This is a genomic window from Aliiglaciecola lipolytica (assembly GCF_018860635.1).
Classification (GTDB): domain Bacteria; phylum Pseudomonadota; class Gammaproteobacteria; order Enterobacterales; family Alteromonadaceae; genus Aliiglaciecola; species Aliiglaciecola lipolytica_A.
Window position 1 is genome coordinate 57,672 of sequence record NZ_JAHKPT010000014.1, and the last position, 42,182, is coordinate 99,853.

At 41.1% G+C, this 42,182-nt stretch carries 32 protein-coding genes and 1 riboswitch (1 of these 33 only partly in view); of the genes, 19 read left to right on the plus strand and 13 right to left on the minus strand.

Going from position 1 to position 42,182, the window contains the following annotated elements:
- A protein-coding gene (locus tag KO530_RS06335) for an acyl-CoA dehydrogenase family protein (RefSeq protein WP_216047571.1) crosses the window boundary here: on the plus strand, positions 1 to 969 show its 3' portion. 795 nt of this gene lie to the left of the window's left edge; 969 of the gene's 1,764 nt are visible here — the last part of the coding sequence; its start codon lies off the left edge, out of view; its stop codon occupies positions 967 to 969.
- A gap of 93 nt (positions 970 to 1,062) precedes the next feature.
- On the opposite strand, the gene KO530_RS06340 is transcribed toward KO530_RS06335, so the two are convergent.
- The 3 genes from KO530_RS06340 to KO530_RS06350 form a co-directional block, all read right to left on the minus strand.
- Complete coding sequence (locus KO530_RS06340) at positions 1,063 to 5,430, minus strand: ExeM/NucH family extracellular endonuclease (RefSeq protein ID WP_216047572.1); 4,368 nt, start codon at positions 5,428 to 5,430, stop codon at positions 1,063 to 1,065.
- Positions 5,431 to 5,755: 325 nt separating this feature from the next.
- Positions 5,756 to 6,283: a DUF3016 domain-containing protein gene (locus KO530_RS06345; RefSeq protein ID WP_216047573.1), complete on the minus strand. Its 528-nt coding sequence runs from the start codon at positions 6,281 to 6,283 to the stop codon at positions 5,756 to 5,758.
- A gap of 229 nt (positions 6,284 to 6,512) precedes the next feature.
- The gene (locus tag KO530_RS06350; RefSeq protein WP_216047574.1) at positions 6,513 to 8,510 is read right to left on the minus strand and encodes a beta-propeller domain-containing protein; all 1,998 of its coding nucleotides are present in this window, start codon (positions 8,508 to 8,510) and stop codon (positions 6,513 to 6,515) included.
- Between the two features lie 207 nt (positions 8,511 to 8,717).
- Between KO530_RS06350 and KO530_RS06355 the strand changes: the two genes are divergently transcribed.
- Genes KO530_RS06355 through KO530_RS06370 form a run of 4 tightly spaced genes read left to right on the plus strand, consistent with a single transcriptional unit; the run spans position 8,718 to position 11,970 of the window.
- On the plus strand, positions 8,718 to 9,596 hold the full coding sequence (locus KO530_RS06355; protein ID WP_216047575.1) for a MipA/OmpV family protein: 879 nt from the start codon (positions 8,718 to 8,720) through the stop codon (positions 9,594 to 9,596).
- A 41-nt stretch (positions 9,597 to 9,637) separates the two neighbouring features.
- Positions 9,638 to 9,997 (plus strand): DUF3019 domain-containing protein, encoded by a 360-nt coding sequence (locus tag KO530_RS06360; protein ID WP_216047576.1) that lies wholly within the window; start codon positions 9,638 to 9,640, stop codon positions 9,995 to 9,997.
- Positions 9,994 to 10,698, plus strand: coding sequence for a response regulator (locus KO530_RS06365; protein ID WP_216047577.1), 705 nt, complete (start codon positions 9,994 to 9,996; stop codon positions 10,696 to 10,698). The genes KO530_RS06360 and KO530_RS06365 overlap by 4 nt, the downstream gene beginning before the upstream one ends.
- A 30-nt stretch (positions 10,699 to 10,728) precedes the next feature.
- Positions 10,729 to 11,970, plus strand: coding sequence for an ATP-binding protein (locus tag KO530_RS06370; protein ID WP_252728922.1), 1,242 nt, complete (start codon positions 10,729 to 10,731; stop codon positions 11,968 to 11,970).
- Between the two features lie 34 nt (positions 11,971 to 12,004).
- On the opposite strand, the gene KO530_RS06375 is transcribed toward KO530_RS06370, so the two are convergent.
- From KO530_RS06375 to KO530_RS06385, 3 genes are all read right to left on the minus strand, one after another.
- A complete protein-coding gene (locus KO530_RS06375; RefSeq protein WP_216047578.1) occupies positions 12,005 to 12,376 on the minus strand; it encodes a hypothetical protein in 372 nt (123 codons plus the stop codon).
- A gap of 197 nt (positions 12,377 to 12,573) precedes the next feature.
- Complete coding sequence (locus KO530_RS06380) at positions 12,574 to 13,101, minus strand: flavin reductase (RefSeq protein ID WP_252728924.1); 528 nt, start codon at positions 13,099 to 13,101, stop codon at positions 12,574 to 12,576.
- 51 nt (positions 13,102 to 13,152) lie between these two features.
- A complete protein-coding gene (locus KO530_RS06385) occupies positions 13,153 to 13,743 on the minus strand; it encodes a malonic semialdehyde reductase (RefSeq protein ID WP_216047579.1) in 591 nt (196 codons plus the stop codon).
- A 335-nt stretch (positions 13,744 to 14,078) separates the two neighbouring features.
- On the opposite strand from KO530_RS06385, the gene rutR reads away from it, so the two are divergent.
- From rutR to KO530_RS06415, 6 genes are all read left to right on the plus strand, one after another.
- Positions 14,079 to 14,756, plus strand: a complete 678-nt coding sequence (gene rutR, locus KO530_RS06390; protein WP_216047580.1) for an HTH-type transcriptional regulator RutR — start codon at positions 14,079 to 14,081, stop codon at positions 14,754 to 14,756.
- A gap of 146 nt (positions 14,757 to 14,902) precedes the next feature.
- Positions 14,903 to 16,333, plus strand: coding sequence for a cytochrome c oxidase accessory protein CcoG (ccoG, locus tag KO530_RS06395; protein WP_216047581.1), 1,431 nt, complete (start codon positions 14,903 to 14,905; stop codon positions 16,331 to 16,333).
- Complete coding sequence (locus KO530_RS06400; protein ID WP_216047582.1) at positions 16,330 to 17,313, plus strand: serine/threonine protein kinase; 984 nt, start codon at positions 16,330 to 16,332, stop codon at positions 17,311 to 17,313. Before ccoG ends, KO530_RS06400 begins: the two co-directional genes overlap by 4 nt.
- 41 nt (positions 17,314 to 17,354) lie before the next feature.
- Positions 17,355 to 17,583, plus strand: a riboswitch (cobalamin riboswitch).
- A gap of 70 nt (positions 17,584 to 17,653) precedes the next feature.
- A complete protein-coding gene (locus tag KO530_RS06405; protein ID WP_216047583.1) occupies positions 17,654 to 19,519 on the plus strand; it encodes a TonB-dependent receptor plug domain-containing protein in 1,866 nt (621 codons plus the stop codon).
- 147 nt (positions 19,520 to 19,666) lie between these two features.
- The gene (locus KO530_RS06410) at positions 19,667 to 20,320 is read left to right on the plus strand and encodes a thiol:disulfide interchange protein DsbA/DsbL (protein WP_216047584.1); all 654 of its coding nucleotides are present in this window, start codon (positions 19,667 to 19,669) and stop codon (positions 20,318 to 20,320) included.
- A 30-nt stretch (positions 20,321 to 20,350) separates the two neighbouring features.
- On the plus strand, positions 20,351 to 20,971 hold the full coding sequence (locus KO530_RS06415; RefSeq protein WP_216047585.1) for a thiol:disulfide interchange protein DsbA/DsbL: 621 nt from the start codon (positions 20,351 to 20,353) through the stop codon (positions 20,969 to 20,971).
- A gap of 267 nt (positions 20,972 to 21,238) precedes the next feature.
- Here the strand turns inward: KO530_RS06415 and KO530_RS06420 are convergent, their stop codons facing one another.
- Positions 21,239 to 22,804, minus strand: coding sequence for a SulP family inorganic anion transporter (locus KO530_RS06420; RefSeq protein WP_216047586.1), 1,566 nt, complete (start codon positions 22,802 to 22,804; stop codon positions 21,239 to 21,241).
- A gap of 146 nt (positions 22,805 to 22,950) precedes the next feature.
- The gene (locus KO530_RS06425; RefSeq protein ID WP_252728945.1) at positions 22,951 to 23,514 is read right to left on the minus strand and encodes an FKBP-type peptidyl-prolyl cis-trans isomerase; all 564 of its coding nucleotides are present in this window, start codon (positions 23,512 to 23,514) and stop codon (positions 22,951 to 22,953) included.
- 310 nt (positions 23,515 to 23,824) lie between these two features.
- On the opposite strand from KO530_RS06425, the gene ppc reads away from it, so the two are divergent.
- Positions 23,825 to 26,449, plus strand: a complete 2,625-nt coding sequence (gene ppc / locus KO530_RS06430; protein WP_216047588.1) for a phosphoenolpyruvate carboxylase — start codon at positions 23,825 to 23,827, stop codon at positions 26,447 to 26,449.
- A gap of 85 nt (positions 26,450 to 26,534) precedes the next feature.
- On the opposite strand, the gene mdh is transcribed toward ppc, so the two are convergent.
- Positions 26,535 to 27,470 (minus strand): malate dehydrogenase, encoded by a 936-nt coding sequence (gene mdh, locus KO530_RS06435; RefSeq protein WP_216047589.1) that lies wholly within the window; start codon positions 27,468 to 27,470, stop codon positions 26,535 to 26,537.
- A gap of 305 nt (positions 27,471 to 27,775) precedes the next feature.
- Here mdh and argR point away from each other — a divergent pair, with 305 nt between their 5' ends.
- Positions 27,776 to 28,240 carry a transcriptional regulator ArgR gene (gene argR, locus KO530_RS06440; RefSeq protein WP_216047590.1) on the plus strand — a complete coding sequence of 155 codons (465 nt, stop codon included), beginning with the start codon at positions 27,776 to 27,778 and terminating at the stop codon, positions 28,238 to 28,240.
- 91 nt (positions 28,241 to 28,331) lie between these two features.
- A complete protein-coding gene (locus KO530_RS06445) occupies positions 28,332 to 29,723 on the plus strand; it encodes an ATP-binding cassette domain-containing protein (RefSeq protein WP_216047591.1) in 1,392 nt (463 codons plus the stop codon).
- A gap of 28 nt (positions 29,724 to 29,751) precedes the next feature.
- Here the strand turns inward: KO530_RS06445 and KO530_RS06450 are convergent, their stop codons facing one another.
- Both KO530_RS06450 and KO530_RS06455 read right to left on the minus strand, forming a co-directional pair.
- Positions 29,752 to 30,903: an endonuclease/exonuclease/phosphatase family protein gene (locus KO530_RS06450; protein WP_216047592.1), complete on the minus strand. Its 1,152-nt coding sequence runs from the start codon at positions 30,901 to 30,903 to the stop codon at positions 29,752 to 29,754.
- Between the two features lie 148 nt (positions 30,904 to 31,051).
- Complete coding sequence (locus tag KO530_RS06455; RefSeq protein ID WP_216047593.1) at positions 31,052 to 34,072, minus strand: TonB-dependent receptor; 3,021 nt, start codon at positions 34,070 to 34,072, stop codon at positions 31,052 to 31,054.
- A 412-nt stretch (positions 34,073 to 34,484) separates the two neighbouring features.
- On the opposite strand from KO530_RS06455, the gene udk reads away from it, so the two are divergent.
- The 3 genes from udk to KO530_RS06470 all read left to right on the plus strand — a co-directional run bounded on the left by udk (position 34,485) and on the right by KO530_RS06470 (position 37,274).
- Positions 34,485 to 35,114: a uridine kinase gene (udk, locus tag KO530_RS06460; RefSeq protein ID WP_216047594.1), complete on the plus strand. Its 630-nt coding sequence runs from the start codon at positions 34,485 to 34,487 to the stop codon at positions 35,112 to 35,114.
- Between the two features lie 37 nt (positions 35,115 to 35,151).
- Positions 35,152 to 36,360 carry a NupC/NupG family nucleoside CNT transporter gene (locus KO530_RS06465; RefSeq protein ID WP_216047595.1) on the plus strand — a complete coding sequence of 403 codons (1,209 nt, stop codon included), beginning with the start codon at positions 35,152 to 35,154 and terminating at the stop codon, positions 36,358 to 36,360.
- Between the two features lie 74 nt (positions 36,361 to 36,434).
- Positions 36,435 to 37,274, plus strand: coding sequence for a 2OG-Fe(II) oxygenase family protein (locus KO530_RS06470; protein WP_216047596.1), 840 nt, complete (start codon positions 36,435 to 36,437; stop codon positions 37,272 to 37,274).
- Positions 37,275 to 37,357: 83 nt separating this feature from the next.
- Here KO530_RS06470 and KO530_RS06475 read toward each other — a convergent pair whose 3' ends face one another.
- The gene (locus KO530_RS06475) at positions 37,358 to 38,308 is read right to left on the minus strand and encodes a M28 family peptidase (RefSeq protein ID WP_252728947.1); all 951 of its coding nucleotides are present in this window, start codon (positions 38,306 to 38,308) and stop codon (positions 37,358 to 37,360) included.
- Positions 38,289 to 39,455, minus strand: a complete 1,167-nt coding sequence (locus tag KO530_RS06480; RefSeq protein WP_216047598.1) for a tetratricopeptide repeat protein — start codon at positions 39,453 to 39,455, stop codon at positions 38,289 to 38,291. The genes KO530_RS06475 and KO530_RS06480 overlap by 20 nt, the downstream gene beginning before the upstream one ends.
- A 284-nt stretch (positions 39,456 to 39,739) precedes the next feature.
- On the opposite strand from KO530_RS06480, the gene KO530_RS06485 reads away from it, so the two are divergent.
- Entirely contained in the window at positions 39,740 to 40,720 is a 981-nt protein-coding gene (locus KO530_RS06485) for a YeiH family protein (protein ID WP_216047599.1), read from the plus strand.
- A 189-nt stretch (positions 40,721 to 40,909) separates the two neighbouring features.
- The gene (locus tag KO530_RS06490; RefSeq protein ID WP_216047600.1) at positions 40,910 to 42,136 is read left to right on the plus strand and encodes a threonine/serine ThrE exporter family protein; all 1,227 of its coding nucleotides are present in this window, start codon (positions 40,910 to 40,912) and stop codon (positions 42,134 to 42,136) included.
- Positions 42,137 to 42,182: the final 46 nt, after the last annotated feature.

Genomic DNA, 42,182 nt, shown 5'->3' on the forward strand with positions numbered 1-42,182 from the left:
GTAATGAATTTTGACCAAGCAACAGGCTTTATTGTAGGTGCGCCTCATAAAGGGCTAGCATGCATGTTTACCATGATGAATGACGCTCGTTTTCAGGTTGGATTACAAGGTTTAGGTATTGCCGAAGGCTCTTATCAAGGTGCCCTCGCCTACGCCCGTGACCGTTTACAATCAAGAGCCCCTCAAGGAGTGCAGAATCCAGAAGGCAAAGCCGATCCAATCATGGCTCACCCTGATGTACGCAAAATGCTGCTAACCCAAAAATCGCTTACCGAAGGTTGTCGTGCTTTATCCTTCTTGTACGCCAGTCAAATGGATATCGAGAAAAATGCAAGGGATGAACAAAGTAAACGGGACGCCGACAATGTAGTGGCTTTTTTAACCCCAATAGCAAAAGGTTTTATGACTGATGTGGGCCAAGAAGTCAGTAACTTAGGGGTTCAAGTATACGGCGGTCACGGCTTTATCCGCGAATGGGGGATGGAACAATACGTACGAGATAGTCGTATTACCCAGCTATATGAAGGAACTAACGGTATTCAAGCTGCCGATTTAGTCGGTCGAAAATTGTCGCGGGATAACGGCGACATGTTAGCTGCCACCTATAGCGTTTTTGAAAAAATGGTGGATGACATTGCCGATCCTAGTGATCAAGCAAAAGCAAAATCTATTTTGCAAGAATGGCATCAACTGTCATTGCAGGTTAAACAGCAATCGGCTGTAGATTTGGCTGGTGCAGCTTACGACTATATGAACTACAGTGCATATTGTTTGTTAGGCGTTCTTTGGTTAAGTATGGCCGACAGTGCTTCACACAGTCTAAACCAGTCTATTCAACAAGGGAAAAAAGCGACCTGTGATTTTTACTTGAAACGTATTTTACCCCGTAAAGAAGTGTTTAAAGTGAATTTACTTGAAGATGCGAAAGACTTAATCGACGTTGCAGATAATTTATTTGATTATCAATAAACGAGATAACTGTATTTATCTACTGATTTAAGCAGCCCATAAAAAAACCGGTAAAACTGACGTTTTACCGGTTTTTATTTATGTAGGTTTTAATTAACGAGTTGAACAAGCTCTACGTGTACATAAGCTGCGAATGGCAGATACATCACGACTGTCAAGCAAACCGTCATTATTATAATCATGCTCAGCTAATGTAGCTTCGCCGCGTTGAATTAATATCATTAGCGCACGCATGTCATAATAGTCTACGTCCATGTCACCATCCAAGTCACCTTGTACCGCTGGAGACTCAAGCTCAAAGCTGATCATCACTGGATCGTGATCTGATACTCTAAATGCATCATCCGAGTAGAAATCGTTGATTTGAGCATCTGATTTGTATTCAACATTATAATCAAGAGCAAAAGGTTCATCAGCGTTGATATGCCATTCAATGGTATCGACTGCTTGGGCTAACAAACTTTCACTTGCTAAAGCGTGATCTAAATAACCAAATTCACCACTGAAAGTATATGAATAGGCTTCAGCACCTTGGAATGTTTCAACCAAGTTTACAAAACCTTGGCTTTCAAGAGCTGCAATAGGATCTTCTTTTGCGTAAGCATTCAAGTCGCCAATGATTAACACGTTTTCTTTGCTAGACAACGACTCTTCAGTGGCTAACCAGCTGGTTAAGGCTAAAGATTGTTGTGTACGTTTAGCATTGTAACAACCTTGGCCGTCACCTTGGTCTGCATCATCACCAGTTGCGCTACCACATCCTTTAGACTTAAAGTGATTTACCACAACAGTGATATCCGCACCATTTGCAGCAGTAAATGATTGCGCGACAGGAGGACGATTGAAAATACTATCGAAGTTGATTTTCACCTCACCATCTAGCGAGACACTAGCAGGCTTGTACAGCATGGCTACAGCGATAGCATCAGTACCTATTTCACCAGAATAACTGACGAAGTCATAAGTACCTTCACCCATAACAAGGTTTAAACGCTCAGTTAGCTCAGCAATCATACTGAACTCACCAAAACCGTCATTCTCAATTTCCATCAAACCAACGATATCCGCATCCATGGTAGATATAGCTGCAACTGTTTTGGCAATTTGACGCTCATATTCGAACAACGAATCAGCACCGCGCTCCGTAGGGAAGCCGCCGCCTTGACCGTCACCATTAAACAAGTTCAATACGTTTAAGCTAGCCACAGTCACGTTTCCGCGAGTAATAGTGGGCTCAGATTCACGCTCATTTGAATTTACAATTGTAGGTGTTTCAACCGGATGAATTCGGAAGTTACTGAAACTGTAATCCAAAGCCCCCTTAATATTGACTACCGTATCACCAGTACGCAATGTATTTAGCGCCGAAAGGTTACCCTCAGGGTAAATAACCGTTTCTGGATTTTGTACATCTAAACCATCATCCATAACAATGTAGTTAAGTGCATTTTCTTCAGCTAACGCAATAGCTTCTGGTGAAAGTGGTGTATGAACATTAGTTGGGTTATATAGTCTGCCAAAGGACAAACCAACTTCGCCGAAACGGGCCAATGTGTAGGTATCTGTTACCGTCAGCGGAGATTCGTTAACCACCAACATATTTTCTAATGATTCAGCATCAAGAGAACTACTAAACGGCATAGTAAAGGCAGTTGGCGTTACACTACCTGTGCCACATGCCAAATAAGCAGAAGATACATTTAGTTGTGTACGACCAAAGTTTTCAGCTACGGTGCCGATTAGACGAACCACATTTCCCATCTCAGGTAATGCATCAGTATCGTAGTAACTAACGTAAATACCTTCAGATGTAGCTGAGTCAGCGTCTGCGTCAAAATCTTCCTCTTGTACGTAGAAACCACCAAAGTCAGCCGTTACCGAAGTGACTACAGCTTCAACTATATGCTCTTGTCCTTCTAGAGGCGATGCAAAATCATTACCTTGAATTTCGCTAATCAGAGTCGCTGGATCAGTACAAACACCAATTTCAGGTATTTCGTCAACAGGGTCATCTCCGCCACCGCCATAGGTTTTACCATCAGGACCAGAACCTGGTGTTCCATAGTCACCACTACCAAACGTCGCTGTTGATTCGGCAACCCAGTTGTCACCAACGTTGTTATCCAGACTTGCTGAAACTAACGTCATAGAAGCACCATTTGGATCTGGGAATGCTGGTCCGCCATCGTATTCAACAATATCTTCGATATCACCATTAGGGCGCACTAATACGACTTCATCACCACCATTTGCTGCGGTAAACCCACTATATTGATACAGAACATCCATGCCACCATTGGTCTCAGAATCACTATTGATAGCTAAAACCGCATAAGTACCAGCTGGCACATATACGTCGCCAACGATAGTGTGTGAATCAAAGTCATTATCACGTAACACCCAACCATTTAAGTTAGCTGCAATCACACCGGTATTAAGTACTTCAATCCACTCACCGTTTGCATCACTTACCGCACTCGGATTTTGCATAATCTCGGTGATAACTAAACTAAAGCTTGCATCACCTGTACCTGGTGTACCTGAGTCGGAGCTACCATAGAAGTTAGTAGTGTCTTCTGCCCATTTAGTGCCTATGTTGTTGTCTCCATAGAGGTCAACTAGATACATAGACGCGCCATTTGGATCAGGGAAAGTGTCACCATCATCATAAGTGATTTCGTCGATGATATTGCCTTCAGGATCAACCAGAACTATCTCGTCATCACCGTTTGCCAATGCCATAGAACCACCAAAGGCATAAGCCAAAATAATTCCGCCATTTACTGATGTATCTGCATTTTTACCTAATACGGCATATTCACCAACACCAATAAAGACATCTTCATCGACCACAAAAGAGTCTGTATCGTTGTCGCGGATAGTCCAACCATTTAGGTTAATCACTTGCGTACTGGTATTAAGTACTTCAAACCATTCACCGTATGAATCACCTACCGCACTCGGATTTTGCATGATTTCGGTAATCACTAACGCGTTAGCTTCTACTGAACCAGTTTCAACGGGATCTTCGCCGTCGTCACCGCCACCATCATCACCACCACCATCATCGTCTCCACAGACTTCAGCAGTGTATAAGGTTGCAACCCATTCAGGGTGATCAATATAGGGGTTACGGTTGCCTTGGTACTCGTAAATGGTTTCGTTACGTTGTTGCTCTAAAGCGTCAACTGGATCACCATTGTGCCATTCAATCAAACGGCAAAGTCTGCCAAGCTGTGCTTCACCGACACTAGTCAAACCATTACTTAATAATAAATCAGGTGTAAGGTCACCTAACCCTTCATAACGTGTGTCCATATAAAACATCATACGGGCCACATCACCTTTGACTGCATCTCTTGGTTCAAAAGAATCACCGTCAACACTATTACTAGGTGCTTCCGCTAGCGGTGTATCACTATTGTCAAAATCTAGGTTGCCGCGAGAACTATTGACTGAAATATCAGAAGGACGTAAATGATGGATATCTGTATAGGCTTCATAATCACGATCCGGGAAACCATGGCTGTTGGGCCATACATGTTCACGATTCCAATTGTCTGGGTCAGAACTTTGCTCAGCGCTACCGTTAGATAACTTAGGCAGTGAAATGCCTTTATAAATTAATAGCACATTATCAGCGTTTTCTGGATCTTCATCTGACTCCGTTAAAGCGGTCCAGACTTGATCATAAGTAAGCACACGATGATCAGTAGAGATAACATCAGTCAATGCCGATTTAATCATTGTAGAAGTAGAACCATTCTCCACTTCAGTAATAACAGTTGCATAATAACTGGCGTCATTAAACTCTGCGGCATCGGCAACTTTATCTAAATCTGGGCAGTTAAAACAAACGCCTTCTAGGCTGCCTGTATCATCACCGCCGCCGCCATCACCGCCACCGTCATCGCCACTGCCAAACGTTTGCCCAGTGTTAACTGCACCAAAGGTATTTGCCGCTGCACTTTGCCACGCAAAGTCACCGTCATCAGTGCCTGAACCAGACAACTGTAACGAATCACCAACAGCCGTACTGCCGCTTTCGGAAACGCCAATATCGGTAGGGGTCATTCCATCCGCTGCACCACCTACGGCATCAAATGTGCCTTCGTAGCTAATAAATTGAACAACAGTATTACTACTATTTACTAATGCAATTGCGTCAGGGCCGTTTTGAATACCGTTTGAAGGATAAGAAACTGCTACTGTACCAAAACCGTCTTGCTGATTGGGTATGCTGCCATTTAGAGAAGTGGTTTGGTAAACTGAACCATTACTTCCGTTATAAAATACTAAACTCCATCCGCTTAAGTCAGTGTCTGCCGGACCTGCAATTTCTATTGCTTCGCCGGAATCAGTACTGACATTATCGTAATGAAGTTCGTTGATGAATACGCTTTCTGCATGCGCGAAGGATGCACACACAAGCGCCAGCAACGCTGGATACTTAATTTTCATAGCCTCTCCTAACCTGAGTACTTCAAATGCCATTTAATGGCTTATAATTAGTTATTTTTTGGGGCGTAGCCCTTTTTATTAGTGGTCGGATGGTATTGCCATTGTGTGACATTCAAATGACAAACTGTACCTTTTTCCGGCATCGATATTGTCAGAAACAGGTTAGTAATTCAACGAATTAAAAAGGCATGGAGACGCTTGAAGGGTAAATATATTTCACCACGAAAATAATGAAATCATTGTTTCATATTGATTTTAAAGGGTTATTCAAATAATAAACCTGAACAAATGGTCAGAAAAAAACCGCCAATTGGCGGTCTTTTTTTCATTTTTTGGCGATTAAATCCGGAAATTCATCGTTAAACCAATCTTCAATCATTTTTTTCTCATACTTTAAAGAATCGTTTTTAAAGCGAATCGTCGAGTGATCCATAAAACTCATATCTTTAAGGTTAACCTCATCAGCAGAATGCAGAACTTTACCCTTAGTATCTATTAATGAGTACGAAAACGTCATCCGCGGAATGTCGATTTGTTTTACGACTCTAACTTCGCCTCCGGCATTGCCCATTCCTACGAAAGATGAAGGCCATACTTCTCCCGCCAAATCCAAATTAGTAACAGTCATGGTTAATTTTTGGCCGTCCGGCAGATCTTCGGCTAATTCAGTAATAAATTCCTCAAGTTTGCTAAAAGTCTGCTCTCTGAATTTAGTGCGCGATTGCAGAGTGGGTTTAACATCGCGGAACTCTTTCGGGTTTTCCCATGTAATTTCCACATCGGCTTTTGCATAACTGAAACACGAGACCGTTGTTGCGACAGTCGCAATCAATGCTAATGACAGGTTTTTCATTGTTAATCCCCTTTGTTTAAATTAAAAGCCAGCTTAATTACAGTTTAGGCTGACTATTATGAACAGCCACTGAATAGCACTATTGTAACTAAGAAGCCCAGCATAATTCATCGTGTATATTGTAGACAGGTAAACTATCTAAAATGTTCCCGAATAAAAAAGAGCCGTCACAATAGAGACGGCCCCAAAGGCCTAGTGCCCTAATTCTTAGAGCTTTAAATGGACGGCCTTAAAAAGGTCCTGAAACTGCACTTGGATTTGCCCACAGTGCTTGCCAAACTTGATTTCCTCGGAAGTAATATACATATTCCCCTTGAATAACACTGCGATCTTCACCTGAAAAGATATATTCCGCACTGTCATTATCAGCTTTGACATTCCCCAGCCATTCTAATTCTGGTGATACATCCTTCGTTTCAACCGCAAACAACATCAAACTATTCTGTGGCACATCAACCACATTGTCATTGCTGCTTACATCAGTTGAAGATTTAAGCTTTTCCACTGGGAAAGCGAACCGATAGAAACCATCCGCTTCCAATACGCTCAGCGCTTTGTAATTGAATTCCACAGGCGTAAATGCATCCGCAGCAATAATGGATGTCAGCTCAATTGGGTTAGCCGCATCACGAATATCAAATAAGCTCACTTTCATTCCATTTGGCTCCACAGGTGGTGGAGAAAGCATCACCTGCGCACTGTTTTCAACTAGCGTTGCATCACCGTTACTGGGCAAGTCATCAAGCTGGACTTGTTGGCCAACTCCCAGTAATAAACCATTTTTGAGGGGATGCAAATAACTTGAAAAACCAGGAATTTCTAGGCTACCAGCGATGAAAGGTGCGCTATTATCACTTAAATCAATAATATAAAGCGGATCGATTCGTTCAAAGGTAACTATATATGCTTGCTCATCGATAAATCTCACCGCGTATATATCTTCTCCGGGTTTGCCAATCGCTTGCGGTTGATTTTCATTAGGTAAACTTGCAATAGTCGTCAACTCATTGCCACTTTGAGCTAAGACCGTCAGTTGATGAACTGCAGGAGAAACCGAATTATCAGTGGTTATTACTCGTAAGTAGCCATCACTTTCATCAACCTTAAATAAGGGATCACTTCGCCAGCTCAACACACCATCAACAGCGCCCGATGCCTGATAGCTCATATTCTCTAAACTAATTTTATGAAACGCTGTTTGTTGCCCTTCAATACTGCTTGCTAAGTACATAGATTGCTCTGACATATAGAGCATATAAGCTTGTACGCTCATGCAGATAGATTGTTGATCAGTTGGGTCATCTATATTGATTCTAGTCACCGTTAATATCTGAGCAAAACCATCATCCTCTGTAGCGGCTTCAGGAACATAACACTCAGCCATAAGGTTCATTGCCATTGATTGACCATTGATATCAACACGGGGCATTACAGCGTCACTGGAAACACCAATAACGTTCTGATAATTCGCTAGTTTCTCCTCATCTGTAGCGGCATACGGTTGAAGGCCGTCAATATAGGGGACATAACTACTGGCCACATATAATTGGTTATCAATTCGACGGGTTGATAGTAACGAGCCATCAAATGTCAGGAGGTTTTCAGCCAGAGCGTTGTGCGGATCACTAACATTAAAAAATTGCACGCTGAATTTCTGTTCAACGGGTTCCCAAGGAGCAATACTGATGAAATCGATGGGATAGACCGGCATAGTAGAACTTATCGCGACTAAACGTTTTTGATGTAGATATATGCCAATAATGTCGTCACTCTCCTGTGCTAACGGAATGTTTGGGAGACTTGTTAGCGTGTCGTCCTGATTTCGTTGGATAACTCGAATATCGGCTGGACTTTGATTTGCAGATGACCAAATAGGATAGTTTGCCAAATAGAAAGTTTCACCATCGTATTTAATTCTATCGGCCTCATCGACACCACTTTCTACGGTATTAGTTGTGGAATAAGGGCTACTGCCGATACTCGGGCTCGCCACATCCCCCCCAGCGGTGTAATCAGACTCACTTAATGATGCGGCATAAATGCCATTTTTTATATAGCGCTCAGTTTTCCCCGAGTCTTGAACTAAGGCACCGACAAAACCACTGGGTTGATTGACTTCAGGCGGTTTGTTTTCAGTCACTTTTGTGTCTGTCCCACTGCCTCCACCGCACGCCCCTAATAGTAAGGCGGCAAACAAAGAAGACATTGCAGCTTTATTTCCATACATAGCACACACCTTTCTTTCAAACTTTTAATATCTATACCATTACTGATTTAATCCTAGTAACTGGAGATGTTATTTTCTATTAAGAATTGACAATAATTGTGAATATTTGTAACCCTACGATGTAGGTTTGCAAAAGGTCTGTTAACCTTTCAATATTGAGCAAATATTTGCTCAACAATATTGTGCTAGCTGAAGGTCGAGAATGAGGTGTTAAAACACTGTCTAATATGCGTTATCTTTTTCATTGCAACTGGCTATGCGAGCCCGTTATTAGGCTGTGAAACATCCAAAAATTGCATACAAGAAGAAGAATGGGATATAGGTGTCGCCTTTGGTATAGGCGTTCGTTCTAATCCATTAGTTGATGGCGATAACTTCCCTAACGTTATATTGTTCGATGTGGCTTGGTATGGCGAACAGTTTTACTTTGATAACGGAGAAATCGGTTATCAGTGGCAACAAACCGAAAAGACCGGCATTGAAACCTATCTAACCCTTGATCGAGAAAAAACTTTTTTCGAACTCTGGCATCCTGGCAATGTAACTGTGCCCGCCGCATTTCCTTCCTCGCCCTCCATTGAGCCTCCAAACAAAGACACAGATGGTGACCTAACCTCCGAGGACGCTAGACTCTCAGTTGACGAAATCAGCGGTCGAAGTTGGGCAATTAATTTCGGTACTCGATTCCATTTTTATAACGGTAATCACGAAATCAGTTTTTCTATCGAAACCGATGCGAGCAACGTGCATCAAGGTCAAAAGGCCAATCTTTCTTATCAATATTACTGGGTTGGCGATAACTGGCAGTTTATGGTGCGCCCTAGCATAGTTTGGAAAAGTGCTAACTTAGCAAACTATTATTATGGAATTGATAAAAAAGACACTGCGAATCCGAACTATCACTATCAAGTATCTTCTGGGCTGCAACCCGGTATATCACTTTTGTATACTAAAAAACTCGATGAAAATTGGCACTGGATAGCCAATGCCGCCTATCGCAAACTGCATACTTCAATGATTAATAGCCCTATTGTAGAAGAAAACAATGTGACCAATTTGTTTGTTGGTTTGGGGCGGCGTTTTTGATGAATCAGTGCTGCTGCAAATTCAAAACTGGCTATTTACTGATGATGGTGTTGACAATAATTGTCGGCATACCAAAAGTATGGGGGGCGGTACCCAGTTGGAGTGTTCAGCCTAAAGTATGCATTGTGGAAAACTTAGGTGACACCTGCGAAATGGCATTAACACTTAATTTTCAGAATTTACAACCAGGAACCTACTGCTATTATCAAGATCAAACGCGGTTAAGTTGCTGGTCAGGAACGGCGCAACAAAACACCCTTGTAATTCGTTTCAGCGAAGATACTGTATTATATCTCAAGTCTGAAAATGGTACTGTCATTCTGTCCCATGAAATGGATATTAAAGCCAGAGCTAGCAAAAAGCAGGTTAGACGGGTTAGGCAACCTTGGAGTCTATTTTGAACAAACGCATTTTATTGATTGAGGATGACAAACGCTTAAGCCAATTAATGGCTAATTTTCTGAACCAGCAGGATTTTGAAGTCCATTGTTTATACGACTCCTTAAAGTTGGCTCAAAGCATGGCAACATTCGAACCTGACATTATTATTCTCGACATCATGTTGCCTGGCGAAGATGGTTTCGAGTTGTGCAAAAAATTACGCAAAACCTTTAGCGGACCTCTGTTGTTTGTGACCGCGAAGAGCTCCGACTTCGACCAAGTGTTGGGATTAGAACTCGGTGCAGACGATTACGTTATTAAACCAGTAGAACCCCGCGTGCTGTTAGCGCGCATAAATGCATTATTAAGGCGCAGTGACACACACAACAATGAAGCGATGCAACAAACTGACGAATTGCATTTTGGGCAGTTGAGAATCAACCGCAATTCTCGACAAGTATTTTTGTCAGACGAATCGATTCAACTGACCAGTCACGAATTCGATATGCTGTGGAAATTAGCTACCAACCCATCCAAACTCGTGGAACGAGAAACCTTATACAGCGAGTTAATTGGCAGAGAGTATGACGGTTTAGACAGATCCGCTGATGTGCGCATTTCCCGATTACGTAAAAAACTTCGGGATAACCCACAAAACCCCTACAAGATAAAAACAATTTGGGGGAAGGGATTTTTCTTTGTGCCTGATGCATGGGAATAGTGCAAATTTGGAAAATCATCCAGCCATAATATGACCCGTTTATTTTTAAGTTTATATCTATTTATTGCGCTATCCCTTGTAGCACTGAGTGCTTTGCTCAATCATGTATTTTTTAATGACGACGCGTTAAATCAAGGAGACGCAGCCATTGTAGATGCATTGACGGCTTTGCATCAACGTGGTGGTATCTCTGCCAATGATTTAGACAAACAAATATTCTCAGTATCAACTTTGAACACCGCTGATATGGCTTGGAATTCTGAAGAACTTGCTAAATTGCAACAGAAATTACCCGTGGTCTTATTCGACCGCCAAAATGGCACTCAAATTTACTTCCTAACACCACCATCTAAACTGATCGAAATTAGCTTGCTACACAATCAAACAAGCACCAGTAAATACGTCTTATACAGCGGTTTATTTTTCTTTTTACTGGCAGGGTTAATTGCACTGTGGTTATGGCCATTATGGAAAGACCTGCTTCAGTTGAAACAAACGGCGACTCGGATTGGACCCAGTGGTGAATTTCCACCGATAGATGTTGAACGAACCTCGGTTGTTTACCCAATCGCCATTGCATTAAACGATTTAGGCAATCGAGTGCGCGAACTGTTAAATACACAAAGAGAGTTAACAGGTGCGGTCGCTCACGAATTCAGAACACCATTGTCTCGCCTAAAATTCGCAATCGCGGCCCAGGATTATGATCAATCTGGCCCTTGGAGCGAAATGAATAAAGATATTGATGAATTGGAAAAGTTAGTGCAAGAAATGTTGAGTTACACCAGCATGGAAGTGCAAGAGCCAGAGTTGAATATATCCGAGATCCCACTTTTAACATTGTGCAAACAACGCATCGAATATTTACAAAAAAGTAGCCAGCCGCAAGTCAGTATTCAATTTATTGGCTCAGATCTTACCATTTTGGGAGACGAACACTTTATTGAACGAGTAATAGACAACCTATTTAATAATGCCAACAGATACGCTAACTCAATCATAAGAATAGTGGTTTGCAAACACCCACGGGGCGTATTATTGCGCATGGAAGATGACGGATTAGGCGTACCTGAAATCTATCAAAAGCGTATCTTTGAGCCATTTTTCCGTCCTGATAATAGCCGTGATAGGAAACGTGGAGGAGCCGGTTTAGGCTTAGCAATTATTAAACGGATAATGCATTGGCATGATGGTGAATGCTGGGTTGAAAATGCAGATTTAGGCGGTGCTGGTTTCTGTCTTCTATTTAAATCCGCACCGCAGATCAAATAGTTGAGCGATTAAATATCAAGAGTCGCTTAAAACACTAAGATGATTCGCTCACATCTAATAAAGTTGAATTACTAATGGTGTGACAAACCAGCTCTAAATTCGAACCATTAACGTAGGGATTTATTTCCCGTTGTAGACAATATTTAGCGTGGAAATTAACGAGGTTTTCAGAACTATCGGTAATTTGAAGTATGTAATCACGTTGAAAATCGCGCATCTGTTCCGTATAGGGCGCTAGCGCATAACGCACATCATTTAGTTGCGTTTTTTCCATTTTCATCGATATTTCAGTCATTAATTGGGATAAATCATTTTGGATATCAGCCAGCAAATACTGCGCGAACGACGAACGTAGCGTCATCACTAAAATCACAACTTCTGCTAAAACAATTAAATACCTAAACATACTTTCACATCTAAATAAGACAAAATTAAGCCTTAAGTCAAAACCAAGGGCTAACTTAGACTAATAGGTCTATTTAATGAAGCGCTGAGTATTATCTAAGTCTATACAAAAGTCTTGCAACTAATACCAATGCAAACAATCAATTAGCAATCAGCGCTGACAACCCTGATAGAAAAAAGGAAAACTGACAGTTGCTATTAATCTTGTAAATGATGATACCCGCGTTGGTAATACACCAACGCCCCAGCCATCTCATCCCGTTTAACGGCTACCACTTCACAGAAGAAGACATCGTGTGTGGCAACACTTTGAATATGAGTCACTTTACAGTCAAAGCTCACTGCCGCATCAGCGAGCACAGGTGAGCCCGTTTTCAGTGTCTCCCATTTCCCGACTGCAAAACGGTCTGGCATTGTTGCCTTACCACCGAATATATTAGACAGTTGTTCATGGCCTTCGGAGAGTGTATTTATTGCTAAGTAAGGGCTATCAACAAATGCACTATGTACTGATGTACTGCGATTTAAACATACTAATAATGTCGCCGGGCTATCGCTTACACTGCATACAGCAGTTGCGGTAAACCCCACATCTCCACTGACAGTAGATGTCGTTACTACGTTCACAGCACCGGCTAAACTTGCCATACTATCTCTAAAACACTCGGGGCTAATGCAAGATATCCCTTCAGATTGTGAAGATAACTGTTGTGTATCTGGTTCCAATGGACCACTCCTAAGTACATTTGCCTTTAGCTGGAGAGTAAAGCCAAAGGACTATAAAATTTTACAAGCTTCTTCAAACCCCAAACGCGGAAGTCGCTTATGCACTTTTGTGCCATCGCCGTATCCTAAGTTAATCAAGAAATTCACTTTCCACGTACTGTTTTCGAAGAAAATTTGATTCAGTAGTTCAGGATTAAACCCTGACATTGCCCCTGTGTCTAGCCCTAGCGCTCTGGCAGCACTAATTAAATAAGCGCCTTGTAGCGAACTATTGCGCATAGCGGTTTCATAGGCTGCATCAGGGCTGGATGTAAACCAACTGCGAGCATCAGCATAGGGGAATAATCTAGGTAGCTGTTCATAAAATTCACTATCGTATGCAACAATGACGGTACAGGGTGCGCTCATTGTTTGTTCCACATTGCCCTTAGATAAAGCAGGTTTTAGTTTTTCTCTAGCCTCATCAGAGCGAATAAATACAAAACGAGCAGGACTACAATTTGCCGAGGTTGGGCCCAACTTAACTAGGTCATATAACTGCAACAATAATTCTTCAGGTATGTTTTGGTCTTGCCAAGCAGTGTGAGTATGGGCATGAGTAAATAATTGCGCTAACGCGGTGTCATCTAATTGGGTTGTCATGTTTTTAAATTCCAAAAATGGGTTGGGTTAAAGGCACTTCACATTAAGCTTCTATTTAACATCCATTCAAATGGTGATTGAGGGGTTAAAATAAACGCTGACTAAACTCATCAGTTTTATACTCTACACCTATGTTAGGCATAAACAAAAAAACTGTCATTTGGCATCTATCATTCCACCAGCTTGCAGTTTAGAAGCTGCACAAAGTGCTAAACATAAGAACTCCAATTAGGCTAATTATTAAAAATTACAAACTCTTGGGATTGCTTAATTTCTCAATCTTGGTTAAAACATAGTGGACAGGGAATAAACTAAAATGGGATATAAGTAGACATATGAGTTCAACATTAGTGAAAAAAACACAAAAAAAGTCGAAACGTGTCTCAAGCCCCAAAACGCAAAGTAAGCGTACTGAAGCAAAACGCAATAAACGAAAAGTGATAATGCAAGCGGCCCTCGACTTGTTTTCGAGTAACGGTGTGCACGGCACAAGTGTTGAACAGATCGCAGACTTAGCCAAAGTATCGAAAACAAACTTACTCTACTATTTTGCCAGTAAAGAACAGCTTTATGTGGAGGTAATTCAGCAATTATTAGACGTTTGGTTAATGCCGCTACAGGGGTTTAATTCAGAGCAAGATCCCATCGAAGCCATTTCGAATTATATCGAAGTAAAATTAGCTTTATCTCGCGACAACCCCAAGGAATCTCGTTTATTTTGTATGGAAGTAGTGCAAGGTGCTCCGCTTTTGTTCAATCAACTCGAATCACCACTGAGGGCAATTGTTGAAGCCAAAGTTCAAGTTATTTCAGGTTGGATTGAAGCCGGTAAACTGGCGCCAATCGATCCCTATCATTTAATTTTCAGTATTTGGGCAACAACCCAACACTATGCTGATTTCCGTGTGCAAGTGGAGGCTGTAACCGGTCAAAATTTAGACGACCCGGAATTTTTTGCGTCGACCTTAAATAACATTCAGTCTATTGTTCTTAACGGGGTGCGACCTAAATAGGGTTGAATCGATAAAAAAACCAGTTAATTCATTGATCCAGATTAACAACTAGCGAGCAGTCTGTGCGATAATAGGGGGATTAATTACTAACCTATAGAAATTTCGAATTCGCCGGAGTTTCTAGCAGTCCCGTAAAGGAAAGATGAATGAGTGAACGCATTCCAATCAAAGATATATCCGCTGTAAAAGTTCACCAACCAGAAGCCAGTCAACACGAAAACGCGTACACCCCACGAAGTCGAATATATGTCCGCGCTGTTGAAGGCACACTAGAAACCTTTCGACGTTTTTTTGGCTTAATATTTCTTGGCATTTTTGCGCTCATCCCGTGGATTCAATTTAACTCACATCAAGCGGTACTATTTGATATTGGAGCTCAGCGCTTTAATATATTTGGTCTGACTCTTTGGCCACAAGATTTAACCTTATTGGCTTGGATCCTTATTATTGGTGCCTTCGCATTATTCTTTGTAACCACCTTTGCCGGACGAGTTTGGTGTGGCTTTATGTGTCCACAAACCACTTGGACTTTCATTTATATTTGGTTTGAAGAAAAAATAGAAGGTGCTAGAAACAAGCGGATTAAATTAGACCAGCGTGAAATGGATTTCGACAAATTCTGGCGAAAGGCCCTGAAACACTTCGCTTGGGTGTCGGTGGCCTTGTTAACAGCATTGACCTTTGTCGGTTATTTCACGCCGATTAACCAGTTATTTATTGATTTCTTTACCTTTGACGTTAGTTTTTGGGCGGGCTTTTCAGTCATTTTCTTTACGGTTTGCACATACGGTAATGCTGGCTGGATGCGTGAAATTATGTGTACTCACATATGCCCCTACGCCAGATTTCAATCAGCAATGTTTGATAAAGATACCTTTACCGTTGCGTATAATCCAACTCGAGGCGAAAAACGAGGACCTCGTTCCAGAAAAACCAGTCACGAAGAGATTAAACAAAAAGGCATTGGTGACTGTATCGATTGCAACTTGTGTGTTCAAGTGTGCCCAACAGGTATAGATATTCGCAATGGTTTGCAATACGAATGTATTAACTGCGGTGCCTGTGTAGACGCGTGTAATGGGGTAATGGAAAAAATGAATTATCCCAAAGGACTCATTAGCTTTACGTCAGAACATGAATTGGCCGGCGGTAAAACTAAGATATTCCGTCCCAAATTGATTGGTTATGCCATAGTACTGTTTATCATGACCTCTCTTTTGGCCTATGAAATTATTGCTCGGGTACCACTAGAAGTAGACATTATCAGAGACCGAAATTCGTTATTCAGAGAAACAAATGATGGTCTAATTGAAAATGTTTATACCTTAAAAGTACTGAATAAATCCCAAGCTGAGCACACCTATAAAATTGATGTGGTTGGCTTAGAAGGCAATAAATATATCGGACCAACTCAGGTGACTGTTGCTGGCGGGGAAGTGTTGAACTTACCTATTAGCATCGCAATCGATCCCTATGCGTTAAATGAAACCGTGACTGAATTTCAGTTTAAGGTGACCTCAACAGACAGTGACGATCCTGTTCAAATGAGTGAAACTAGTAAGTTCATATATCGATGAGTGACTCAATTGCGACTACCTTTGATTTTGCGCAACTTGGTCCTGATACAATACTGGATGCCATTGAATCCCGAGGATACCTAGTAGATTCGGGATTGTTGGCACTGAACAGTTATGAAAACAGGGTTTATCAATTTATTTGCGATGATAAGCGTCGATATGTGGCTAAGTTTTACCGACCACAGCGCTGGAGTCGCGAGCAAATTCAGGAGGAACATGACTTCGCACAAGAACTGCATGATCATGAAATTCCTGTGGTTGCACCTTTACGCACCAATAATGAATCATTACATAGTTATCAGGGTTTTTACTTTGCCATCTTCCCATCGGTTGGTGGCAGACAATTTGAAGTCGATAATCTAGATCAGCTTGAATGGATGGGACGGTTTATCGGTCGCATCCATCAAGTATCTAAAGGCCAGCCGTTTAGTTTCCGTCCTACTTTTAGTATTCAAGAGCATTTGCTTGATGCAAACGCAACCTTGCATAAAACCGAACTTATCCCCAGCAGTTTGCATACTGCTTTTTTTACGATTTTAGAACAAGTTACTGAATTAGCGGCAAGCTTGTATAAACCGAATTCATCCATTCGTCTGCACGGCGACTGTCATCCAGGCAATATTCTATGGCGAGATGGCCCAACCTTTGTCGACTTAGATGATTGTAGAATGGGACCTGCAATTCAGGATCTTTGGATGATGTTGTCTGGTGATACCTACCAACAACGAATCCAAATGGACACATTGGTAGAAGCCTATGAAGAATTTTCACAATTTGACAGCAGCCAACTCAGTTTAATTGAACCATTGCGAGCTATGCGTATGGTCCATTATATGGCTTGGTTATCCCGCCGTTGGCAAGATCCTGCCTTCCCGCAAGCGTTCCCTTGGTTTGCCGACGCCAAATATTGGGAACAACAAATATTAGCGTTAAAAGAGCAATATTCCGCACTCCAAGAGCCAAGCTTGACCTTATTTTAATTACAAAATTATAAAATCCTATTTTTTTAAGAACAGATAGATATAATGCACACCTCTTAGGTGCCACCACTGGTGGTTAAACGGGAAGACAGTGCAATCAGATACCAATCTGATTAATGCTGACGCTGCCCCCGCAACGGTAAGCAAGTGATACTCAAGGGTATTTTTGATTAATAAGTTACCACTGTTTGAAAAAATGGGAAGGTTATTAATCGAGTCTTTATTAGGACACTTGTGAGCCCGGATACCGGCCTGAGAAGCATAGGTTTGTAGTCAAAACTCCAAACTGTAATTCATATGACATAGTACTCGGGCGGAGTACTTAACAAGGCTAAACAACATGCAAAATAAAACGACTCTTTTAGCGTTAAGCGTTAGCTTGGCACTGGCATCTCCCTCTCTCTATGCGCAAACACAAAAACAGCAAAATCAACAAGACATTGAAAAGATGACCGTTGTGTCTAGCCGTATTCAATTGCCAACCAATCGACTAGCCACCAGTGTTTCAGTATTAGATGAGAGCGATATTGAAATGCAAACAGCTCTCAATGTAACTGAAATTTTACGTCAAACGCCAAGTGTCGGCGTGTCTAATTCTGGCGGTTTGGGTAAAAGTACTGTGGTTAGAATTCGTGGTGAAGAAGGGTTCAGAACCAAACTATATATTGATGGCGTGGAACTCAGTGACACTTCATCTCCTCAAGTTGCGCCGATTTTTGATGATGTTCTGATTGATCAGTTGTCGCGAATAGAAATATTGCGAGGCACCCAAGGTCTTTCCTACGGCGCAGATGCCGGCGGCGTTATAAGTATGTACAGCAAGCAACTAACCAAAGGTTTTGAAGCCAGTGGTACACTTGCAGCAGGGTCTTTTGATACACTAGTATTAAACGCTAATGTTGCTGGCGGCAACAACAGCGGTTCATTTTCGTTGTCAGCATCGAAAGTTAAAAGTGACGGTTTTAACGCGCAAGTTAGCGATGAAAGCGGTGAAAAAGATGGCTACGATAACCAAACTGTTCACTTTAAAGGCCAACTGGAATTAACTGATAAAATTGCAGCTTCTTTGGTATTTCGTAATGTTGATGCAGAAAATCAATACGACGGCTGTTACGACAACACCACCTTTGCACAAATTAATCAGTGCACAACGGAAGCGGATCAGCAAACTTTCCGTGGCGCTTTGAGTTATCAAGACAGTCATAGTCAACACCAAATCGCTTACAACAAAACGGATGTTGAAAGAGATTTTATCAATAATGGTGAGTATGGATTTACCAATTCAGGCACTATCGATAAGTTTGAATACATTGGAAGTGTAAACTGGAAACAGCACGATCTTGTATTTGGTCTTGAAAAAGAAACCCAAGAAATCGAAAGCAGTGATTTAGACAGAAGTCAGAAAAGTCTATTTGTTGAGTGGTTAGGTCAGTTTTCAAATCAATTGGCGTTTAATCTAGGCTACAGATACGACGACAATGACACCTTCGGTAAACACAATAGCGTCCGCTTAGGTGCAGTCAAAGTAGTTTCATTTGATTTTGCGGATGTAAAATTTAAAACGACATACGGAACCGGCTTCCGGGCGCCAAGTTTGTATGAGCAAAGTTATAACGATGGCCCTTATGCATACGGTGAAGCTGCAGGCTTGCAATTGGCCGAAGAAAATAGTGAAGGTTTGGATCTGGGTTTCGTCATCGATACTCATAATGGATTGAGCGCTGAAATGGTATTTTTCAAACAATCCATCGAAAACGAAATCGTATTTGATTTAGCTGCTTACCAAGGATATTTGCAGTCTTTCGGTGAAAGTGAATCTAAAGGGGTTGAAACAAGCGTTGAACAAGTATTCGCTAACGGATTAAAAGTCTGGGCTAATTATACCTACAATGATGCACAAGACAGTGACGGTGAAGTTCGTTTGAGAAGGCCTAAAAATAAATTCAACCTAGGTATTAGACAAGCTTGGTTAGATGACAAACTCAGTGCTGAATTGACCTATAGAAGTGTCAGAAATGCGGTAGATATTGGTGGCGTGGAAATAGATGACTATCAACTTACGAACCTAACTGCCCGTTGGCAAATAGTTGAATCAGTCAGCATCAAAGCGGGTGTAAACAACCTTTTTGATGAGAACTATCAAGAAGTAAATGGCTTCAATACCGCAGGCCAAAACTTTTTTGTCGCAACGACGATTAGCTTGTAGAAATAATGCAAGATACAAAAAACCGCTTCGAGAAGCGGTTTTTTTATGCATTTCATCCACAGATTGTATTCATCTGACTGATTAACTATACCTAATCTTTTACTAGCTATGATAACCTTTGATAAATTTTTGAAGGAATTGATTGATATGAAAAAACTATCAACTGTATTAGCGTTATTTTTACTATTATCTCTGCAAGCCTGCTCCAAAGAGAGCTCATCAGAACAAGCCGAAATTCCATCTAAATGGAAAGAAGGTAAACATTACCTAGTGATTAATGATGAGGTTTCTGAAAAGCCTGAAGTACTAGAGTTCTTTTCTTTCTGGTGTCCTCACTGTTATAACTTCGAACCTATTGTTGAACAGATAAAACTAAAGTTAGATAAAGATGTCACATTTAAAAAGGTGCATGTTAACTTTATGCGTTTTACCAGCACACAAATACAAGATGCCGCAACAAAAGCCTTGTTAATAGGCAGAACTATGGACAAAGAAGAAGAAATGAATAGTGCTATTTTTAGTTATATTCATTTACAGCGTCAACCTATTACAGGCACACCTGAGTTAAGAAATATTTTCCTAGCCAAAGGCGTTGATACTGCCGAGTTTGATAAAGTGGAATCTAGCTTCCAAATTAACAACCTACTCAAGCAGAATAATCAAATTATAGAGGCCTATCGTGAACATTTGAGCGGTGTACCAAATTTCATTGTTAACGGAAAGTATCAAGCCCAAATTGTAGAAGGTATGACAAGGGATGATATTGCGGATTTAGTTGTTTGGTTATCTAAACAACGTTAATAACCTTATTTTTTACAGGATTTTATTTATATGATTTTTAAATTAACGCGCAATCTTTTAATAGCATTTGTATGCGCAGTTCCAACTCTTGCAATGGCCCAATCTAAGTGGGAAGAAGGTGAGCACTACACGGTATTAAAAGAGATACCAAGTGAAACCAAGCAGGTGCGCGAAGTATTTTCATTTTGGTGTCCACACTGTTTCACATTCGAGAGCATTGCCAAAGATTTAAAAAGTAAACTGCCAAGTGACGTGACCTTTACCAAAGCCCACGTGAACTTTATGGGAGGTGCTGAAAAAGATACTCAGAATGCAGCGACCAAAGCTATGTTAGCAGCACGCCAATTAGGTAAAGCTGACGAATTTAACACCGCTTTATTTACAGCTATTCATAAAGATCGCAAAAATATTGCCTCCATGGAAGACATTTTAAAGGTGTATGCAGAAGCTGGCGGTGACAGTGATAAGTTGAAAAAACTGGCCAATAGTTATGGAATCCGCGGTGCCGTGCGCAAAAACGATAAATTGACTTTAGGTGTTCGTAGCGTACCCACCTTTATCGTAAATGATAAATATCAGGCAATTTTCGGTTCAAAAATGACGCCGAATGAATTTGTTGAGTTAATTACCTGGTTAACTACCCAAAAATAAATCAACCTTTGATAGAACCTCAAGTCCATTTGAAAAGCCGGATATCATCCGGCTTTTTTGTACCCGTCTAAATAAACAACCTGAATGATGTGTCAGTCCAGTTTCACTAGCTAGTAATTTAGTTAGATGAAATTCTTGCTCACAACTAAGATTCCTAAATCTTTCGCTGGACTAAAGCCCAGCCTACAAACCAGGGGTATACATCCAAAACTGGACTAAAGCCCAGCCTACAAAATCTGTAGCTCGGGCTTCAGTCCGAGGATATATTTATCCCAATTTATCGGAGGCAATGCGATAACGAGGATCTTCATTTACATTCATTTCCACGTAGCCTTGAGCCTTGGTTAACAGGTTAGTACACTCAGGGCTAATATGCCGAATATGTAGCTTCTTGCCTTGAATTTTGTACTTATCAGCCAAACCATCAATTGCATCTAAGCCTGATGAATCCCAAATACGTGAATCTTTAAAATCAATGACCACGTCCTGTGGGTCATTTTGCGGATCGAATAAATCTCTGAAGTGTAAAACTGAACCAAAAAACAAGGGGCCGTCAAGTTCGTAAACTTTCCAACCGTCTTCATCTGTATGGGTTTTCGCACTAATATGGGTGGCGTGTTTCCATGCGAAAACCAGCGCAGATACAATGACCCCTACTACCACTGCTATCGCTAAATCGGCTGCAACGGTAATCCCCGTGACCAAGAACAACACAAATGCATCTTCTTTGTTTACACCACGCACAATGCGAAACGAAGCCCATTCAAAGGTACCTATGACTACAATAAACATCACCCCCACCAATGCGGCCAATGGAATCATTTCAATCAGCGGTGCAGCGAATAAAATGAATCCTAACAATACCAGTGCAGCGGTAATACCAGAAAGACGACCACGTCCACCGGAGTTGATGTTAATCATGCTCTGACCAATCATGGCACAACCACCCATGCCACCAAAGAAACCATTGACGGTATTAGCAACACCTTGACCTACACATTCTTTGTTACCACGACCGCGAGTGTCAGTCATTTCATCGATTAAAGACAAGGTTAACAATGATTCAATCAAACCAACTAAACAGAGAATGACTGAAGTAGGTAAAATGATATACAAGGTTTCCATGTTCAACGGCACCATAGGTACACTGAAGCTAGGTAATTCACCGGCTAAAGTTGCTGTGGCCTTTTGATCTTCAGGTAACATGCCGCGCACAAAATCAATCACGGTGCGAGCTTCTAAATCTAAGCCATGCACTAACAGCGTTACGGTTACAATAGCCACAAGGGAAGCGGGTACAGCGGTAGTTAGCTTAGGTAAAAAATAGATAATTGCCATAGTCAATGCAACCAGACCAAGCATCCAATAAAGCATGCTGCCTTGCATCCATTCTTGAACACCAAACTCATTTACTATTTTGAACTGCCCTAATTGGGCAAGGAAAATGACGATAGCCAAACCATTTACGAAGCCTAACATTACCGGATAGGGAACAAGCCTGATGAACTTTCCTAGTCGGAATATGCCCGCTAAAATCTGTAATATTCCAGCTAAAATAACCGCGGCAAATAAGTATTGGATACCATGCTGAGCGACCAAGGCAACCATGACCACCGCCATCGCGCCCGTTGCGCCAGAAATCATTCCCGGTCTGCCACCAATTGCAGATGTTATTAGGCCCATCATAAATGCAGCGTATAACCCCACCATAGGTTCAACGCCAGCAACAAAGGCAAATGCAACCGCTTCAGGAACCAATGCCAATGCAACGGTTATTCCTGATAGCACGTCATTTTTGACGTTACTGTCACGGTTGGTTATCAGGTCAATCATTTACTACCCCAAATTTTTATTTTATTAATTAAATTATTCAATCGTTCATTTTAGCAGCTAAGCAGGTTTAGATCTTTTAACGGTTTGTTAAAAGACACAAAAAAAGGCCGGATAAATCCGACCTTTAAATACGATATTTGCAAATACTAAGCAACGATATCTAATAGTTCCACATCGAATACTAGAGTACTGAAAGGACCAATTGCGCCGCCAGCGCCTTGTTCACCGTATGCTAAATCATGTGGAACGTGCAAACGCCATTTAGATCCAACAGGCATCATTTGTAATGCTTCTGTCCATCCTTTGATCACGCCATTTACTGGAAACTCTGCAGGTTCGCCACGCTCATAAGAGCTATCAAATACATTACCGTTAATTAAAGTACCGTGGTAATGTGTACGTACTTTAGAAGTAGCAGTAGGTTTTTCGCCTTCACCAGCAGTCAATACTTCATACTGCAAGCCAGAAGGTGTCACTGTAATTTCAGAACGTTTAGCATTTTCTGCTAAGTAAGCTGCGCCTTCTTCGATTGCACCTTTATGCTGATCTGCTTTTGCAGCTTGCATACGTTGGTGAATTTCGTTAAATGCAGCTCCCAAAGTTTGATTATCAACTTGTGGGGTTTGCTTAGCAAAAGCGTCTGCTAGACCAGCTTTTACTGCTTCAATATCAAGACCTTCAAATGGGTTAGATACTAATTGTTCGCCCATTTGGTAACCAATACCATAGCTTGCTTGAAGCTCAACACTGTTATATTTTTCTGACACGTTATATCCTGTTTTGATTGGGAAAGATAAAAAGTGAATGGTATCATAGTTAACGTGTTGCCTTGTACCCCAAAAGCTAATTGGTTAGATACAAAATTAGTAAAATAATAAAAGTCATAGAATAAGCTGCAAAATAATAATAAAAGCTCATCTAAATGACCTTAAGATTAAGTATGATTTAACTTTGTACCCGAACTAAAACATATTTTATTAACTCAAAAATTCTAATTTGTATATTCAGTTTGGAGGATGTGTGAAAGAGCAACTAGCAGTTCAATTGAAGGAATCTGTACGATTTCTAGGAGCGACTCTCGGAGACACAATTCGTGCTCAGCTTGGTGAAGAGTGGCTTGAACGAATAGAATCAGTGCGTATCGGCGGACGGAAATCCCATTTAGGCGATAAAGACTCAACTCAGCAATTAAAAGATCTATTTGCTGAACTCAATAATGAAGATCTTCTGACCGTTGGCAGAGCGTTTTCACAATTCCTTAATTTAGCCAATATAGCCGAACAGGAATTCAATAGTATTTCGATAACAGATGATCCTGTTGAAAAGTTATTCGAACATTTAGATGAAGCAAAAATCGATCAAAGTGACTTTGCTGATGCATTTGAGCAACTTAAGATCGATTTGGTACTTACCGCACACCCAACAGAAGTTACCCGTCGTACATTAATTCACAAACACGGTGAGCTGGCTCGCTGTTTACGTGAAATGCACCAAAGCATGCTTTCAGACGAAGAACGTAGCGAAATAGAAACGCGCATTGCCGACTTGATTAGTCAAGCTTGGCATACCGAAGAAATACGCTCTGTTCGCCCGACTCCAGTAGATGAAGCGCGTTGGGGATTCTCAGTTATTGAGAACTCATTATGGGATGCGGTTCCTGCGTTTATCCGCTCATTGGATAAAAAGGTTAACAGCAAGTTTGGTATTTCATTACCAATAGACGCTTCACCAGTGCAATTTAGTTCTTGGATGGGTGGTGATCGTGACGGCAACCCAAATGTAACCTCTAAAATTACCCAAGAGGTGTTGTTGCTTGCCAGAAAACGTGCAGCGAAACTGTTTGCCAAAGATATTGATGCTCTGCAAGTAGAACTCTCTATGGGTGACTGCGATCAAGCGCTTAAAGATATAGTCGGTGAAGACCAACTAGAACCCTACCGTGCATTGTTACGCCCCCTTTATCATAGACTTGCAAAGACGCAAGAAGGTATCGACAATTATTTAGCTGGTCATCAAGTTGATGATACTAATTGGGTGACTTGTCAAGATGACATACTGGCACCTTTGTTAACCTGCTATCAGTCATTGCATGCTTGTGGAATGCAAGTTATCGCCGACGGCAAACTATTAGACACCATTAGACGTGTACATTGTTTTGGTGTGCACTTACTTAAATTAGATATTCGACAAGATTCAGAACGCCATGCTCAAGTATTTGGCGAGTTAACACGCTACTTTGGCATGGGTGATTACATGCATTGGAGCGAAGAAGACAAACAAGCGTTCTTGTTAAAAGAATTGGGATCTAAGCGTCCACTTATTCCGGAAAACTGGGAACCTTCGGCAGAAGTCCAAGAGGTTTTAGATACCTGCCGCATTATTGCTAAAAACAGCCAACAAGGTTTTGGGATTTATATTATTTCAATGGCAAGTCTGCCCTCAGATGTGCTTGCTGTGCAGTTACTGCTTAAAGACACAGGTGTTAAATGGCCAATGCCAGTAGCACCACTGTTCGAAACCTTGGATGATTTGAATAACGCTGCAATTGTGATGAAACAATTGCTCAGTATCGATTGGTATCGAGGTTATATTCAAGGTAAACAGTACGTAATGATTGGTTATTCTGACTCAGCAAAAGACGCCGGTGCGTTGGCCGCTGGGTGGGCCCAATACGAGTCTCAAGAAGCATTGGTTAAATTAGCCGATGAATTTGAAACCAAGTTGACCTTGTTTCATGGTCGCGGAGGTACAATCGGACGTGGAGGTCTACCTGCACATGCTGCTATCCATTCACAACCTCCAGGTTCTCTCACCGGTGGTTTTAGGGTTACTGAGCAAGGTGAAACCATACGTTATAAATTTGGTATGCCGGAACTTGCGAAAGGAAGCCTAGGCTTATACGCCAGTGCGATTCTAGAAGCGATATTGTTTCCACCACCTAAGCCAAAACAAGAGTGGCGAGAAGCGATTACCTCTATGGCCAACGAAGGTCGTGATAACTATCGTAAAATAGTACGTCATGATGAAAACTTTGTGCCCTACTTTAGAGTGGCAACTCCCGAACAAGAGCTCGGCAAATTACCCTTAGGTAGTCGTCCAGCAAAACGCAAACCAACAGGTGGTATAGAGAGTCTCAGAGCAATCCCATGGATTTTCGCATGGGCGCAAACGCGGTTGGTTTTACCGTCTTGGTTAGGTTCAATGAAAGCAGTGACCGATTACTACCAATCAGGTCAGCAGCAGATCATTGATGATATGTTGGAAAATTGGCCATTCTTCCATTCCCGCTTATCGATGCTTGATATGGTGTTTAATAAAGCAGACACCAGAATAAGCAAAGAATATGATGATCGTCTTGTACCGGCTGAATTGCAGTATTTTGGTGAAGCATTGAGAACCGAGCTAGATGAAAGCATTGAATCTTTGCTCAAATTATTAGGCCAAGAGACTGTAATGGAAACGGATCCGCGAGGAAAAGAATCCATGAGTATTAGAGCGGGTTACTTGCAACCTTTGCACTTCTTGCAAATTGAATTGTTATCTAGAATAAGAAAATTAGATGACAGTCAACACGATGCGTTATTGGAAAGAGCAATGATGGTAACCATCGCAGGTATTGCTGTGGGCATGCGTAATACAGGTTAATTCTGGCTGAACTAGCCTGCATAAAAAAGCCCCTTGTAGTTAACTACAAGGGGCTTTTTGTTAGGTTCGGTAATAGGTTAAATGCTTAACCTTTTACGAATTTAACACCTAACTCAATATCGCCACGCAAACCGTCAAGCATTGAATCTTTTGCGTTTTGTTCAAATTCACTCAACTCACCGTAGGGTAGAATTTCTTCTACACCGTTAGGACCTAGTCTTACAGGGTGAGAGAAGAATACTGCGTCGTCTGAGTTGGTTTCAACATAAGTATATTCAACCACGTTGTCGCCTTTCATAGCAGCTACTAGAGACAAACAGAATCTTGCCGCAGCTTGACCCATTGACAAAGTAGCAGATCCGCCACCGGCTTTTGCTTCAACAACTTCAGTACCAGCGTTTTGAATGCGAGTAGTTAAACTTGCTATTTCATCATCGCTAAATGTCACACCTTCAACTTGTGAAAGTAGAGGTAAAATAGTTGTACCAGAGTGACCACCAATAACAGGAACGTGCACACTAGTAGAGCTCAAACCTTTCAATTCAGCTACAAAAGTTTCAGAACGGATAACATCAAGAGTAGTTACACCGAACAATTTGTTTTTGTTGTAAACACCCTTAGCTTTTAACGTTTCTGCAGCAATCGCAACAGTAGTGTTAACTGGGTTGGTAATAATACATGTACATGCATCAGGACAGTTATCCGCAATACCTTCAACTAGGTTCTTAACGATACCCGCATTGATATTGAACAAATCAGAACGATCCATACCTGGTTTACGAGGTACCCCTGCTGGGATCAAAACAATATCACAACCTTGTAACGCAGTTGCTAAATCATCTTTACCAAAACCTTCAACTTTTACGTCTGTAGGGATGTGGCTCAAATCAACTGCCACTCCTGGCACAACAGGTGCAACATCATATAAAGCTAACTCGGAACCAGCTGGTAACTGGGTTTTCAATAAAAGAGAAAGGGCCTGACCGATACCGCCTGCAGCACCTAATACCGCTACTTTCATAGTTGTCTCCTGTGGGACTATTAAATTGACGGCAAACCATAGAGTAAGCCGCATGAAAAAACAATTTATTGTGGTGAATGTTCACTATCTGTTTTGCAATATAACTCTTTTAGCCTAACATTCAGTTAGTTTTTAAGGCTTAACAGAATATATGGGTTAGATGCTACGAATTCAATACTTAGTAGTAACTCAAAACAGACACTTTAACTATATGATATTAATGCAAAGTATTTTGCTGCTTGTAAACAAGGCTACCTACCCTGTTTAGATTGTGTCAAACTATAGCAGTTAATAGCGAGGGTGGCATGTCTAATACAAAACAAGAAGAATTGGTCAAAGCATTTAAAGATATTTTAAAAACGGAAAGCTTTGGCTCTCAAGGTGAAATTGTTGATGCACTAACGGAACAAGGCTTTGGCAGTATTAGCCAATCCAAGGTGTCCCGAATGCTGAGTAAATTTGGTGCAGTGCGAACACGCAACGCTCGTGGCGATATGGTGTATTGTTTGCCTCCAGAGATGGGCATGCCCACAGCAAAGAGTCCACTGCGTCAATTAGTATTAGATATTGTCCACAACAATGTCATGGTCATCATTCGCACCAGTCCAGGGGCCGCGCAACTAATTGCCCGCTTACTCGATTCTCTTAGCCAAAAAGACGGCGTACTAGGCACTATTGCGGGCGATGATACGATATTTATTGCTCCTGCCGATATCAGCAATATTGAAGAAACACGTAAAAAAGTCGAAGCGCTATTTGAAAACGTGTAAATTTTAAAAATACACACAAATTATTTCTTGGCAATCTATACCAAATAGAGATTGTTTGGTTGCCGTATTTTAAATTTTGAGTTCTGTAGTAATGATAACAATCAAACACTTTCATCATCCTAAATTGACCGTAAACTCATGGCTTATTCGAGAAAATGCTGCGGTGGCTGTTTTAGGTAAAAATGGGGCCGGAAAACAATATGTTGATAAGCTTTTGTTGGGGCAATTAAAAGATGCCGAATACGCTAGCTTAACTATCCCCGAAAACCAGTTGGTAACATTGGTTTCTTTTGAAACCTTACAAGCAGTTTATGAAAATGAATTAAAGATTGACGAAACTGATCTCACCGATGAAATTGATTTTGGCACCCCTGCCAAAGACTTCTTACCTCAAGACAAACTAGATCACCCATTTATTGCTAGCTTCCATTTAGAACATCGTCTTGATACAGGTTTTCGACAGCTCAGCACCGGAGAATCTCGAAAACTACTGATTCTAAAAGCCATTTTATCCGGTGCTAATTATATAATATTGGATAACCCTTTTGATGATTTAGACGCCTCATCAAGAGCCCAATTAAGTGACGTGTTAAGTCAGCTAAAACACCAAGATATTACTCTGATTTTATTATTGAGTAATCGACAAGACATCCCCAAATGGGTTACAACATTCGCACTCGTTGAAGATAATCATTTGCATGATTTAAGTGGATTATCGGTAAGCGATGCGCAAGCTACTATCGACACTATATTTGCGTTTGACGCACTGGATAAGTCGTTACTTGAGCGAATGATAACGGATAAACATAGCCACAATAAAAAACCGTTAGTACGCATCAAAAACGCGAATGTTATTTATGCCGAAAATCACGCACTCAAATCCGCCGATTTGAGTATTGATACTTTTCAACACACTATTATTACCGGACCAAATGGCTCAGGTAAATCAACGTTGTTGCAATTGGTTACCGGTGACTGTCCACAATGTTTCAGTAATGATGTCACTGTGATGGGGCATAGACGGGGAACCGGTGAAACCATTTGGGACATTAAAAAGCACTTGGGGATAGTCTCCCCCGATATTCACCGCTCCTATCGAGTAGGTTGCAATGCCTTGACAGTAGTTCTTTCAGGATTCATGGATTCTATCGGTTTGTACAAAGACGTGAGTGCTAGTCAAAAACAACAAGCATTAGCATGGTTAGATTTAATTGGCCTTAGGCCACTGGCCAATAACAGCTTTAAACAACTTAGCTTTGGTGAACAGCGATTGTTGCTGATCGCCCGAGCTTTAGTGAAATTCCCGTCACTTTTAGTGTTAGACGAACCCACACAAGGCTTAGATGAAATTAATCGTCGTTTAGTATTGGACGTGATCACCACTATTGCTAAAAAGCAATTGGCCACTATTTTGATGGTAAGCCATCGCGAAGATGAACGCTTGCCAATATTTGCCCAGCACAAAGAATTACAAGCCGGATAGTCGCAAACGTTAACCAATCATGTTTGCGTTACTTCAACTGTACTTCCCGCCACACTAGGCGATGGTCAGATGAAGCTTTTCGCGCTTCAACTAACTCGCTACCTGGCTCATTTTTACTGGGCCAAAACACTCCTGAGTCAATAATTTTAAGACCCGCTTTGGAAGGCAACACATAATCGACGGTTAAGCCCCATTTTGCCGTATGGTACTTGGCATTAGGATTTACAGGGTTGGACTTCGCGCCTCCCTCGCTTTTCGGTAATTCATATTGAGCAACTAATGGATGAGCAAGTAAATCTGCCATCATAGTGCGCTGACCATCACCTTCGCTTTCAGAAGCATTTAAATCACCTAATATAACAAAACGCTCGCCACTAAAGCCGCCTCTGTTGCCCTTATCATCATAGATATAGTCAGCTTTTGAACCGGCGTCTAAATAATCATTCCAAAATTGAATTTCATCATGATTTCGCAAACCATTACGATTTTCCGGCCCATCAAATACCGGAGGAGTTGGATGACTCGCAAGTACATGTAACGTCTTACCTTCTATGTTAATCGGAATATCCCAATGGGATTTAGACGATAAGCGTAAAACTTCCATCGCCTCGGCTGAATACCAAGCACTACCATCGGTGTTCTTAATTTTCCCTAAAGTGTTGTGAGGCATGTCTTTCCACAAGAACTTTTGGAAAGTTCGAGCGCCATGCAAATCAATGGGATAGCGGCTCAATAGCAACATCCCATACTGTCCAGGATAACGACCAAAACCAAAGGCATCACTACCTGAATTTTCTATTTTACCGTCGTTATTTAAGTCAACGCCGCTAGCAACCCCTGTGTTGACCGGAGCATAGTAAAAATATGGGTAATCAATAGCCCGCTGCCCTTGCTGTGAAACCTGCAAATAATTGTTGATAAAAGCGTCAGGACCCAGCGACGGATCGCTGCTGTAATCAAACTCATTTAGCAGAATAATATCAGGTCGAATTCGTTGAATAATCTGTGCAATATTTTTTATCTGTTGGTTATCGCCTGTGGCTAAATGCTTAAACAACAAAGTCGGATCATGCTGGTCTTGCTGCGCTTCTGTCCCTCGATAATTATCCGCTTCCATACTCACATTAAAGGTCGCCACTCGAATTGTTGGTTGAGAATTAGCACAGCTAACTAATTGCATTGCGATTAGCACTCCTAAGATTATCGAAAAGAACTTCATTTTTTATCAACCCGCATATTAAATACCTCGAATCTATTAGTATATCTTACCTTCAAACACAAAAAAGCCGGTCATAAAGACCGGCTTTTACATTGGTTTAACTTACAAATTAGAATTTGTAGCTAATACCTAAACGCATTTCCCATAAAGAAGCATCACCTTGACGACTTTCAGGTGAAGTGTCACCTAAGCGCGCAGTGTTATAGTTAACTTCTTCTAAGATACCCCAATCATCATTTAGCATGTTAGTAAAGTTGTCGATAGTTAAACTTACTGATGCTGAATGATCTTCAGAGAACGCTGGAATTTCTTGTCTAACGGCAATATCTACCTTAGTCCACCAGCCACTTTCTTCGCTGTTACGCTCAACACCGATTGGCAACACACTGTCGCTATCTAGGTAAGGAGTATATCCAAATATGCTATTACCATCTGTACGGGCAAAGCTATAAGGACGACCAGACTGAGTCAATGCATACATATTGAAGCGAGTATCCAATCCTGGGATTATCTCAACAACATAACTAAAGTCTGCAGTAAGACGGTGTTCAATGTTCCAATCTGATAACGAAGAAACGTCTTCATTAGGATTAGTGAACGCTCTGTATTGGTAGTTAGAGAATGCAACCGAGCTAGTCATTGGTTGTACATCTTCAGCATGGTTATAAGAGTAACCCGCTACCAAACGTATACCGTTGTCCCACGACTTTTGAAGTGTGGTAGTTAATGAGTAAGAGGTTGATACTTCACCAGAGTTAGTTAGTTCAAGTGAACCATAACCATTGCGGTCGTAATCAATATACCCTTCATCAGTGAAACCAACTTCTTCAATACCTACGTATTTGATCATTGCTTGATCTTGGGTAAACGACACTAACAAGTCTGCATTTAAAATGTAATCAGATTCAGTTACGTGAGTCACACCAGCAGATAATTTCCACTCACTAGGCATGTCAAAATCAGGGTCTAGGTTGTTAGACTCAAAGTTAGAAGCAACGCCGCTATCCATCAAGGCATCTAGTTCAGACGGAACACCGTAACCAGGACCTACTGGAGCACCATCTTCTACATTTGTCCAAACAACATCGTCGTCGAACAAGCTGCGTGAACCATCGTCATAACCGAAGTCACCGCCGTCAACTTCACCACCAGCTACGTTAGTACCAGAGTAGTTATTTGACATCCATACGTTAGGGTTACCACCAGAGAACAAGCCAATACCACCACGGATTTCAGTGCTGTCATTTAACGTATAGTTAAGACCGATACGAGGTTGAAGCAAGCTAACACCGTCTAGGTTGGCAGAATTACTGTAACCATTTTGCGCAAGAAAATCTGCATTCTCTTCAGGATAATCAGATGAAGTGATCCAGTCGTAGCGTAAACCAGCAACGACTTTCAAATCGTCAGTTAAATAAAACTCGTCTTGGATATAAGTACTGTGAGCCGTATAACCCCAGCTAGCAGCGCGGTCGTCTAAGTTACCAGAGAAAGCACCACCATATTCAACATCACTTGCGAAACCGTTTTCGAAGTCTTCGATGCTATCAAATGAAAGTGACGTTTCAGCATGTTGAATGAAAACGTTAAATACGTCTAGCTTGTCGCTTTCGTAACCGAAGGTTAGTGTATGACCATTATCGAAGTAATAGTTACCGCGGAACATTAGACTTAATGCATCCCAGTCCAAATCATTGGCTTGGCGACTATCATCTGAACCTAGGTAAACAGTTACGTCATCTAAGTAAAGTTTAACTTCACCGAAATCGTTTCCATAAAGGGTTCCATCACCGGTAAGTGAATTTTGACGATTGTCTAAATCTGTGTAAGAAACACGTACTTCAGTGGTGAAGTTATCTGTCCAATCTGAATAAAGCACACCTGAGTAAGATGTCATTTCAGCGCCACGCTCATACAAGTGACTTGAAAGTTCAAATTCATCAGAATCACCATCAGACTCAGAGTAGTTGTTACCATCATTGTAATTGTATGTGAATGAAGCACGGTGCTGCTCGTTAATATTCCAGTCTAGTTTAATAAGAATTTTTTCATCTTCATTTGCAAGACTTGAAGGAGTAGTACCTGGGTCAAATTGATATAACTCGTTAGAAATACGGATAATTTCATCTAACTGAGTTTGTGTCAGCGCAACTTCGTTGATAGCGCCTGAATCAATAACACCACGGTCGAATAAGTTAGCGCCTTCTAATTTCTCATAAGCAGCAAAGATAAATAATTTATCTTTGATTAGAGGAGCACCGATACTGAAACCGTAACGTTTTTCAGAGTAATCACCGATATTAACGTCTTCACCTTCTAAAGAGTCACCTCTAAAGTCATCACTTCCGTAGTCGTAGAAAGCGGTACCGTGAACTTCGTTAGTACCTGTTTTACTTACTGCACTAATGTTACACGCTGAGAAACCACCATAGATTACGTCAAAAGGTGCGATTTCAACTGCAACACCTTCAATGGCGTCGTAAGAGAAAGGCATTCTTTCAGTTGGATAACCATTAGAATTAAGACCAAACAAGTCATTCATGCGAACACCATCAACAGTCAAGCTGTTGAAGCGAGGGCTTTTACCGACACATTGAATTCCACCGCTACCGCCTTCATCTACATATATACGAGGGTCGATACGAACAATGTCAGTAATATCACGGTTTATGGCTGGTGCATTTTCTAAAGTAGAAAGGTCAAAGTTAGCGCCTGGGCCAATTTTACCAAAAGATAAACTGCTAACTTGAGAAGCCGTTACTGCAATACGCTCAACGCTTTCAGTAGAAGCTAACTCACGGTAAATTGATGCTGTTTCACCCAAGTTCAAGTAAACATCATTGATGGTTTGATCAGAGTATGTATCTGAATCAACTTCAATAGTGTAAGGACCACCAACTCGAAGGCCGTCAAGGTTGAAAGTACCGGCTGCGTTAACAGTTGTTGTTTTCACGGCACCTGTAGGTACGTGAGTAACTTTAATGACTGTTCCTTCAGCTGGATTGCCATTTGGCCCGACAATTTGCCCATTCATACCTGAAGAGGTAACTTGAGCCATTGCTGCTGTTGACATGCCAACAGACATAGCCACTGCAATCGCAATACGATTCAGTTTGGTTTTTTTAAACATTGTGTTTTCCTAAGTAGTGTGTGTTCTTTTCTGCCTATCCAGTTTTCATTCACAGTCTTGTAGCGCTGCTTCATGAAACTATGATGCTTAATTTCAAATCGGGCGTATTGTATCAGTTCAATTATTACACTTTTATGACTCTGGTGTCAGCAATAAAATATAATTGCAAAATTAACCCCAAAGCCACATGGTTATAACCTTCCATTTACTTTCTTGACCAACTGGTCAATCCGATTTAAAGTAAAAAACAATAAAATCTAGACTAAACAGTCACATACAAATCAGACCATTTAGTCTAGGGTTAATTTATACTTAATTTTTGAACAAATTAGTATAATTTTTTTTGATTCAGACTGACTTTTTTTGCGATGACTGGTATCTTTTGCCAAGTTTTTATTGATTCAGGGTCGAAATGGCTTCTCCACTTATTATCGCAATTGCTGGTGCTTCTGGTTCTGGTAAATCTTTGTTTACAGAAAATCTTCTCAATGAGTTTGCCCAACAAGGTCGACCTGTTCAAATTTTGCGCGAAGATCATTATTATCGCGCGCAAGATCATTTGCCTATGCATGAACGTGAGAAAAACAACTACGATCATCCCAAAGCATTTGAGCATGAATTGTTGGTTAAGCACTTGATGGACTTGAAAGAAGGTAAATCCATCGAGTACCCGACTTACTGTTACAAAACCCACACTCGACTGCAACAGAGAGAGGTTTTGGATTCTGCACCCGTAATCATTGTTGAAGGTATAATGTTGCTGGCAAGTCCTGCATTGGAACCGCTATATGATGTCAAAATCTTTGTTGATACGCCGTTGGACATCTGCCTTTTACGAAGAATAAAACGAGACATTGCAGAACGGGGAAGGACCTTAGAGTCGGTAGCTCACCAATACGAAAGTACTGTGAAACCTATGTATCATCAGTTTATTGCGCCAAGTAGATTTACCGCAGATGTGATTGTCACCCAAGGTGGTGAAAACTATATCGCTCTGGATGTTATTAAATCGCACATCCAGCAAGCATTACTTAATGAATAAAAATCAACTAAAAAAATAATAATAAAAAGGAAATACCATGATCGGTTTACTTGGAATTGTGGTGTTGATAGCCATAGCATATGGCTTATCGGCCCACCGCAAAAGCATTAACTGGCGAACAGTTGGCGGTGCTTTTTTTATACAAGCAATTGTAGGAGCTTTGATTCTTTATGTTCCTGCAGGCAAAGATGCACTGCTTAAAATGTCTGCCGGGGTGCAGTGGATTTTGGATATGGGTCAAGCAGGTATTGATTTTATATTTGGTCCTTTGGGTAATAAGTCACTAGGATTTATTTTTGCCTTTAACGTATTACCTGCAATTGTGTTCTTTTCTTCGTTGATCGCGGTTCTGTATTACATCGGTGTAATGCAGTGGGTAATTCGCCTAATTGGTGGCTTCTTACAGTTTTTCCTAAAAACTAGTCGGCCAGAGTCCATGTCTGCAGCGGCCAATATTTTTGTTGGTCAGACAGAAGCGCCCCTTGTTGTGAAACCATTTATCCCACAAATGACCCGTTCAGAACTATTTGCAATTATGGTTGGCGGTTTGGCGTCGATTGCCGGTGCAGTGATGGTAGGTTACGCCCAATTGGGTGTGGATATTAAGTTTTTGTTAGCAGCCAGTTTTATGGCCGCACCAGGCGGTTTGCTTATGGCTAAAATTATCATGCCTGAGACAGAAACCTATAAGAACGAATTAGACGAATTGCAAAAAGAAGATGACGGTTATGCAAATGTTTTTGATGCCGCTGCAACGGGTGCCGCATCAGGTCTGCAGTTGGCCTTAAACGTTGGGGCGATGTTGTTGGCCTTCATTGCCTTGATTGCCATCTTAAATGGTTTAATTGGTGGCATCGGCGGCTGGTTTGGACAAGGTGAGCTAAGCTTACAAGTGATATTAGGATATTTATTCCAACCCTTAGCATGGGTATTAGGTGTGCCATGGGACGAAGCCAATTTGGCAGGCAGTTTTATTGGCCAAAAAATGGTCGTAAATGAATTTATTGCTTATTTAGACTTCATTAAATATCAAGAAGAATTATCCCTTAAATCTCAAGCTATTATCACCTTTGCATTATGTGGATTCGCCAATTTTTCTTCCATTGCTATATTAATGGGTGGAATAGGCGCTCTTGCTCCTACACGACGTAAAGAAATCGCTCGTTTAGGTTTAAAAGCAGTCATTGCAGCAACCTTATCTAACCTGATGAGTGCCACGCTAGCAGGTCTTTTTGTCACCTTATAGGTAAGTTTTTTACCGGTGTCATTTACAAAATTTGCAGCAATTTATGGGTATTGCTGCAATTGACAGGAAATATTATGAAATTAGAAGCAGTAGATTATACAAAGCCAGGGGCTGACAAGTTATTTGTTGAGTCCTTGCACAAAACAGGGTTTGGCGTATTAAAGAACCATCCCATATCGCAATCATCCGTAAGCTCCATTTACCAAAACTGGCAGGCTTGGTTTGATTCCGAAGATAAACAAAACTTTTTGTTTGATAAAGAAACCCAAGATGGCTTTTTCCCTATCAGTGTTTCTGAAACAGCTAAAGGTTTTAAGAAAAAAGATATTAAAGAGTATTTTCATTATTACCCTTGGGGTAAATGCCCTGCTCAGCTGAAACAAGAAGCTGCAGCATACTATCAAGGGGCTATGGATTTAGCAGCTGAATTACTTACTTGGGTTGAAAAATACTCTCCTGCTGATGTAGCAAAACTATACAGTCAACCACTTAGCAATATGATAAAAGACAGTGAGCAAACCTTACTTAGAATTTTACATTATCCGCCACTTACAGGTGACGAAGAAGCCGATGCTATCCGCGCAGCTGCCCATGAAGACATTAATCTATTGACCATTTTGCCTGCTGCGAATGAGCCGGGTTTACAAGTGAAAGGCACTGGCGATGAATGGATTGATGTGCCCAGTGATTTTGGCAACCTGATCATCAACATTGGCGATATGTTGCAAGAAGCCTCTGGTGGTTATTTTCCTTCTACTACCCACAGAGTAGTTAACCCTGCGGGCGCAGATATGACTAAATCTCGTATCTCTTTGCCACTATTTTTACACCCTCGTCCCGATGTGGTTTTATCAGAACGTCACACCGCGGATAGCTATTTGAAAGAACGTTTACGTGAGCTTGGCGTAGCCTAAAATAAATTTCATAGTCTGTCGCGAAGCAGCTAAATATCGGCACTTTTTCTTTTCAGGTTAAGTGCCTTTTTTTGCGCCGTTTTCTATTCTGGTAATTTATCCATTAATCTCAAGATGTTAAAACTCGTCTCTACAGCAGCTTGAAAAAATTCAGGATCAACGGTTTCTACCGTGTCTTTTTCAGTATGATAAAAAGCGTGCTCGCTCACACCTACGAACAAATAGGGAATGTCTACTTTACCAAACGAAGCATGGTCGCTGGCTTTGCGCCAATCTGAACCCATTGCCATTGAATAGCCTCGTTGGTTTCTTCTGTGTTGATTAACTAAGCACAACCCTGCCTCATCAATTGCTTGGGCTACAACCTTCTTAAATGGTGAATGATATCGTGCACCAGAAACGTACAATCGATTTTTGCCTTGATTCTGCGAGAGCATATCTAAATTAAGGTTGTACTTAATTTGGCGCAGTTCAACGGGCGGATTTTGTACGAATGCTTTAGAGCCATATAGGCCTTTTTCTTCGGCATCGGTGGCCAGAAAAATGATCGAATATTCAGATCCTTGCTGAGCAATTTTGTCTGCTATCGCCAACATTGCCGAAACGCCAGAAGCGTTGTCATCAGCACCATTAAAAACTTTTGTGCCGCGCGTTCCAATGTGATCATAATGCGCACTTATGACAATGAATTGTTGCGGATGAGTTCTGCCCATAAGGTAGCCGCCGATATTCACACCATCAATGTGTGAGAAAGTTGTTTCATAGCGAAAAGGCAGTCGATATTTTTGATCCTCTGAAAAAGATTTCAATCCTATTTCAGAGAATCGATTGACTAAAAACTGTTGAGCGAGTTTAGAACCAGAGGACTGATTTTTACGTCCTTGCATTTCATCTGATGCTAAGTAGCTAAAGTCCTTCCATAAACGCTCGCCATCGATATTTTGGGTTAACTCAAATTGGTTGCAATCTGCGTAACTAATCAATGGCCACAGCAAGCTCAAGCTTGCAATTAACTTAGTGTTTTTTACTATCATCACGGCTGAGTAAATCCAATTTCCCTTGGTAACGTTCTTGGTCTTGATGACTACGTGCGCGGTCTTTAGCTTTTTTAAAATACAATTGACTGCGACGTACATCTCCTAGTTCATAATAGGCTTTTGCCAATCCGAAATAAATTTCGTGTTTACTTTTATCTAACCTCAAGGCATCTCTATAATGTTTTAAAGCCAACTCAAATTCACCATTTTCAAATGATTGTTCACCTTGAATAAAATGATGAAAAGGATTATCACTTCTCACTCTTTCGATGCGATTCACAATTGCAGACGCTTTTTCCGAGCGGCCGGTAACTTCATATAAAAAGGCTAAATTTTCCCAACCAGTTAGGTTGTCTTCATCTAATTGAAGAGCATACAGGTAAACGCTCTCGGCAGATTCATAATCGCCCACTAGACGATAGAGAATACCAAGGTTTATCCATGTAGATATAAAGTTGGGAGATAAAATAGCGGCTTTTTTGAAATACGCATATGCTTTTGTATAAGATTTGGAAAGCAACGCATCTGCGCCTTTATTGTTGTAAAACATCGAAGTCACGGCTTGTTTAGTGACCATCTGTTTCGGAAAGCTCTTTTGTGGGTTTTGCGGGTCAAAATCCACTTGTAGACCGGTATTAATTAGATGAATTACGCCAGGCTCACGAGGCATGATCATTAAGTTAATGTGGCCATTTAGTAAGCTATACCCAGCTCTTCTGGTCCAATATTCTGGAATTTGAACATCTTGAAAACGTACCGAGAACCCAGCTTCTTTTGCTAATGCATAAGTCATAATAGACATCGAAAGACAATTAGCAGCGCGGCGCTGGAAGGTTTCTTTGGCCACGGTATTGGCACTTCCCATATACAACAAATTAAACTCTGAGCGGTCAAATATCAGGCGCACCAAGGTTTCCATTCTATCAACAGGATCTTTAACAATTGCAACCTGCTTTTGAATGAAATCTTTGGCCTCTTGGTCTAGTGCAAAAATCTCCTCTTCACTTTCAATTTTTATTTCTTGATAATCTGGAAACGCATTATCATTCAATAAATGGCGAGACTCGATAACCATCTGATTGGTGGTAGTTTGACAACCAGTCATAACAATTAATGTGGTACATAATATTAAAAAAAGTTTCATAAATAACTCCAAAAACTTACTTTAACCATAGTACAAAAATCGATTTTAGCCACATTTTTCATCCCCAATAAATGGCCATTCACCCCACCCTAACATGCCCAAAAAACAACTTTTCATAGATATTCTTAACATCCAAAATGTGAACCTATCGATACGCTATTACTACAATTCGATGGCTTTAAACGTCCAAAAAATGCTATCTTATGGTGCTAATCGTTAGTCGCAACTCTCACTAATTAGAAGTAGTTTATTTTGATCGCAAATAACCAACTAACCCCCTTCTTATGTACAAACTAAAAGCCTTGATACCAGGTGTGATGCTGGCCACAATAGTTGGTTTAGCCGCACTATTTTTAAGCGAACATTATGGTGCCCCCTCAATGTTATTTGCGTTGCTGTTAGGGATTGCATTGTCATTCCTATATGAGGAATCTCAATGCAAAGCAGGCATTGAGTTTACTGCCACCCATATATTGCGATTTGGCGTCGCTATGCTTGGGTTTCGCATCGCTTTTGGCGATCTAGTGGCATTAGGCTGGAAAACTGCGTTATTGTTAATTGTCGCGATTGTAACGACCATTTTAATCGGCACGGTTTTAGCCCGATTATTGGGTATGCAAAAACGTTTTGGAGTGTTAACAGGCGGTGCCGTAGGTATTTGTGGTGCGTCAGCAGCCATGGCCATCGCCGCTGTACTACCAGACAGCAAACACAAAGATCGTGATACTTTATTGACCATAATTGGTGTCACTGCGCTGTCTACACTTTCGATGATTCTCTACCCTATTATTGCCTCGCAATTTAATTTAGATCAGATACAAACCGGTATTTTTTTAGGCGCTACCATTCATGATGTGGCCCAGGTAGTTGGAGCGGGATATTCGGTGTCTGAACAAAGCGGTGACCTGGCCACGCTAACAAAACTAGTACGAGTCGCATTTTTGATGCCTGTGGTAATTGCTATTCTGCTGGTTTTAAAATTAAGACTTAAACGTGTTGGTGCCAATAAAGCACCTGGAATTCCCGGTTTTCTGATTATTTTTGTTGTACTGATGATCATCAATAGCGTGTTTTCAATCCCCTCTGCTGTCACAGAATCGGCGTCTCATATTTCACGCTTTGCATTAGTCGTTTCTATCGCTGCAATTGGAATGAAATCCAATTTAAAACAATTAGTTGAAGTAGGAACTAAACCTATCTTATTACTCATAATGGAAACCATTTGGATTGCCAGCTTGATCTTAATTTGCCTACCTATCCTGTAAGCTAAGTTGACTAGTTATGCATTAGTTTTTTTTATCCGAAGAGTACAATAAATGTCCATTGCGTTGGAACTTTGTAGGCTCTACAATTTGCGAATTAGTTAAGCATAGCCTAACAAAAGTTAGTTATAATATTGATTCAATTGAGTATTTTTAGAATACTCGTAACCTAAAGGTTTAAGTGGCAAAGCAGTGGACAAGTCGGAATTTATCCAGATACGCAGATTTATACTCAAATTAGGCAAAATGTTGCATAAATATGGCTCGCCTTCGTTTCGACTTGAAGCGTATTTGAGTGAAGTTGCTGCGCACTTAGGTGTAAACGCTTCGTTTATATCTACCCCGACTTCATTGTCAATAGTGTTGTGGAGCGACCGACACGAAGAAGAATATAACCACGCCGCGCGAATTGATCCCGGTGAATTGGATATGAATTCGTTATCACTGACAGATGAACTAGCTTATCAATTATTAAAAGGTGAAATTAACCTGCAAGATGCGGACAAACGTTTGGATCAAATTGATACTATGCAAAGCCCCTACAACAAAACGCTTACAGGGGTAGCTTTTGGTACTTCAACCAGTGCCTTTGCTATGCTAATGGGGGCTGGTTGGCCGGAAATTTTATGGTCTGGTGTATTGGGTGTGATTGTCTATTTCTGGACACTTTGGGCACTACGCTCAAAACGCGTCAACCTAATGTTAGAGTCAGTGGCGTCTTTTACGGTTGGTTTTTCCGCCTGTGCAATTAATTATTATTTTGAGTCAGGGTTCAATATATGGCTGATAATTTTGTCATCGCTGATTATTTTAGTTCCAGGACTGTCCTTAACTATTGGACTTGCAGAATTATCCTCGCGTAACTTAGTTTCTGGGACCGCAAGAGTGATGGATGCCATTATGCAATTATTCAAATTGTATTTCGGCGCATTTATAGGTATCACCCTTGGTTACCAGCTCTTTGGTCAACAAGAATTGCAAGTTGCCGATACCTTACCCTTTTGGGTTAACTGGTTAGGGGTGCTGCTGCTAAGCATAGGTCTGGTAGCGATATTTCGCACCCGCTTGAAGCATGTACCTTGGGCTATTGTATCGACGTTTATCGCATACGGCGCTTCCACATGGAGCTCTGCCTATTTAGAGAATGGATTAGGTGCATTCGTCGGCGCATTTGCTTTAGGGGTCTTTTCAAACTTATTTTCCAGAGTCATGAATGCGCCTTCGACTATTGTTGCTATGCATGGTTTGATTGTGTTGGTACCTGGTTCAAAAACGTATATAGGTTTGAACTCCTTTATTTCCGGACAGGACTTTATTAAGGCAGATCATATCGGTCAGGAAACATTTTTAATTTTAATGTCGTTAGTGGCAGGATTAATTTTTGCCAACGTCGTCATGCCCACCAAAAAAGCCCTGTAGGCGGCTGCTTTAGCCTCGCAATGTGCTTGAGATATTCCATGGCCTA

Bases quoted from the DNA above. Each gene is read 5' to 3' on its own strand.
- KO530_RS06425 (WP_252728945.1), bottom strand. From the start codon at position 23,514: ATGGGCGAACAATTAGTATCTAACCCATTTGAAGGTCTTGATATTGAA.
- KO530_RS06340 (WP_216047572.1), bottom strand. From the start codon at position 5,430: ATGAAAATTAAGTATCCAGCGTTGCTGGCGCTTGTGTGTGCATCCTTC.
- KO530_RS06385 (WP_216047579.1), bottom strand. From the start codon at position 13,743: ATGACAACCCAATTAGATGACACCGCGTTAGCGCAATTATTTACTCAT.
- KO530_RS06350 (WP_216047574.1), bottom strand. From the start codon at position 8,510: ATGTATGGAAATAAAGCTGCAATGTCTTCTTTGTTTGCCGCCTTACTA.
- KO530_RS06485 (WP_216047599.1), top strand. From the start codon at position 39,740: ATGTACAAACTAAAAGCCTTGATACCAGGTGTGATGCTGGCCACAATA.
- ccoG (WP_216047581.1), top strand. From the start codon at position 14,903: ATGAGTGAACGCATTCCAATCAAAGATATATCCGCTGTAAAAGTTCAC.
- KO530_RS06465 (WP_216047595.1), top strand. From the start codon at position 35,152: ATGATCGGTTTACTTGGAATTGTGGTGTTGATAGCCATAGCATATGGC.
- KO530_RS06410 (WP_216047584.1), top strand. From the start codon at position 19,667: ATGAAAAAACTATCAACTGTATTAGCGTTATTTTTACTATTATCTCTG.
- KO530_RS06480 (WP_216047598.1), bottom strand. From the start codon at position 39,455: ATGAAACTTTTTTTAATATTATGTACCACATTAATTGTTATGACTGGT.
- KO530_RS06420 (WP_216047586.1), bottom strand. From the start codon at position 22,804: ATGATTGACCTGATAACCAACCGTGACAGTAACGTCAAAAATGACGTG.
- rutR (WP_216047580.1), top strand. From the start codon at position 14,079: ATGAGTTCAACATTAGTGAAAAAAACACAAAAAAAGTCGAAACGTGTC.
- argR (WP_216047590.1), top strand. From the start codon at position 27,776: ATGTCTAATACAAAACAAGAAGAATTGGTCAAAGCATTTAAAGATATT.
- KO530_RS06345 (WP_216047573.1), bottom strand. From the start codon at position 6,283: ATGAAAAACCTGTCATTAGCATTGATTGCGACTGTCGCAACAACGGTC.
- KO530_RS06455 (WP_216047593.1), bottom strand. From the start codon at position 34,072: ATGTTTAAAAAAACCAAACTGAATCGTATTGCGATTGCAGTGGCTATG.
- KO530_RS06405 (WP_216047583.1), top strand. From the start codon at position 17,654: ATGCAAAATAAAACGACTCTTTTAGCGTTAAGCGTTAGCTTGGCACTG.
- KO530_RS06475 (WP_252728947.1), bottom strand. From the start codon at position 38,308: ATGATAGTAAAAAACACTAAGTTAATTGCAAGCTTGAGCTTGCTGTGG.
- udk (WP_216047594.1), top strand. From the start codon at position 34,485: ATGGCTTCTCCACTTATTATCGCAATTGCTGGTGCTTCTGGTTCTGGT.
- KO530_RS06375 (WP_216047578.1), bottom strand. From the start codon at position 12,376: ATGTTTAGGTATTTAATTGTTTTAGCAGAAGTTGTGATTTTAGTGATG.
- KO530_RS06450 (WP_216047592.1), bottom strand. From the start codon at position 30,903: ATGCAATTAGTTAGCTGTGCTAATTCTCAACCAACAATTCGAGTGGCG.
- KO530_RS06415 (WP_216047585.1), top strand. From the start codon at position 20,351: ATGATTTTTAAATTAACGCGCAATCTTTTAATAGCATTTGTATGCGCA.
- KO530_RS06470 (WP_216047596.1), top strand. From the start codon at position 36,435: ATGAAATTAGAAGCAGTAGATTATACAAAGCCAGGGGCTGACAAGTTA.
- KO530_RS06445 (WP_216047591.1), top strand. From the start codon at position 28,332: ATGATAACAATCAAACACTTTCATCATCCTAAATTGACCGTAAACTCA.
- KO530_RS06370 (WP_252728922.1), top strand. From the start codon at position 10,729: ATGACCCGTTTATTTTTAAGTTTATATCTATTTATTGCGCTATCCCTT.
- mdh (WP_216047589.1), bottom strand. From the start codon at position 27,470: ATGAAAGTAGCGGTATTAGGTGCTGCAGGCGGTATCGGTCAGGCCCTT.
- KO530_RS06400 (WP_216047582.1), top strand. From the start codon at position 16,330: ATGAGTGACTCAATTGCGACTACCTTTGATTTTGCGCAACTTGGTCCT.
- KO530_RS06360 (WP_216047576.1), top strand. From the start codon at position 9,638: ATGATGGTGTTGACAATAATTGTCGGCATACCAAAAGTATGGGGGGCG.